This window comes from Streptosporangium sp. NPDC023615 (assembly GCF_040640155.1).
Taxonomy (GTDB): Bacteria; Actinomycetota; Actinomycetes; order Streptosporangiales; family Streptosporangiaceae; genus Streptosporangium.
In genome coordinates this window covers 1-56,701 of record NZ_JBFABE010000015.1, presented here as the reverse complement: position 1 = coordinate 56,701, position 56,701 = coordinate 1, and the positions used below count along the sequence as shown (strand labels likewise).

Here is a 56,701-nt window from a genome sequence, read left to right as displayed (position 1 = left end):
GCACCTGATGCGGGCCATGGTCTACACGTGCCGCACCGTCACCGCCGCCGAGCTGCGCGCCTTCGGCTCGGTGCTGGAGGTCGCGCCGCGCGACCGGCTGCGCGCGACCGCCCTCGACGTCGCCGGCCGGATCGCGGACAAGGACCCGTACGTCATCCGCCGCGCCAAGGAGTCGCTGAACGGCATCGACCCGGTCGACGTCAGGCGCAGCTACCGGTTCGAGCAGGGCTTCACCTTCGAGCTCAACCTGATGGGCTCCGGCGACAGGCACCGCGACGCCTTCATCGCGGGAGCGGGAGCGGGGACGGAAGCGGGAGCGGGCGGCGAGGGGCCGGCGGATCCGGAGGAGGGGGACGGCCGATGAGCAAGCTGATGACCGCCGACGAGGTCGCCGGGCGGCTGCGCGACGGCATGACGGTCGGCATCGGCGGCTGGGGGTCGCGCCGCAAGCCGATGGCCCTGGTCAGGGCGGTCTGCCGCTCCCCGGTACGGGACCTGACGGTCGTGTCCTACGGCGGGCCCGACGTCGGCCTGCTCTGCGCGTACGGCAAGGTCGCCCGGGTGATCGCCCCGTTCGTGACGCTGGACTCGATCCCGCTGGAACCGCACTTCCGGGCCGCCAGGCAGGCCGGGACCGTGGCGTTCACCGAGTACGACGAGGGCATGTTCATGTTCGGCCTGCTCGCCGCGGCGCACCGCCTGCCGTTCCTGCCGACCCGGGCCGGGCTGGGCTCCGACGTGATGCGGGTCAACCCGGAGCTGCGGACCGTCCGCTCGCCGTACGGCGACGGCGAGGAGCTCGTCGCCGTGCCCGCGCTGCCCCTGGACGTCGCGCTGGTGCACCTGAACCGGGCCGACCGGCGCGGCAACGCGCAGTACCTGGGCCCCGACCCCTACCTCGACGACCTCTACGCCAAGGCGGCCGGTCGCTGTTACGTCTCCTGCGAACGCGTGGTGGACACCGCCGACCTGCTCAAGGAGGGCCCCGTGCAGTCGCTGCTGATCAGCCGGTCGATGGTGGCCGGGGTGGTGGAGACGCCGGGCGGCGCCCACTTCACGAGCTGCGAGCCCGACCACGGCCGCGACGAGGCGTTCCAGCGGGCCTACGCGAGCGCCGCCGCCGACCCCGGGGCGTGGCGGGCCTTCCGGGAGCGCTACCTGTCCGGCGACGAGGCCGCCTACCAGGAGGCCGTACGCGGGACCGGGGAGGGATCGTGACCGCCGGCGCCGGCCGCGCAACCGGTCCCACCGAGGACATCGACGCCACCGAGGCCGCCGGCGCCACCCGCGCGGAGGTGTGCGTCGTCGCGTGCGCCGAGGCGTTCCGGGGGGACGGGGAGATCCTGGCCGCGGGCATCGGCGGCGCGATCACCGTGCTGGCCGCCCGGCTGGCCCGGCTGACCTTCGAGCCCGACCTGATCACGCACGACGGGACGTGCCTGCTGACCGGCGACGTCCCCGCGCTGGGGGAGGCGCCGGAGGTGGTCGAGGGCTGGCTGCCGTTCGCGGACCACCTGTGGCTGGTGCTCAACGGCAGGCGGCACGTCATGCTGGGGGCGAGCCAGATCGACCGGTACGGCAACAGCAACATCTCCCGCATCGGCGACCGGGACCGTCCCAGGGCCCAGCTCCTGGGGGTGCGGGGGGTGCCGGGCAACACGGTCTGCTGCCCGACCAGCTACTGGATCCCCCGGCACTCGCCCCGGGTGTTCGTACCGCGCGTGGACATGGTCAGCGGTGTCGGCCACGACCGCGCGGCCGAGGCCGGGCCGGGCGCCCTGCGCCACCACGACCTGCGCCGCGTGGTGACCGGCCTGGCCGTGCTGGACTTCCGCACCCCGGACGGGTCGATGCGCCTGGCGTCGGTCCACCCGGGCGTCACCGTGGAGGAGGTCGTGGCCGCGACCGGCTTCCCCCTCGCCGTCACCGGCGACGTCCCGGCGACCCGGTGGCCCACCGCCAAGGAGCTCGGCGTGCTGCGCGAGGTCCTCGACCCCGCCGGGCTCCGCGACCGGGAGGTCCCGGCGTGACGCCACCCGCCGCCCGGCCCCTGGTGACGCGGCTCACCGAGCTGGTCGGCTGCCGGTACCCGGTCGTGCAGACCGGCATGGGGTACGTCGCCGGGGCCCGCCTCGTCTCGGCCACCTCCGCCGCCGGGGGGCTGGGGATCGTCGCGGCGGCCACCATGTCGCTCCGGCAGATGACGGCGGCGATCCGGGAGGTCGGGGAGCGCACGGACGCCCCCTTCGGGGTGAACCTCCGCGCCGACGCCGACGACGCCCGCGAGCGGGTCGACGTGCTGATCCGCGAGGGCGTGCGGGTGGCGTCGTTCGCCCTGGCCCCCCGGCGGGAGCTCATCGCCCGGCTGAAGGACGCCGGGGTGGTGACCATCCCCTCGGTCGGCGCGCGGCGGCACGCCGAGAAGGTCGCCGCCTGGGGGGCGGACGCGGTCATCGTTCAGGGCGGCGAGGGCGGCGGGCACACCGGGGCGGTCCCCACCACGGTGCTGCTCCCCCAGGTCGTGGACGCGGTGGACGTCCCGGTGATCGCGGCGGGCGGGTTCTGCGACGGCCGCGGCCTGGTCGCCGCCCTGTCGTACGGCGCCTGCGGGATCGCGATGGGCACCCGCTTCCTGCTGACCTCGGACTCCACCGTCGGCGAGGAGGTGAAGAGGGTCTACCTGGACGGTGCCGAGACCGTGGTCACCACCCGCGTGGACGGTGTGCCGCACCGCGTGCTGCGCACCCCGTTCGTCGACTCGCTCGAACGTTCGCGTCTGCGCCTGCCGCGCGCGATCGTCAACGGCGCGCGGTTCCGGCGGCTGTCGGGCCTGTCGTGGGCCGCGATGATCCGCGAGGGGCGCCGGATGCGGCACGGCCGCGACCTGACCTGGGCCCAGGTGCTCCAGGCGGCCAACACCCCGATGCTGCTGCGGGCCGCCATGGTGGACGGGCGCGCGGACCTCGGGGTCATGGCCTCCGGCCAGGTCGTCGGGCTGATCGAGGACCTGCCGTCCTGCGCTGAGCTGATCGACCGGGTCATGTCCGAGGCGCACACCGTCCTCGACCGGCTGGAGCGCCTGGAACGCGCGCCCCGCCCCTGACCGCGTCGGCCGGGCCGTGACGGCTCCCGTCCGGAGGCCGCCTTCCGACCGCACCGGCCCCTGACCGGTCCCCGTCCGGGGGCGGCCTCGCGCCGGGGACGGCCCCGCGGCGCGTCAGTTCACGGTGAGGCCGCGCAGGGCGAGGATCGCGGCGGCCTGGGCGGGGCTGACGACCGCTCCGCGCAGCGACCGGAGCCGGGTGTCGTCGACGTCGCCCAGGTCGGCGCCGCGCAGGTCGGCGCCGGTGAAGACCGTCTCCACGGTGCGGACGCCGATCAGGCGGCAGTCCTCGAACACGGCCTTGGTGAAGTCGCAGCCCGACAGGTTGGCGTCGTCCAGGCGGACGCCCCGCAGGCGCAGGCCCCGGAACGAGCACCCGACGAGCTCGGCCAGCGTCAGGTTGCAGCCCTCGAGGCGGTAGCCGGTGCCCCGGCAACCGGAGAGCACCGCGCCGATCATGCGGCAGCCGGTGAAGGAGGCGTCGGTCAGCAGGGCCGACTCGAAGACCGCGCCCGACAGGTCGACGTCGGCGAGGACCGCGTCGACGAGGTCGGCGCCGCCGAACCTGAGCCCCGCTCCCCCGCCGCCGGAGAAACGGGCCCCGTCCAGGTCCGCCCGGCGGAAGTCGGCCCCCTCCAGCACGCACCCCTCGAAGACCGCCTCCACCAGCGACGCCCCCGCGAGGTCGGCGCCGGTGAGGTCGCACTCGGTGAAGACGTAGGGGGCGTCGGAGCCGTCGCCGGTCAGGTGCCCCCCGAGGGAGAGCCCCGCCAGGTCGACCCCGTTGATCTCTCGCTGGTCCGCCAGCAGCCGCGCCGCATCCATGCGGCGATCCAAGCAGTCCGCCCCGACAGAATCACCGGCCCCGGTTCCGGGTCAGGTGACGGCGGGGTCTCCGGCGAGGAGTTCGGCGGCCGCCTGGCCGCAGACGCGGGCGGCGCCGTGGGTGGCGATGTGGACCGCGCCGAGGTCGGAACGGCCGGGCAGGCCCATCTCCACCACGACGGCGTCGGCGCGTCCGGCCAGCAGGTGGCGCAGCGCGTCGGTCTGCCAGGCGTGACGATGGGCGTCACGGACGACGACGACCAGCGGGCGCCCGGCCGCGGCGGCGAGCACGGTCTCGATCGCGCCGCCGGTGGCGGTGGCGGCCTCCAGCCGGGTCACGCTGGTCCCGGGCAGCAGCTTGCCGAGTGGTTCGCCGACGCCCCAGGGGGTGCCCTTCTCGATGGCGAGGTTCATCTCGGGTGCCAGCTCGACGACGTGCGGCGGCGAGGAGAGCGGCAGCGCCGTGGCCGAGGAGCGGCGGGTCACCCGCAGGGCGCGCCGCGCGGCGGCCAGGCCGATCGGCGGGCCGGCGGAAGTGCGCGCGTCCTCTGCAGGGTGGGCGGACGCGGAGGTCCGGTGCGCCGCCGAGGTGGTCCAGAGGGCGAGCTCGCAGACGCGGCGGGCCGCGTCGGCCAGCCGCTCCTCGTCGAGCCGGCCCTCGACCACGGCGTCCACGACGGCGTCGCGGACCGCGATCGCGGTCGCCTCGTCGGCGTGCTCGCCGCCCACGCAGATCGCGTCGGCGCCGGCGGCCAGGGCGAGGGCCGAGGCTCCGCCGATCCCGTACGCGCGGGAGACCGCGGCCATCTCGATGCCGTCGGTGACGACGACGCCCTCGAAGCCCAGCTCGTCCCTGAGCAGGCCGTGCAGGATCGCCCGGCTGAGGGTCGCGGGCATCGCGGCGTCCAGCGCGCCGACCATGAGGTGGCCGGTCATGACGGTGCGGACTCCCTGGGCGACGGCGGCGCGGAAGGGGCGCAGCGCCACGTCGCGCAGCTCCTCGGCGGTGGCGGCGACGTAGGGCACGCCGTGGTGGGAGTCGACCGAGGTGTCCCCGTGGCCGGGGAAGTGCTTGGCGCACGCGGCCACGCCCGCCGACTGCATGCCGCGGATCCAGGCGGCGGTGTGCCGGGCGACCAGGTCGGGGTCGGCGCCGAAGGAGCGCAGCCCGATGACGGGGTTGTCGGGGTTGGAGTTCACGTCCGCCGAGGGGGCGAAGTTGAGGTTGACGCCCGCCGCGGCCAGGTCGCGGCCCAGGTCGGCGGCGATCTCCTCGGTGAGGTCGGTGTCGTCGGCCACGCCGAGGGCGAAGTTGCCGGGCCTGGTGCTGCCGTCCACGGCCTCCAGGCGGGTGACCTCGCCGGACTCCTCGTCGATGCCGACGAGGACCTGGGGGTTCTCCTCGCGGAGCGCGGCGGTGAGGCCGGCGACCTGCGCGGGGGTGGCGATGTTCCGGGAGAAGAGCACCACGCCGGCCAGCCCCTCGCCGAGGCGGCGGCGGATCCAGTCGGGCGGCGTCCTGCCCTCGAAGCCGGGAAGGACGACGGTCTCCGCCAGACGGAGCAGCTCTGGGCCGCGCTTCATCCACCCCTCCTCGCGTGACGACCGGCCGGTGTTCCCCGCCGGGGACGTGCGGACACCACGTTGCCCGACCGGCCGCGGAAGCGCTCCCACGGCGGCTCGACGCAAATCTAATAGGAAAGTTTCTTAATTACTAGAGGGCTGACCACCGCTCTTCCGGTGAGTGAGCGGCACCCGGGACACGGAACGGACGGCCCGCTGAGACCGTGATCCCGGGCTCACGCGCCGAACACGACCGCTCCGACGGCCACGTCCAAGGACACGGCGGGAAGCGGGATCCGCGCGCTCCCGGCACCCGGACATGTCGCCGGACGGCCCTACAGACGTTCGATGATCGTCACGTTGGCCTGGCCGCCGCCCTCGCACATCGTCTGCAGGCCGTAGCGGCCGCCGGTCCGCTCCAGCTCGTGCAGGAGCGAGGTCATCAGCCGGGCGCCGGTGGCGCCCAGCGGGTGGCCGAGGGCGATGGCGCCGCCGTTGGGGTTGACCCGCGCGGGGTCGGCGCCGGTCTCCCTGAGCCAGGCCAGCACGACCGGGGCGAAGGCCTCGTTGATCTCCACCACGTCGATGTCCCCGATCGTCATGCCCGCCCGGCGCAGGGCGTGCGCGGTGGCCGGGATCGGCGCGGAGAGCATCATGACCGGGTCGTCCCCGCGGGCGGAGAGGTGGTGGACGCGGGCACGCGGGGTCAGCCCGTGCCGCCTGACCGCCCGGCCGGAGGCGAGCAGGAGGGCCGCGGCGCCGTCGGAGATCTGCGAGGAGAGCGCGGCGGTGAGCCGCCCGCCCTCGACCAGGGGCCTCAGCGCGGCCATCCGCTCGGGGGTGGTGTCGCGGCGCGGCCCCTCGTCGGCGGAGACGCCCCGCCAGGGGACGATCTCGGCGGCGAAGCGGCCCTCGTCGATCGCGCGGAGCGCCCGCCGGTGGGACTCGTAGGCGAACTCCTCCATCTCGCGCCGGGAGATGTCCCACTTCTCGGCGATCATCTCGGCGCCGCGGAACTGGGAGATCTCCCGGTCGCCGTACCGGGCCCGCCAGCCCTCCGAGCCCGCGAACGGGCCGTCGAAGCCGAGCGCCCGCCCGGCGGTCATGGCGTACCCGATCGGGACCATGCTCATGTTCTGCACGCCGCCGGCGACCACCAGGTCCGAGGTGCCCGAGAGCACGGCCTGGGCGGCGAAGTGGACGGCCTGCTGCGAGGAGCCGCACTGGCGGTCGACCGTGACGCCCGGCACGCACTCGGGCAGCCCGGCGGCCAGCCAGCAGGTGCGGGCGATGTCACCGGCCTGCGGCCCGAGGGTGTCGACGCACCCGAACACGACGTCGTCCACGGCCTCGGGGTCCACGCCGCCACGGCCGACGAGCTCGCCGAGGACGTGGGCGCCCAGATCCGCCGGGTGCGCGCCCGCCAGGCCGCCGTTCCTGCGGCCCACCGGGGTACGGACCGCGCCGACGATGTACGCCTCGCCCATTGCCTCACCCTTCCCGCCCCTGCGTGTCCCCCCGACAAGGATTGTAGCAAGCGCTTGGTTTCGACGAGGAGCCGGGATGAGCTGGCGCGTTCAAGTGAACAAGCGATTGCGCAAGGGCCCATAATGAGGGGTGTGAACACGCGAAAGAACTCCGGCGGCGCGACCACGACCCCGGTCAAACGCCAGGGCGCGACCAAGCGCGCGGCCACGTCCGGCTCCGCGTCGGAGCGCCGCGACCATCTCGTCAAGCTCGCCGCCGAGCTCTTCGCCCGCAAGGGCTTCCAGGCGACCAGCGTCCGGGAGATCGCCAAGGAGGCGGGCATCCTCTCCGGAAGCCTCTACCACCACTTCGACTCCAAGGAGACGATCGTCGACGAGGTGCTGACCACCTTCCTCGACGATCTCGTGGGCCGCTACCGCGCAGCCCTGGAGGCCGGGGGCGACTCGCGGACGATTCTCTCAGAGATGGTGCGCATCGGGTTCAGCACCCTGGAGCCGCACCGGGCCGCGATCACCGTCATGCAGAACGACTGGAACTACCTGCGCTCCCTCCCCGGCGACCGCTTCGACTACCTGGTCAGGGCCGAGGACGAGGTCGAGCGGATGTGGGTGGAGCAGATCAAGCTCGGCCAGGCCGCCGGGCTGTTCCGCGCCGACGTCGATCCCAAGCTCACCTACCGCATGATCCGCGACACCATCTGGGTGGCGGTGCGCTGGTTCCGCCCCGGAGGCCGCCTCAACACCGCGGGGCTGGCCGAGCACTACATCACCGTCCTGTTCGACGGCCTGGCGACCGGCGAGCGCAGCAGCCAGAAGACGTGACCGCCTGAACGAACCCGGCGCGGCGACCGGCACGGCCTGTGAGAATCAAGCGTCCGCGAAGCGAACGAGAAGTGGTGTGCGAGCGTGGAGATTCTGCAGAAGGCCGTGCGCACGGCGCTCACCGACGTGGCCGACGCCTCCAAGGCTCCGGTCATGCAGGCCTACATGAAGTCGGAGATGCCCTTCCTCGGCGTGCAGGCCGCCCCCCGCCGCGCCGCGCTGAGGCGGGTCTTCGCCGAGTACCCGGTCGATGCGGCGTACGCCTGGCAGGAGGCGACGCTGGCACTGTGGCGGGGGGCGGAGTACCGCGAGGAGCGCTACGCGGCGATCGAGCTGACCGGCTTCCGCCTCTACCGGGCCTTCCAGACCACCGACACGCTGCCGATGTACGAGGAGATGATCGTCACCGGAGCCTGGTGGGACTACGTCGACGACCTCGCCATCCGCCGGATCGGCGGGCTGCTCGCCGCCTTCCCCGACACCATGCGCCCGCTCATGCTCCGCTGGGCCCGCGGCGCCGACCTGTGGAAGCGCCGCACCGCGATCCTCTGCCAGAACCGCTTCAAGGCCGCCACCGACACGGGCCTGCTGTACGCCTGCATCGAGCCGAGCCTGTCGGACAACGACTTCTTCGCCCGCAAGGCGATCGGCTGGGCCCTGCGCGAGTACGCCAGGACCAACCCCGGCGAGGTCGTCCGGTACGTGGACCACACCGGCATCAGCGGCCTGAGCCGCCGCGAGGCCCTCAAGAACCTCCCGGCCCGCTGACCGCCGGGTCTCCCGGTCCCCGCCGGGAGGTCCCTCCGGATCGGCCGGCCCGGCTTGACCTCAACATAGGTTGAAGGCCGAGACTGCGCGCAGGAGATCGATCACGAGGGGAAGGCCGGTCACGATGCGCGCGATTCAGGTACGGGAGTTCGGCGGCCCCGAGGTACTGCTGCCGGTGGAGGTGCCCGAGCCGGTCGCCGGCCCGGGGCAGGTCGTGGTGGCGCTGGAGGCCGCCGACGTCATCTACCTCGACACGCTGCTGCGCGGAGGCTGGGGGCAGGACTTCTTCCCCCGGACGCTTCCGTACGTGCCCGGCCACGGCGGTGCCGGGCGGGTGCTCTCGGTCGGCGAGGGCGTGGATCCCGGCTGGGCCGGGCGGCGCGTGGTCGCCGGCACCTCCACCGGTTACGCCGAGCGGATCGTCGCCGGCGTGGAGGAGGTGACGGTGGTGCCCGACGCCCTCGGTTCCGCCGAGGCGGCGGCCGTGCTGCACGACGGCGTCACCGCGCTGAACCTCGCCCGTACGGCGGGGATCGAGAGGGACGAGTGGGTGCTGGTGACCTCCGCCGCCGGTGGGGCCGGCTCGCTGCTGGTGCAGCTCGCGCGCGACGCCGGCGCCCGGGTCGTCGCGGCGGCCCGGGGCGAGCGCAAGCTGGCGCTGGCCCGGGAGCTGGGGGCGGAGGTGACGGTCGACTACTCGTCGGCGGGCTGGGAGGAGCGGGTACGCGAGGCGACCGGGGGCGCCGGGGTCGGCCTCGCCTTCGACGGCGCGGGCGGCGAGCTCGGCGCGGCGACGTTCGGCACGGTGGCCGACGGCGGCAGGTTCCTCACCTACGGCACCGCCGGCGGCGGGTTCGCCGAGATCGACCCGCTGTCGGCGGAGGAGCGGCGGGTGCGGGTGACCGACGTGCTGGCGGCGGGACCGCCCGACCCGCTCCTGGTGCGGGAGCTGCTCTCGCAGGCGCTCACGCTGGCCGCCGAGGGAAGGATCCGGCCGCACATCGGCGCGACCTACCCGCTGGAGCGGGCGAGGGACGCGCACGTCTCCCTCGCCGAACGCCGCACGGTCGGCAAGTCACTGCTCCTCGTCTGAGAACCCCGGCACGGGGTCGCGGGGGTCACGGCGTCATCGCGAGGGTCACGGCGTTATCGTGCGGGCGTGCGCGGCGAAGAACTCGGGATCGCTGTGCACGGGGACGACGCACAGCAGGTGGCCGCCGGGCGCCCGCAGGATGCGGCACTCCAGCCAGCGGGCGACCTCGGTCGCGCCGAGCGCCAGCAGCCGTCCGGTCTCGGCGTCCACGTCGTCGGTCTCGATGTCGAGGTGGTAGCGGGCCGTGTCGTCGACCGCCTGCACCGCCACGGCCAGGCCGGGGATCGCCTCCGGCAGGTCGGTGAACTGCGGCTCGTCCGGCACCGGCCGGGGCGTGGACCCGAGCGCGGCGGCCCAGAACTCGGCTGCCTGTGACGCCTCCTCCCTGGGGGCGTCGACGATGACGGCGTAAAGGCGGGTGCGGTGCATGCGCCACACGATAGCGGCGCCCCCGCGCCGCCCCGTACGGACCCGTGCCGTCCGCTCATGGACCCGCGCCCCCACCGCCAGGCACCGGGCGGCGTTACTTGAGCGCGCCCGCGGTGAGGCCCTTCTGGATCTGGCTCTGGAAGAGCGTGTAGACGATCAGCATCGGCAGGATGGCCATGCTCAGCGCGGCGAACAGGGCCGACCAGTCGGCGTCGTAGCCGGCCGCCGTGGAGATGTCGGCGATGCCCTGAGTGAGCACCCACTTCTCCCGGTCGGAGGTGAGCAGCACCAGGGGGAGCTGGTACTGGTTCCACTGGCCCAGCACGTTGAAGACGGTCACGCTGACGATGCCCGGCCTGGCCATCGGCAGCATGACCTGGAAGAACACCCGGGTGTGCGAGGCACCGTCCACGAAGGCCGCCTCGGCCACCGCGCCGGGCAGCGTCCTGAAGAACGCGGCGAGGAAGAAGACCGTGAAGGGCAGCGAGTAGGCGATGTAGACCAGCACCAGCCCGCCGTGCGTGTTCAGCCCGATGTAGGGGCCGACGACCGGGATCGCCCCCATGTTCTGCACCACGAAGAACAGCGGGGTCAGTGCCAGGTAGACCGGGAAGGCCAGGCCGGAGACGAACAGCAGGTACACGGCCCGGTTGCCGCGGAAGCGGTAACGGGCGAGCACGTACGCGGCCATCGACCCGAACAGCATCGTGCCGAACGTGCCGAAGGCCACCACCACGATGCTGTTGACCATGTACTGGCCGATGTGCGCCTGCTCCCAGGCGCGGGCCCAGTTGTCCAGGCGGAGCGTGGCCGGAAGCGACCAGGCGTCCCCGAAGATCTCGTCCTCGCTCTTCACCGACGCAAGGAACGTCCACACGATGGGCACGACCACCAGGACGGTCCAGACCAGGAGCGCGACGTGCGTCAGCGCAGACAGCGGGCCCAGGCGCCTGCGGCGCTCCTCGCGGGCGTACGCCCGGCTCCGGGGGATCACGGCGTCCGCCATCAGAACTCGATCCGCTCACGCCGCGACAGGCGCAGGGCCAGGATCGCGAACCCGATGGTGAAGAAGAACAGCACCACGCCCATCGCCGAGGCGTAGCCGAACTTGAAGTACTGGAAGGCGGTGCGGTAGATCTCCGCCGCCATCACGGTGGTGGAGTGGTCGGGCCCGCCGTGCTCGGCCGTCATCACCCACACGACGGCGAAGACGTCGAGGGCGGCGATGCCGAGGTAGACCCAGCCGACCTGGACGGTGTCCCAGAGCAGCGGCAGCGTGACCCGAAGGAACAGCCGGGCTCCCCCGGCGCCGTCGATCGCCGCCGCCTCGAACAGCTCCCTCGGGATGGAGGCGATGCCCGCGGAGAACAGCACGACGTAGAAGCCGACGGCCTGCCAGACGAGCACGGCGAGGATCGACCAGAACGCCACGTCGGTGCTGGACAGGAACCCGATCGGCTCGAACCCGAGCGCGATGAGCGGCGCGTTGAGCATGCCGCTGCGGTCGGGCCGGAACACCTGCTGGAACAGCACGGCGACCACGGCGACGGCCAGCACCTGGGGGAAGAAGAACACCACCCGGTAGAACCTCGACCCCCACACGCCCTCGGTGCCGCCCCGCCCGCCCGCGTTGAGGAGGAAGGCGAAGAACAGGGCGATCCCGATCGTGAGGACCGGCAGCAGGACCAGCAGGACCAGGTTGTGCCCGACCGCCCTCCAGAACACGTCGTCGTCCCAGAGCCGCCGGAAGTTCTCCAGGCCCACGAACCGGGGGCTCGCGTTGACCCCGCGCCAGTCGGTCAGCGCGATGGAGAAGGCCTGCGCGTAGGGCGCGATCACGTAGATCAGGTACAGCGCCACCGGGACCGCGAGGAAACCGGCGACGAACCGTGTCCTGCCGTGGTTCACGACCGGTCCCGCCCCGCGGGGCCGACGCGCCACCGGGTGCCCGGCGTCACCGGGTGAACTTCTTGACCGAGGAGTCCGCCTTGAGCGCGTCGGCCTTCCGCTGCGCGCGGTCCGCCCACTCGGCGACGGACAGCTTGCCCGACATGAGCTGCCCCGAGGCCGCGGCCACCTCGTCGTGCAGCTCGGCGTACCACTTGCGGAACAGGAACCAGACGGCGTTGTCGCCCGCGGCGGTCAGCGCGGCCGAGGCGCTCTTCAGGCCCGGCTTGAGCGCGCGGCCCTCGCCGGCGCCCTTGACGACGGTGAGCGTGGAGACCAGCTCCATGAACTCTCCCGCGCCCTCCTTGGAGAGCATGGCGCGCATGTACTCCAGGCCCGCGCGGGGGTTGGCCGACTTCGCCGGGACGACGTACTCCTCGCCCGGCTGGGCGTGCAGGGTGCCGTACGGCAGGGCGTCGGAGGAGCCGAAGTCGGGCAGCGGGAACATGGCGTAGTCGAAGTCGGCCGGTGTGGAGTCCTTCTGCTCGTTCTCCAGCCAGGAGCCGCAGGGCAGCATCGCGACCTGCCCCTTGTTCTGGGCGGTCTGGGTCTGCACGTGGTCGAGCCCGGCGGTGCCCTGGAGCAGGTACTTCGCCCCGAGCTCGGCGAACGCCCCGGCGGCCCGCGTGACCGGCTCGGCCTTCCAGGCGCCCTCCTGGAGGTTGTCGATGTTCTTGAGCACGTCCTTGCCGCCGATCTTCGCGGCGAGCGTGAGGATGGCCTCGTAGATGTAGAACGGGTGTTTGCCCGCGTAGGTGAAGGGCGCCGTCCTCCCCGACTTCTTGATGGTCTCGCACAGGGCCAGGAAGTCGGCCCAGGTCCTGGGCACCTGCCAGCCCTCGGCCTCGAAGAGTTTGCGCGAGTACCAGATGCCCCAGACGGTGTTGGCGTAGTTGAGGACGTACGGCTTGCCGTCGTAGCTGCCCAGTTCGACGGCGGCGGGGTCGATGGTGTCGCGTACCTTCACGGCGGGGTCGTCCCAGCTCGCCGCGTCCAACAGGGGCGTGAGGTCGGCGAGCTGGCCGTCCTGGACCAGGGCGCCGAAGTCCATGGCGCCTGCGCCGGAGTTGTTGACGAACTCCGGCGGGTTCCCCCCGGCGAAGCGCGGCTGGAGGGTCTTGGCGATCTCCTTGGTCGCGTTGTGCCTGATCTCCAGCTTCGGGTGCCTGGTCCTGAGGATCCGCTCGTGGACGTCCTTGGCGTAGGCGTCGCCGAAACCGCCGTCGAAGATCCAGATCTCCAGGGGCCTGTTCTCGGCGAAGCCGAGCGGGTTGGTCGCGCTGGTGGCCCCGACGGCGGGGGCCGATGAGGCGGCGCCGCCGTTCCCGGCGGGGGTGGCGCACGCCGACAGGGCCGGCAGGGCCGGCAGGGCGAGACCGGCCAGGGCCGCGCAGCGCAGGAGTTCGCGCCTGGACAACCGGGTCATCAGTTACCTCCTGGGAGTGGAAGGCGATGGTCAGGCACCTCGCCGGATCCGTCCGGCGTAGCGGTTCTCGAGGAGGCGGTTGTGCTCGTCGCCTCCGGTCACGTTGGCGGAGCGGTAGATCGGCGGGGTCCGGCCCGCCGCGATCAGGCCGCGCACCACCTCGGCCACGACCATCTGGGCCAGCAGTGCCGAGGTGATCGTGGAGACCGCCCCGAACGTGCCGCCGCCCGGCAACGGCAGGACGGCGTCGCCGTAGGGGGCGCCGTTGTCGAGCACGACGTCGGCGAGGTCGAGCAGCCTGCGGCCGGAGGGGTGGCGGGAGGTCATCGTGGTGCTGTGCCGCACCGAGGTCAGGGCGATCAGGCCGTGCCCGCGCTCCTTGACGATCGAGGCCAGCTCGACCACCGAGCCGTTCACCCCGGAGCTGGAGATCAGCACGAACACGTCCTGGGGCCGGACCGGCGCCAGCTCGTAGATCCGCCGGGCGACCGACGGGTCGCGCTCCAGCTCGCCGGCCGGCCCGAGCAGGGTGGCGACCGGGGCCCCGCCGTACAGGACGACGTCGCGCAGGGCCAGGCGGTTGCTGGGGACCAGGCCGCCCGCCCGCCCGGCGATCTCCATGGCGATCGCCTCGGAGTGCCCCGAGCCGAAGGCCTGGATCACGCCGTCGTCGAGCAGGGAGGCGACCATCAGCGCGGCCGCCCGCCCCACCGCGGCCGCCTGGGTCCGGGAGACCTCGTCGACGACGGCCTTCACCTCGTCCACGTACGCGGCGGCCCCGATGTCCACTCCTGTGCCCGCCCCGGTGTCCGCCCCGATGTCCGCCCCGGTGTCCGCTCCGGTCTCCGCTCCGCCGTTCATGATCAGTTCCTCTCGACGCGATGGCTCTCCAGGGCCCGGATCGTCAGCTCGAAGGCCTCGTTGGTCTGCTCGTACGTGCGCTGCGCGACCGCGACGTAGACCGCGTCGAGGACGAAGAGCTGGGAGTGGACGGCGGCCAGGCCGCCCAGCCGGAAGGTGGTCTCGCGGCTGGCCGTGGTCAGCACCAGATCGGCCAGCTCCGCCAGCGGGGAACGGGCGAAGGAGGTGACCGCCACGGTCAGCGCGCCCCTGTCGCCCGCCTCGGCGAGGGACTCCAGCACCTCGCGGGTACGGCCCTGGTGGGAGATGCCGATCGCGACGTCGCCCTCACCGAGCAGCGCGGCGTCGGCGAGCGCCTCGTGCGCGTCGGCGTGGCTCCAGCAGGGGATCCGGATGCGGCGCAGCCGCCCGCCCGCCATTCCGGCCACCGCGCCGCTGGTGGAGACGCCGAGGATGAGGACGCGCCGGGCCAGGGCGACGGCCTCGGCGACCTTGGCGACGGTGCCCGCGTCGAGCTGCGCCGCGGTCTCCTGGATGAGCCGGGAGTCGGCGGCGGCCATCACCTCGATCGCCGCGTCGAGCGGATCGGTGGGGCCGATCTCGTGGCCCACCCCCATGTCCCAGTTGGCCTGCGCGGCCCGGCCGGTCTCGGTGGCCAGCGCGACCCGCAGCCCCGCGTACCCGGCGAAGCCGAACACCCGGCAGAAGCGGGTGACGGTGGCGGGCGAGCTGCCGCTCAGCTCGGCCAGCGTGATGATCGTGGAGCGGGCCGCCGCCGCGGGATCGGCCAGGATCGCCTCCCCCACCCGGCGCAGCGCCTCGGGCAGCGCCGGGGTCTCGGTCCGGATGCGTCCGAGCGCACCTGCGGCCACAGGCATTCCTTTCACCATCGATCAATTGGATGAAAATTATTCTCACATCGGTGGCGCGTCAAGAGCGATCGGTGCACGAAAGCGGCTCGGCGGCCCTGCGCCGCGGCTTTCGGGAAGAAGGGCCGACAACCTTTGCCGCGCCTTGGGCGTCGTTCCTACAGAGGTTCCAGACGAGGAGCCGCCTGACGGAGGCGAACCCACGATGACTCGACGTCCGGCCGACGCGCCGCACCCGGTTCCCGGTACGCACGTCCATGACGAGCTGGCCGCCCGGCGCGCCAGGCGCGCCCGGGAGAAGGGGCCGCGCAACGAGGCCCACCCGCGGCCGGCGGAGCGCGAGTACGGCGCCCGCCTGACCGTCGAGGAGCTCCAGGCCGCCGCCCGGCGCATACGGGAGGTGCCGGCGCCGCGCCGCGAGAAGCCCGAGCCGGTCCGGGGGCTCCCGGCGAAGGAGGGGTCCGCGCCGGCGGGGAGGACGGAGCTGGACGACGAGGCGCTCTCCCTGCAGCTGCTCGTCTGGCGCCGCCTGGGCCCGCGGGGGTTCGCGGGGTTCATGCGGGACCTGGAGGAGATGGAGGCCGAGCTCATCAAGGCCCGGGAGGACGGCTGGGGCGAACCCGGCTGAGCACCGCCCGACGGACCGGCCCGGCTGAGCACCGCCCGACGGACCGGCCCCGGCGACCCGGGCGGCTCGGCCCGGGCGGCTCAGCCCGGACGGACCAGCAGGGCCGCGCTGCCGTAGCTGCCGCCGAATCCGGTGACCAGCGCGGTCCGGCGGCCGGACCGCAGCTCCCGTACGGCCTGGGCCACATTGTTCAGGCCGTGCACGTACCCCTCCGACAGCAGGCCTCCGTGCGGGTTGACCCCGGCGTGGCGGCGGGCCAGCAGGAACTCGCCCAGCTCGCCCCGGCGGGCCAGGCCGAAGTCCTCCAGTTGCCGGGGCACCAGCCAGGAGTAGGCGTCGTAGAGCAGCGCGACGTCCACGTCGCCGGGCCCCATGCCGGACGCCTCCCAGAGCGGTGCCGCGACATGGGCCGAGAAGATCGCGGTGACGTCGGGCGAGCGGTCCATGGACGAGCAGCCGGGCCCGCCGCCCCTGACCACGGCACGGACGCGCGGCTCGTCCGGCGCGCACCGCGCGTCGCGGACCACCAGCGCGCAGGCGCCGTCGGTCTCCTGGCAGCAGTCGACGGTCCGCAGCGGCGAGCAGACGTACGGCCTGTCCAGGTACTCCTCCAGCGGGAGCGGATCACGCCGCAGGGCACGCGGGTTGGCGGCGGCGTTCCGGCGCGACTGGTCGACGACCGCGTGCAGGTGCTCCTCCCCCAGGCCGGTCTCGTGCAGGTAGCGCTGCGCCGCCAGGGCGAACATCGGGATCGGGCCCGCCATGCCGTACGCGGCGGTGAGGCGCTCCCGCGGGCCGGTGGAGGCGGCGTTCATCCGCTTTCCCGAGCGGCCGTTCATCGCCCGGTAGACGAGCACGTTCCGGGCGACGCCGCAGGCGACGAGCATCGCCGCGTCACCCAGGATGGAGGCCGCCTGGGTGCCGCCCCCCGAGATGTCGTTGTGCCATCCGAGCCTCTCCAGGCCCAGCGCGCCCGCCACCCGCACCACGGGGGCCGAGTCGTTCATGTGGTAGCTGAGGACGGCGTCGATCTCCCCGGTCTCCACGCGGGCGTCGGCCAGGGCGGCGCGGCACGCCTCGACGGCGAGGTCCAGTTCGGTCCTGCCGGACCGCCGCGTCAGGGCCGTCATCCCGACGCCGGTGACGGCCGCCCTGTCCCTCATCCGGTCCCTCATCCGGCCCCCCGTCGTCGCGCTCCCGGTCGTGCCCGCCCGTGCCGCCCGGCTCCGCGGGCGTCCCGCCCCACAGCGCTCCGCGGCCGTGGCCGTGGGCGCCCGCAGCCGTGGACGCCCGTGGACGTGGATGTGACCGTCCGTGACCGTGGACGTGACCTCCGGCTCCACCTGTCCGGCTCCACCCGTCCGAGTCGCCCGCCGGGACGGGGCGCGATCCGTTCCGGCGGGCGACGTCCGTGGACCGCCGGGCGTCGCGGACACGAACGGGTGTCCGCCCGCCCGTCGCGGTGACGCGCCCGCCCGTACGGTAACGCGCCCACTCCTCTTAGGCAAGCGCTTGCTCGGTCAAGAGGGAAGAGGCGTCACCCATTGGCTACCTGTACTATCCAACAATGCGGATATCGGAACTCAGCGCCGCATCGGGCGTGGCCATCCCGACGATCAAGTACTACCTGCGCGAGGGCCTGCTCCCCGCGGGTGAGCAGACCTCGGCCACCAGGGCGCGCTACGGCGAGGACCACCTGCGGCGGCTCCGGCTGATCCGTGCCCTGCTGGAGGTCGGGCGGCTGCCGATCGCGTCCATCCGCAAGGTCATCGACGCCGTCGACGACAGGGCCCTGAGCCTGCACCACGTGCTCGGCACCGCGCAGTACGCCATCGCCCCCCCGGTCGAGCCGCACGCCTCCGAGCAGGAGTGGGCCGAGGCCCGCGCCGGGGTCGACGCCGTGATCCAGGAGCTGGGCTGGGAGATCAACCCCACCGCCCCGACCAGGGAGGAGCTGGCCCAGGTCCTTCTCACCCTCACCCTGCTGGGCATGCCCGCCGACGTCGAGGCGCTGCGCCCCTACGCCGACACCGCCCTGGACCTGGTGACCCGCCACGAGATGGACGCCATCCCGGTCGGGGGTCCCCGGGAGGCCGCCGTCGAGGCCCTGGTCCTCGGCACCGTCCTGTACGGCAGGGTGCTGGACGTCATGCGGCGCCTGGCCCACGAGTCGGTCTCCGCCCGCGTCTTCGGCGACAGCTGAGCCCCCCGACCGGCACGAACAGACACGGACACACACGGGCAGATACAAACAGGAACGGACAGGAACGGACGGATGCGGGTGAGCTCCGACGGGACAAACGCGGGACGAAACGGACGCGGCCGGGCGCGGACCGGCACCGGCCCGGCCGGGTGACGAGCGTCTCCCGCGACGCTTCGCGTACGGAAAAGGGCAGCTCACAGCCGTGAGAACGGCCGGTGCGAACTTTCCGCACCGCCCCTGCCTGCCCAAACGGCACCGGGTAACATTCTGTTCACACACGGGCAACAGTTGCGAAATCGCGCCTTGCGAATCTTTGAGGGCAGCAGATCCCTCCATCCTCAAGGACCTCGCCGATGACCTTCAAGGCTGAATACATCTGGATCGACGGCACCAAGCCGACCGCCAAGCTCCGCTCGAAGACCAGGGTGCTGGCGGACGGCGCCGAGCTCCCGATCTGGGGCTTCGACGGGTCCAGCACGAACCAGGCCGACGGTTCCTCCTCCGACCGCGTGCTCAAGCCCGTGTTCACCTGCCCGGACCCGATCCGCGGCGGTGCGGACGTGCTCGTGCTGTGCGAGGTCCTCAACACCGACATGACCCCGCACGAGAGCAACACCCGTGCGGCCCTGGCCGAGGTCGCGGAGAAGTATGCCGACCAGGAGTCGTGGTTCGGCATCGAGCAGGAGTACACCTTCTTCAAGGAGGGCCGCCCGCTCGGCTTCCCGCTCGGCGGCTTCCCCGCCCCGCAGGGTGGCTACTACTGCGGCGTCGGCGCCGACGAGGTCTTCGGCCGCGAGATCGTCGAGAAGCACCTCGACTACTGCATCCAGGCCGGCCTGGCCATCTCCGGCATCAACGCCGAGGTCATGCCCGGCCAGTGGGAGTTCCAGATCGGCCCGGCCGGCCCCCTGGACGTCTCCGACCACATGTGGATCGCCCGCTGGCTGCTCTACCGCACCGCCGAGGACTTCAACATCGCCGCCACCCTGGACGCCAAGCCGGTGAAGGGCGACTGGAACGGCGCGGGCGCGCACACCAACTTCTCCACCAAGGCGATGCGCGAGGGCTACGACCCGATCATCACCGCCTGCGAGGCCCTCAGCACCAACGCCCTGGAGCACGTCAAGCACTACGGCGTCGGCATCGAGGACCGCCTCACCGGCCTGCACGAGACCGCCCCGTGGAACGAGTTCAGCTACGGCGTCTCCGACCGCGGCGCCTCGGTCCGCATCCCGTGGCAGGTCGAGGTGGAGAAGAAGGGCTACATCGAGGACCGGCGTCCGAACGCCAACGTCGACCCGTACCTGGTCACCCGCCTGATCGTGAACACCTGCTGCTCCGCTCTGGAGAAGGCCGGCCAGGTCTGACCGGACCGGGCCCTGAACCGAGGCCGCGGAACCGTCCTGCCGGGGGCGTTCCGCGGCCTTCGGGCGTTCCCGCCACCCGAAGGCCCTTCCCGGAACCCGCCGCCCCTTCCCGAAGGCCGGCGGCTCCCACCCCGGAGCTCGCCCGCCCCTTGCCCGGCCTCGCCCGGCAAGACGAGACGTTTCGCCTCACCTCTTGGTACATTCGGGTCGTGAAGACACCTAACCCGGCCCGCCGCAGCGAGCAGTCCCGCCAGGCCATCCTGGGTGCCGCCTTCGACCTGGTCGCCGAGTCCGGATACACCAGCCTGACGATAGAGGCGATCGCCGCCCGGGCGGGGGTGGGCAAGCAGACGATCTACCGCTGGTGGCCGTCCAAGGGCGCCGTCTTCGTCGAGGCCGTGCTCTCCGCCGGGCAGGGCGGCACGCAGGACCTGGCGCTGCCCGACACCGGCGATCTCGGGGCCGATCTGCGGCAGGTGCTGCGGGCCATCGTCGACGAGTACAACGATCCCCGCCTGGAGGCGATGAGCCGCGCGCTCAACGTGGAGGCGCTGCAGAACCCGGCGATGACCGCCGAGATCACCTCACGGATCCTGGGGCCGCACCTGGAGGCGACCAAGGACCGGCTGCGCGGCGCCCGACGGGCGGGCCAGGTGGCCGAGGACGCCGACCTGGACGTGGCCGTCGAGCTGCTGTACGGGCCGATCTACCACCGCTGGATGCTGCGGACGGCCCCGCTCACCCACGCCTACGCCGACACCCTCGCCTCGTTCGCCGTCGCGGCCCTGAGGCCGGAACGGGCGCCCGCGGAGCCCGCCCGAGGGCCCGGCGAGGGCTCGTCCGGCGCTTGAGGGGCCCGTCCGGCCCCGGGGGCCCGTCCGGCGCTTAGCGGTCAGACCAAAACAAACGCGAGTAGTTGAACTTTCTAGATCACGTCCGGCTCCGCCGCAGCTCCAGAGCCTAAAGCGGTTACGAGTGACGAAAATTCCACGAAACAGGTGCTTTAGGACAGCGCTAAACAGGTGGCTCGCGCCGTACCATAACTGCGATGCGGGACGTAGTGGAGCAATTACAGCGTTTGGGCATGTCGGGCTATGAGGCGAAGGCATACGTCACCCTGGTGGGTGCGGGGCAGCCTCTGAACGGCTACGAGGTGGCCAAGCGTTCCGGCGTGCCCCGCAGCACCGTCTACGAGACGCTGGGCAAGCTGGTGGCCAAGGGCGCCGCCTACGAGCTGCGCGGCTCGGACGACGCCACCGACTACCTGCCGCTGCCGCCGCGCTCGCTGCTGCAGCGGATGCGCCGGGAGTTCGACGACTCGATCGAGGCGCTGGAGGTCTCGCTCCCGGCGATCGTGGCACCGCCCAGGGCGCACCTGATCCACAGCCTCAAGGACGCCGGAGCGGTGCTGGCGCGGGCCGAGGACGTGGTGGCCGGAGCACGCGCCGACCTGTTCCTGTCGATCTGGCCGGAGGAGATGGCGCTGCTGTCCCCGCTGGTCGAGCGCGCGGTCGAGCGCGGGGTCACGACCTCGGTGATGCACTTCGGACCCGCGCGCGGCGTGGTCGGACACCTGTACGAGCACCGCTTCCCCGCCCGCGACGCCTCCGCCGAGGGGCGCGGCGGCCGGACCAGGGGACGGCCCGACCCGGACCGCCGCCTGCTGGTCGTCACCGGCGACCGGCGGGAGACCGTGGTGGGCGGGTTCACCCAGGGCTCCGCGTGGGGCGTCTACACCGAGGACCCGGCCGTGGTCACGATGGCGGTGGACTACGTCAGGCAGGACATCGCCCTGCAGATCATCGCCGAACGGGTCGGCCACGAGATCATGGACGAGCTCTGGGCCGGCGACGCCGAGCTGCGGAGCCTGCTGGCCGACCACGACCGCCCCGCCGCCCTGCTGCGCGCCGCCGGGATGCCCGTCCGCCCGGGCGGACGTTCCCACGAGCCCGGCTCCCGCCCCCAGGAACCGGGCACACGGCCCCAGGAGCGGGGCGCCCGCTCCCAGGAGCCCGGCGCGCGCTCGGCGGAGCGTTCCGACGCGGACGATCCATCCAATGTCGAATAAAAACGTGCTTTAACACCCGTGTGACATCCTTCTTAGAGGGTGTTCCCACAGTGATTTTTCCGTCTCGGGGGAAGGCAGGACATGGAGAAGCCGGTCATCGTGACGGTCGACGACGATCCCGGGGTGTCCCGGTCGGTCGCCCGTGACCTGCGCCGACGCTACGGCCACGCCTACCGGGTGGTCCGGGCCGACAGCGCGGCCGACGGCATCGCGAGCGTGCGGGAGCTGCGGCTGCGCGGCGACGACGTCGCGGCGATCCTCGCCGATTACCGGATGCCCCAGATGAACGGCGTGGAGTTCCTGGAACAGGCCATGGACCTGTACCCCTACGCCCGCCGCGTGCTGCTGACCGCCTACGCCGACACCGAGGCCGCGATCCAGGCGATCAACGTGGTCGACCTGGACCACTACCTGCTCAAGCCGTGGGACCCGCCCGAGGAGAAGTTCTACCCGGTGCTGGACGCCCAGCTGGAGGCCTGGCAGCGCACGGACCGGCGCGAGTCCGACGAGCTGCGGGTGGTGGGCGCGCGCTGGTCGGCCCCCTCGTACGAGGTCAGGGACTTCCTGGCGCGCAACCAGGTGCCCTACCGCTGGATGCTGGCCGACTCCGCCGAGGGCGCCGAGCTGCTCGCGGCGGCCGGCGCCGCGGGCGGGCCGGCCGCCGGGCCGGCGGACACGGCGACGGGCACGGCGACGGGCACGGCGACGGGCGGGACGGTCCCGGCGAGGCTGCCGCTGGTCGTCACCGCCGACGGCACCACGCTCGTCGCCCCGGCGCCCGCGGAGCTGGCCCAGGCCGTGGGACTGTCCACCGCCCCGGCCACCGACTTCTACGACCTGATCGTGATCGGCGGCGGCCCCGGCGGGCTGGGCGCGGCGGTCTACGGCGCCTCCGAGGGGCTGCGCACGGTGATGGTCGAGCAGCACGCCTCCGGCGGGCAGGCCGGGCAGAGCTCCAGGATCGAGAACTACCTGGGCTTCCCCGACGGCGTCTCCGGCTCCCAGCTCGCCGACCGGGCCAGGCGCCAGGCGCTGAAGTTCGGCGCCGAGCTGCTCAGCGCCCGCACGGTCACCAGCCTGGAGGTCAAGGGCCAGGCCCGGGTGGTGGGCTTCGACGACGGCGGCACGATCGCCGCGCACACCGTCATCCTCGCCACCGGCGTCTCCTACCGGCGGCTCGGCACCCCCGGCCTGGACGACTTCATCGGCTCCGGCTGCTACTACGGCGCCGCCATGACCGAGGCGCCCGAGTGCCGGGACCGCGAGGTCTACATCGTCGGCGCCGCCAACTCGGCCGGCCAGGGCGCGGTCTACCTGTCGGGGTACGCCGCCAAGGTCCACCTGATCGTCAGGGGCGACGGCCTGGAGAGGACCATGTCGCACTACCTGATCGAGCAGATCGCGCAGATCCCGAACATCGAGGTGCACCTCGGCACCGAGGTGGTGGGCGCCGAGGGGGACGGCCACCTGGAGCGGATCACGCTCAAGGACGCCGCCGGGGAGCGCACGGCCGACGCCGAGTGGCTGTTCGTCTTCATCGGCGCCGAGCCGCTCACCGACTGGCTGGGCGAGACCGTCGAGCGCGACGGCAGGGGGTTCATCCTGACCGGCCCCGACCTGACCGCCGGCGAGAGCCGGCCGCGCAACTGGCCGCTCCGGCGCGAGCCGTACCACCTGGAGACGAACGTGCCGGGGGTGTTCGCCGCCGGCGACGTCCGGGCCGACTCGATCAAGCGGGTCGCCTCGGCGGTGGGCGAGGGCGCGATGGCCGTCGCCCTCGTCCACCGCTACCTGGAGAAGACGTGACCGCCCCGGACGAGGTCCCTCGCGGCACCCACGAAGGAGGCGGGATGATCGACACCGACGTGCTCCGCGGGCTGTTCCTGTTCGAGGGACTGTCCGAGGACCAGCTCAGGTGGCTGGCCGAGCACGGGACCGAGCGGGAGTACGGCGCGGGCGAGACGATCGTCGCGCAGGGGGAACCGGCCGACTGCTTCGTCGTGCTCGTCGAGGGCGAGGTGGTGATGTCCACCGACACCCAGGCGGGCCCGGCCAGCATGACCCCGACCTCGCAGCCCGGCGTCTACGCCGGGGCCGTCGCCGCCTACCTGGTCGACCGCGCCCCGGCGGCCTACGGCCACTCGCTGCGCGCCACCAAGCCGACGCGGATGTTCGAGCTCCCGGCCAGGGAGTTCGGCCTGGCCATGGGCGAGTGGTTCCCGATGGCGGTCCACCTGCTGGACGGGGCCCGCCTGGGCGGGCTGGCCCAGCGGGAGTTCGTCGACCGGCGGCAGCGGCTGACCGCCCTGGGCACGATCACCGCCGGGCTCACCCACGAGCTCAACAACCCGGCCGCGGCGGCCGTGCGGGCCGTGGACGACCTGCGCACGAAGGTGCGCTCCTCGCGGCGGCGGCTGGCCGCGCTGGCGGAGGAGGGCATCGAGCCGGAGCGGCTGCGCGCCCTGGTGGACCTGCAGGAGGCGTGCACCGCCGGGATCGCCCAGGCGGCGCCCCGCTCGCCCCTGGAGGTCTCCGACGCCGAGGACGAGCTGTCCGACGCCCTGGAGGAGGCCGGGGTGCAGGACGCCTGGGAGATCTCGCCCGCGCTGATCGCGGCCGGGTTCGAGGGCGGCAAGCTGGCCAAGGTCCGCGAGATGATCGGCGAGCGGCACCTGGACGCGGCGATGCACTGGCTGTCGGAGGCCACCGAGATCGCCCAGATGCTGAACGAGGTGACCGACGCGACCGAGAGGATCTCCTCGCTGCTCGCCTCGGCCAAGCAGTACTCCCAGATGGACCGGGCGCCGTACCAGACGGTCGACCTGCGGGAGCTGCTGGACAGCACCCTGACCATGTTCCGCGGCAAGATCCCGCCGGGGATCAGCGTCGCCACCGACTACGACCCCGCCCTGCCGCCCGTCCCGGCCTACGCCGGGGAGCTCAACCAGGTGTGGGCCAACCTGATCCACAACGCGATCGACGCGATGGCCGGAAGCGGGGTGCTGACCGTCCGCACCCGGCTGGAGCACGAGACGATCGCGCTGGTCGAGATCTGCGACACCGGGCCCGGCGTGCCCGAGGGGCTGCGGGACCGGATCTTCGAGCCGTTCTTCACCACGAAGGCGGTCGGCGAGGGCACCGGACTCGGCCTGGACATCTCCTTCCGCATCGTCGCGGGCCGCCACGGCGGCGACCTGCGGGTGGAGTCGGAACCCGGGGACACCCGCTTCCAGGTACGCCTGCCCGTCACCGAGACCCTCGCCACCTGATCCGGTCCGTCCCGCCCCGGGGGCCGGGCCGGGACGGACCGGTCGAGAGCCGGACCACCCGGGAGCGGGCGGCTCGGGAGCGGACCGGCGAAGGCCGGACCGGCCGGGGACGGGCGGTTCAGGAGCCGTGGACGCCCCGGGCGACGTCCATCAGGCGGGACAGGACGTGGGCGCCGGAGACGCGGACGCCGTCGTGCTCCAGCTCGTTGGTCACCCAGGTGCGCACGTTGCCCACCGCGCGCGCGGTGCGGACCGACAGGCCCTCGTCGACGTACATGTCGTCGTAGTAGACGGCGGCGACCACCGGGACGGTGTTGGCCGCCAGGCGAGCCGGGTCGTAGAGGGCGGGCCAGTCCGAGGTCGCCGCCAGGATCTCGGCGGCCCCCTTGAAGGGACGGAGCGCGGCGATCTCGTCGAACATCCAGGGGTAGATCATCTCCCCCGTGGGGAGCGTCGGCTCGGCGTCGGGGTGGAACTCCTCGGGCAGCAGCCGGTGCGCGGCCCAGCCGGTGGCGGCCCCCTGGGCGTAGATCGACTCGTGCAGGACGGCGTAGAGCGGGTTGCCGACGAAGCCGGTGGCCATCATGACCTCGTACAGGAACAGGTCGGAGAGCCGGTCGCCGGACCAGGCCTCCTCCAGCACCCAGTGCAGGTACTCCGGCCCGTCGCTCATGCCCAGGCACATGCCGAGGGTCTGCAGGCGGCGCACGCTCAGCACGTCCCCGTCGGGCAGGCGCACCTCGTGGCCGCGCAGGTGAGCGGCGACCGCGTCCAGCCTGCCCGAGTCGAGCGGGTAGCGGGCGAAGTGGCGGCGCACCCGGTCGCGGACCCGGGGGTAGGTGCGCGCGTAGACGTCCTCGGCGGTGGCCTCCAGGCCGGCCAGGCCCCCGGTCACGTAACAGGTCCCCAGACCCTCGGGGGCCTTCGAGAGGTAGGTCAGGGTGATGAAGCCGCCGTAGCTCTGGCCCAGGGTGTCCCACGGCCGGTCCCCGCACAGCTCCCGGCGGATCAGCTCGGCGTCGGCCACGATCGCGTCGGCCCGGAAGTGCCTCAGGCGGGCGGCGAGCTCGGCGTCGGTGCCGCCGATCGTCCTGGCGGTGATCGGGGTGCTGCGCCCGGTCCCCCGCTGGTCGAGCAGCAGGACGCGGTGGGTCTTCAGCGCGTGTCCCAGCCAGCCGTCGGCGGCGGCCGGGCGCGGTGACTTCCCGCCGGGGCCGCCCTGCAGGAACAGCAGCCACGGCAGGTCCTCCCCCCTCCTGGCCGGGTCCACCGCCTCCCGGGCGAAGACCTCGATCGTCCCGGCGCCGGCGCCGGCGTCGGCGTGGTCGAGGGGGACGGTGAACACGTGGTCGGTGAGTGCCACACCGGGCAGAAGGACGGTCACCCACGGAAAGCTACCCGAGCCCGCCCGGTGGGACTTCCCCCCGGGCGGAGAACTGATACGCTTCCCAAGCGAGCGCTTGGTTCAAGCGGTCCGCCGTATCGGTGACCGCGGAACGGGACAGCCGGAGACGACCGCAGGGGACAGCCGATGAAGTTCTCGACCTTCCACCTCTTCCACCGGTTCGACGGCCAGAGCTTCAAAGACGTCTACGACTACCACCTGCGACTCGCCGAGCTGGCCGAGGAGCTCGGCTTCCACGGCGTGCGGCTGGCCGAGCACCACTTCCGCGACTACGGCGTGGTCCCCAACCTGTTCACCGTGCTCGCCAACCTGGCCGCGCGCACCGAGCGGCTCCGGCTGGGCACCGGCATCGTCGTGCTGCCGCTGCACAACCCGGTCCACGTCGCCGAGGAGGCGGCCATGGTGGACGTGCTCTCGGGCGGACGGCTGGACCTGGGCATCGGGCGCGGCTACCAGAGCTTCGAGTTCGAGGGCTTCGGCATCGACCTGGCCGAGGCCAGGGACCGGTTCAACGAGGCCCTGGAGGTCGTGCTGGGCCTCTGGACGCACCCGGCCTTCCGGTACGAGGGCAAGTTCTACCGCACCGGCACCGAGGTCGAGCTCGTCCCCCGGCCGCTCCAGGACCCGTTCCCGCCGATCCACGTGGCGGCCGTGTCGCCGGAGACCGTGACCATGTACGCCGAGCGCGGCCTGCCGATCCTGGCGGACCCGGCCGCGCCGTTCCGCAAGGTGGTCAGGGCGGCCGAGACCTGGCGCGAGACCGCGGAGCGGGCCGGGCACGACGCGGCCGGGCACGAGCTGGTGGTGGCGCGCAGCGTCTACGTCGCCGAGACCGTGGAGCGGGCCCGCGAGGACCAGGCCGCGTTCGAGGCGGGCTTCGACCGCAACCGGATCTTCAACGCCGGGAGCGCCCCGATCGACCCCAGGACCGGCAGGGCCGCCCAGGGCTTCGAGTACTACCAGGACCGCTACCTCAGGGGCGGCTCGGTCTCCAACGACTTCCGCTGGGAGCAGCTGGAGGTCATCGGCGACCCGGAGCGGGTGATCGGCCAGATCCGGCTGCTGCGGGACGCCGGTTTCGCCCACCTGCTCTGCGACTTCGGCAGCACCAGGCCGATGCCCCTGGAGGAGATGACGAAGGTCATGCGGTTCTTCGCCGCCGAGGTCATGCCGGCCTTCCGATGATCCGTCCCGTGCGGCCCGTACCGTCGCCGTGCCCGCCGGAGGGGAGGCCGTGCCCGCCCGCCGGGAGGGCTCACCCGCCGGGCGAGAGGGCTCACCCGGCGGCCGGGAGGGCGCGGGCCGCACGCCACCCCCAGCAGGAGGCGCGATGATCCACCAGTTGACCCTCTCCGACGTCCTCGCCGAGCACGCCCGCGGCCGCCCCCTGGCGACCGCCGTGGTGGACGGCGAGACGCGGCTGACCTATCCCGAGCTGGACGCGCGGGTGACCCGCCTGGCCGCCGCGCTGGCGGGCCGGGGCGTGACGGCCGGTGAGCGCGTGCTGTGGCTGGGCCGCAACGACCACGCCGTGCTGGAGCTGCTGCTCGCCGCGTCCCGGCTCGGCGCGATCTTCTGCCCGGCCAACTGGCGGCAGTCCACCGCCGAGCTGTCGTTCGTCCTGGAGGACCTCGCGCCGAAGGTGGTCGTCTGGGAGGAGTCCGAGGCCGCCGCCCCGCTGAGCGGCGAGGACTGGATCCGGGCGGGCGCGGCCTACGAGGCGTTCCTGCGGGACGCCCCCGGCGCCCCCGGCGCCCCTGAAGGTCCCGGCGCCCCCGAAGGTCCCGCGGGCGCCGGGGACGGTTTCACCGACGGCTTCACCGACGACGCGGCCCCGGTGCTGGCGCTCTACACCGCGGCCTTCGACGGGCGCCCGAACGCCGCCCTGCTCAGCAGCGCGGCCCTGGTCGCGCACAGCACCTCGCTGCTGGTGGTGCGGCGGATGGAGCCGGACTTCACCTTCCTCAACAGCGGCCCGCTCTTCCACGTGGGCACGATGATGTTCTGCCTGGCCACCCTGCAGATCGGCGGGACGAACGTGTTCGTCCCGGCGTTCGACGCCAAGGAGGTCTGCCGCCTGATCGACGCGGAGAAGGTCACCCAGGCCTTCCTGTTCGGGCAGATGATCGACGAGGTGGTCAGGGCCAACGAGGGCGGCGCGTACGACCTGAGCTCGCTCCGCTTCGTCTCCCACTCACCCGAGTGGGACGCCATGACGACCGTGGACGACTCCCCCTGGTGCCGGTCGGGGATGGGCGGCTACGGGCAGACCGAGGTCGCGGGCATGCTGACCTACCTCGGCCTGGCCCCGGGTGCCGCCGGGCTCGCCGGGCGGCCGTCGCCGCTGGTCCAGGTGCGGATCCTGTCGCCCGACGGCGGCGAGGTACCCGCCGGCGAGGTGGGGGAGATCTGCGCCCGCGGCAAGTCCCTCTTCTCCGGGTACTTCAACAGGCCCGAGCTGAACGTGGCCAGGACGCGCGGCGGCTGGCACCACACCGGCGACCTCGGCCGCCGCGAGGCCGACGGCTCGATCACCTTCATCGGCCCCCGGCTCCGCATGATCAAGTCCGGCAACGAGAACATCTACCCCGCCGAGGTCGAGCGGGCGCTCAGGAGCCATCCGGCCGTCGCCGACGCCGCGGTCATCGGCGTCCCCGACGAACGGTGGCGGCAGGCGGTGAAGGCCGTCGTGGTCCTCGCCGAAGGGGCCGCCGCCTCCGCCGAGGAGCTCGTCGAGCACGTGCGGGGCGTCGTGGCCTCGTACAAGAAGCCCCGTCACGTGGACTTCGTGACGGAGATCCCCAGGAAGGGCTTCGCCCCGGACTACGACGCCCTGGACGCGGCCCACGGCGGGGGCGGCTACCCCGGCGGCTGAGAGCGGGGCGGGGCGCGGGATGCGCCCCGCCCCCTCACCCCGCCCCCTCACCCCGCCCCCTCACCCCGCCCCCTCACCCCGCCGGCTTCCGCCGCGGTGCCGGCCGGGGCCGGGAGTCCGGGAGTCCGGAGTCCGGGAGAACGGGAGAACGACTCGATAACGCCGCCTTGACGCGGACCTAGTTTTGCCTCTTAAATTTCAATATGAATTAAGCGCCGACTTTAGGGGGCCACCCTTTCCTCCGAGCTCGCCACCGGCGGCGTACGGGTGGCGCGACGTGCGGAGAACACCGTCCCGGCGCCACCCCGGCGACCCCGCCACAGGGCGACCCCGCCACGGATCGCCGTCCCCGGTGACCCCGGTGGGCGATCCATCCGTGTGACCACGCAAGGAGCTGCAAGGGATGACCCAGACCGACGACCGGACCGGCACCGGCCTGGCCCTGTTCCCGCCGGGTTTCCGCTGGGGGGTCGCCACCGCGTCCTACCAGATCGAGGGCGCCGCCGACGAGGACGGCCGCGCGCCCTCCATCTGGGACACCTTCGCCCGGACCTCCGGCCGGGTGCACCTGGGACAGACCGGCGACGTGGCCTGCGACCACTACCACCGCTACGCCGAGGACGTGGCCCTCATGCGGGAGCTCGGCGTCGACACCTACCGCTTCTCGGTCGCGTGGCCGCGGATCAGGCCCGACGGCACGGGCCCGGTGAACCCGCGGGGGCTGGACTTCTACGACCGCCTGGTGGACGCCCTGCTGGCCTCGGGCATCGAGCCGATGGCCACGCTGTACCACTGGGACCTGCCGCAGGCGCTGGAGGACCGGGGCGGCTGGACCGCACGGGAGACCGCCCACCACTTCGCCGGGTACGCGACGGCGGTCCACGACCGGCTCGGCGACCGGGTCCGCACCTGGACCACCCTGAACGAGCCCTGGTGCTCGGCCTTCCTCGGCTACGCCAGCGGCGACCAGGCACCGGGCCGCACCGAGCCGGGCGCGGCCTTCCGCGCCGCCCACCACCTGCTGCTCGGCCACGGCCTGGCGGCCCGCGCGCTGAGGGCGGCCGGGGCCCGGGAGGTCTCGGTCACGGTCAACCTCACCCCGGTCTCCCCCCGTGACCCGCAGGACCGGCACGACGTGGCCGCGGCCGCGCTGGTCGACGGCCTGCACAACCGGATCTTCCTCGACCCGATCCTCAAGGGGCGCTACCCCGCCGACATGCTGGAGCACATGGCCCGCTTCACCGGCCTGGAGCACGTCGCCGACGGCGACGAGGCGCTCATCGCCGCCCCGATCGACCTGCTGGGGGTCAACTACTACGCGCCGACCCTCGTCGCCGCCAGGGTGGGCACGCCCTCCTCCGACCGCTTCCCGGGCACCGAGGGCATCGAGTACCCCGAGCCCGACCTGCCGGTGACCGCCATGGGGTGGCCCGTCGAGGCGGACGGCCTGCGCCGGCTCCTGGTGCGGCTGGCGCGCGACTACCCGTCCACCCCCCTGATGATCACCGAGAACGGGGCCGCCTACCACGACTCCGCCGCGAACGGGAGGGTCGCCGACCCCGAGCGCGTCGACTACCTGCGCTCCCACCTGCTCGCCGCCCACCGGGCGATCGGCGAGGGAGCCGACCTGCGCGGCTACCTGGCCTGGTCGCTCCTGGACAACTTCGAGTGGGCGTACGGCTACGACAAACGGTTCGGGCTGATCCACGTCGACTACGGGACCCAGCGGCGCACCCTCAAGGACAGCGCCCTGTGGTACAGCGGGGTCGTCGGCAGGAACGGGATCTGAGCCACCGGCCCCCCGGCCCGCCCGAGGGTCCTCCGGAGATCAGCGGGCGGCCCAGATCAGGCCGCGCCGGGTGAGCTCGTACACGGTGGGGTGGCGCAGGTCGTCGAGGCGGTGGCCGATGGCGGAGAAGAAGACCTTCCCCGCCCCCCAGCGGCGGGTCCAGACGACCGGCATGGGGGTCGGCGGGGAGACGAACACGGTGGTGGCGAGCACCTCGTTGCGGGCGTCGGCGAGCATCCAGTACTGCTCGGTCTCGACGGTGAAGCCGTCCAGCCCCGCGACGATCGGGTGGTCGGCGCGGGCGGGGTCGATGCTCACGTCGTAGGTGAGGAAGTCCTCCGGGTGGTGCAGGAAGAGGCCGCCGACCATCCGCAGGTAGTCGCGGCCGTCGAAGGCCGCGACCACGCCGCCGTGCCAGCCGGCGAAGCCGGTGCCGTCCTCGACCGCGGAGACCAGGCCGGCCTCCTGCTCGGGCGTCAGGACGCCGCCCGTCCAGCACTGCACGATCAGGTCGGTCCCGGCCAGCAGCCGCCGGTCGGCGTAGACCCCCAGGTCCTCGGCGACGGTCACCGAGAAGCCCTCGGCCTCCAGCCCCGGGATGAACAGCTCGGTCGCCTCGACCGGGACGTGCCCCTCCCAGCCGCCGCGGACCACCAGCGCGCTTCTCATCGGCGGCCCGCCGGGGCGCTCGTCAGGGCGGACGCGGGGCCACCGGGCGTGGGACCACCGGTCGCGGCGCCACCGGGTACCCCGCCGGGTGCGGGAGCACCCGGCACGGGGTCGCCCGTCGCGCCGGCGACGGCCCGGCCGGACGGGCGCACCGTGTGGCTGCGCAGCAGGAAGTCCTCGACGACCAGGGTGGCGGCGCCCAGCGCGACCGCCTCGGCGCCCAGCCTGCCCAGCTCGATCGAGGCCTGCGAGAAGGGCAGGGGCAGGGCGTACCGGCCGGCGGCGGCCCGGATCTCGGGAAGGAACTCCCGCCCCAGCAGGGACCCCGCCCAGCCGCCGAGGATGACGCGCTCGGGGTTGAAGAGGTTGATGAGGTCGGCCAGCCCGGCCCCGAGGCAGCGGACGGCCTCCTCCAGGGCGGGCCGGGCCGGAGGGTCGGCCAGCAGCGCGGCGAACACGCTCTCCTCGTCGTCGCCGCCCAGTTCCCTGCCGGCGCCGGCGAGGATCGCCTCGGCCCCGACGTACGCCTCCAGGCACCCCCGGCTGCCGCAGCGGCAGGGACGCCCGTCGAGGACGATCTTCGTGTGCCCCCACTCGCCCGCGCCGCTCGCCGTGCCCCGGTAGGTGACGCCGCCGTTGATGATGCTCGCCCCGGCGCCGGTGCCGATGAAGGCCATGACCAGGTGCTGGGCCCCCTGACCCGCGCCGAACCAGAGCTCGGCCTGGCCGGTCGTCTTGACGCCGTTGTCGGCGAAGACCGGGATCGAGGTGCCCTCGCGCAGCAGCGCGCCCAGCGGGACGCCGTCCCAGCCGAACGCGCGGGCGTGGATGAGCAGGTCGGGCCCCTGCTCGGCGACGCCGGGGACGCCGAGACCCATCCCGATGACCTCGGACTCGGTCGCGCCGGCCTCGGCCAGGACCGCCTCCAGCCCGTCGAGGATGCAACGGGCCACCACCGAGGGCTCGTGGTGGCCGGGGGCGAGGGCGAACTCCTTCCTCGCCCGCTCGGCCATGGCCAGGTCGTACAGCTCGACGCGGACGCGCGTCTCGCCCACGCCGACGCCGACCACGTACCCGTAGGAGGGGTCGACCCGGAGCATGATCCGCGGGCGCCCCCCGTCCGAGTCGACGGAGCCGGTCTCCACGACGATGCGGTCCGCGATGAGGTCGGCGATCACGTTGCTCACCGTCGCGGCGCTGAGGCCGGTCGTCCGGGCGAGATCGTGCCTGCTCAGCTCGCCGGCGAAGTAGAGCGTCCACAGGACGACGGACCGATTGCCCTTCCGCACGTCGCGGAGGGTCCCCCGCTGTGGACGGCTCATTGTTCTCCCCGGGCAGGTAATTTCAGATGTTAGTACAACTATTCTAGTCACCTTCCGGGGTGTTCCCCCGGGCAGGTCGCCCCTTGGCGCGGCGCGGTCCGGCGCCGGGGGACGAGGTGAGTTTCCCAGGTCGCCGGGCGACCCGCCATGCCCGCCCGGCACGTCCGGCCACGGCGTGGCCATGACACCGGCCTGTCGCGTCCGTCCCTCACCCGGCCGTCCCGGCCCGTGTTGCGCGCGGAGACGATGTCTCCGTCCTTCGCGCAGCGCTCTCCGTCCACCCTCGCTCGGTTCCGCCCACCACCTCGGCGGCCACCAGACAGCTGAATCCGCCGCCACCCCAACCTCGCCAAGTCCCACCTTCGCCATGCCGGTCACTTCGTTGAACGGCGATCGGACCGCTGAGGATCTGTTTGAGCACCTCCACGCGTTCGACGCGGGCGACAGGCGCCTCATCTCCGGCGTCCGGATCGCCGAGCTCGTCACTCTGGACGAAGACGACGTTGCGCTCTCTGCTCGCAGCGGGGTTCACGCCAGGTCCGGGGCGTGCCGCGCCCGGGTCCGGCGGAGGGACGTCAGCCGGCAGGCCATGACCGCGACACCTGCTCCTGACGTCACTGCCAGCAGCAGCGTGAGTGCGGGGTAGAGGTAGGCCGCCTGCGGCCAGGAGATGTCCCGGCCCCGGTAGAGCAGGCTCACCAGGCGGTGGAGTTCGACGAGCAGGGCCGGCGGCAGCAGGTACGGCAGAAGCCGGGCGGCGCTTTGCCAGGCGGGACGGTGGTCGGCCGCCCAGCGGCGGGCCCGACCGACTCCGCGCGCACCCAGCGACGCGGCGCCGAGCACGAGAACCAGCGTCGCCAGGTCGATCCAGACCAGCGGCGTGGCGGGGCGCGACGGGGCGCGTCCCTCGATGAGGTCGACGAGGCGCGCGCCGATGGCCTGGGCATCACGGTGCAGTGCTCCGGTGTTGGCCATGACGGCGACGCCGTACCCGCTGCCGGGCATGACGGCCTGGTAGGCGGTGAACGTCATCATGTCGCCGTCGTGCTCGATCAGCGGCGTTCCGGACGGGCTGGTGCCGGCCTGCCACCCCAGGCCGTAGCCGTCCGCGGACGGCCGGTGCATCTCGGCGACCGCGGCGGCGGAGACGACCGATGCGCCGTCCGCTCCGCGTCCTTCGTTGTTGTGGGCGATGAGCCAGGCCGCCATGTCGCGGGCGGTGCTGAGGACCGCGCCGGACCCGGCGCCGAAGGCCGGTGGTTCGGGCAGGGCGAGCGCGGTGCCGGCGACCACGAGGTGGCCGCGGCTGCTGGGGGGCAGTTCGTCGGCGGTGTCGACGGTCCGGCTGTCCGCCATGCCGAGTGGCCCGAACACGTGCCGGCGCAGGTAGTCGTCGAACGGCCGGCCGCCTACGACCTCCACCAGGCGTGCGGCCACCTGGTAGTTGGGATTGTGGTACTCGAACCGGCTGCCCGGCTCCGCGGCCAGGTGGGCGGTGCGCATGGCGGCGACCGCCTCACGCAGGGTGCGCACCGGTGGAGCGCTGAACGACGGGTTCGTCCGATCCGACAGGCCGGAGGTGTGGTTGAGCAGCTGCCGCACGGTGATCCGTCCGGCGCGCCCGTCCGCCGGCGTGAACTCCGGCAGGTAGGTGCCCACGGGGGCGTCCAGTCGGATGCGGCCTGCGTCGACCAGCTGTAGCAGGGCCAGCGCCGTCATGGACTTGCTGACCGACGCCACGGCCATCACCGTGCGATCCGTGACGGCTCCGCCCTGCCCGGTTCGCCCGTAGCCCGCGGCATGGATCACGGTACGACCCCGCGTCACCGCGACCGCGACACCCGGCACGCCGGTCGCCTCCCGGTAGGACCGGACCGCCGCGTCGATCGTGGCCGGGGCGACGTGCGGGGCCGGGGCGACGGGAGCGGCCGGGGTGGCGAGGACCAGGGCGGTCAGCATTCGGATCAGCATCGCGCCAGCCTGCGCGGCGGCCGGCCGCGGGCGCATCGGACCACCGTCCGATGCGCCCGCGAGGTGGACGCCGCTACGGTGACATCCGTGCTGATCCCTCGCCGTGCCCTGCTCGCGGCCGACGTGCTGCTCGCCGTCGCCGTGACGGGCGCCGCGGTGCTGCGGACGCCGGCGTCCGGCCTGGCGGTATGGGCGCTGTCGGGGATCGTCGGCCTGCCGCTCGCGGCACGGCGCAGGTGGCCGGCGCCCGTCCTGATGATCGTGGCGGCGGCCGCGGCCGCGGCGGTGCTCACCGGGGTGGGAGCGGAGGTGACGGCGTGGGCCGTCGCCGTCGCGCTGTACCCGGTCGCACTCACCTCGGCGCGGGCCGCGGCCCGGGGTCTGTCCGTCGCACTGGCGGCGATCCTGGTTCCCGGGCTCACCGACGCCGCCACGAACCGGCTGCCTCTCATCCCCGCCGCACGGGGGGAGGAGTCGTTCAGCACCGCTCCAGCTCTGGTGAGCACGGTCGGCGTCGTCGTCCTGGCGGGCTCGTGGTCACTGGCCTGGGTGGTGCGGACGCGCCGCCGGCACGCCGCCGAACTCGCCGAGCTGCGCACCGCCCAGGCCGTCACCGAGGAACGGCTGCGTCTCGCCCGGGACGTCCACGACGTCGTCGGACACAACCTCAGCCTCATCGCCATGAACGCCGCCGTGGCGCGACACCTGGGCACCGAGCAGGACGCCGCCCTGCGCACCATCGAACAGGTCAGCCGCGGCGCCTTGGAGGACGTCCGGACCGTGCTGGGCGGACTGCGCCACGAATCCCCGCCCGGCGACGGTGAGGACGACGCACCCGATCTGGCCCTTGTGGGGGCGCTGATCGATGCCACCCGGGCTGCCGGCGTGGACGTCACGGTGGACCGGCCGGACCAGCCGGATCTGTCGGCCGTGCCGGCCGCCGTGCAGACGTCCGCCTACCGCATCCTGCAGGAAGCTCTCACCAACGTGCGCCGGCACGCCGATGCCCGGCACTGCCACGTCACCGTCACGGCGATGCCGCACGCCCTCGTGCTGAGCGTGGTCGACGACGGCACCGCCGTCCGAAGCGGCCCGGCGAGCGGATACGGACTGGTGGGCATGCGGGAACGGGTCGGCCTGCACCGCGGCACGCTCACCGCCGGCCCCGAACCGACCGGCGGATTCGCCGTGCGGGCCACTCTCCCCTTCCCGGCATGACCGGCGATGCGCTCCGCGTCCTGCTCGCAGACGACGAACCGCTCTACCGGGCCACCGTGCGCCGCCTGCTCGACGCCGACCCTGGCATCACCGTCGTCGCCGAAGCCGGCACCGGACGCGAGGCCGTGGCCCTCGCCGCCGACCTCTGTCCCGACCTCGTCCTCATGGACGTCCGCATGCCCGACGTCGACGGCATCACGGCGACCGCACAGCTCACCGCCGGCCCGCACCCGCCCCGGGTCCTCATCCTGACCACCTTCGACCTGGACGACCACGTCTACCGGGCGCTGCACGCCGGCGCCGGCGGTTTCCTCCTCAAGGACACCACACCTCCGCGGCTGCTCGACGCGATCCACACGGTCGCCGCCGGTGAGGCGCTGCTCGCCCCCACCGTCACCCGCCGGCTCATCGCCGCCTTCACCGATCGAGCGACCGCCACCCGATCGCTCGACGGCGTGACACCCCGCGAACGAGAAGTCCTCACGCTGATCACCCACGGCCTGTCCAACAGCGAGATCCAGGCCACCCTGCACATCAGCCGGGCGACCCTCAAGACTCACATCGGCCGGCTGCTGACCAAACTCGACGCCCGTGACCGCGCCCAACTCGTCATCACCGGTTACCGAGCGGGTCTCGCCGAGGAACCACCGCTGAGCGGGTAACCACGGGTTGCCGAGGATCACGGACGTCCTGTCACCGGCGCCCGGTGTCCGGCGAACGGCGGCGGCCAGAAGCCGAGGTTGTGGCCGGCGGCGTAGTCGACGGGCCCGACCGCGTCCGGCTCCAGGGACTGGGTGTGCGGCACGCGCGCGGCGGCGTCGAAGCGCTCCCAGCGGGGCAGCCCCGCGCCGTTGGGGTCGCCGGTGCGGGCGAACCCGGTCCAGTAGGCGGTCATCTGGTCCGACAGCCTCCGCTGGGCCGGGCTCAGCGTGACGTTCCGCTCCGGGAACAGGTACGGCAGGTCGCCCGCGTGGTAGGCGCCGAACGGGAAGTCCGTCCCCAGCGGCAGGAACATCGGGGCCCGCCGGTCGGCGAACCGGTAGGCGTAGACCGGGGCCCTGGCGGCCAGCAGCCTGTTCTGCTCGAAGGTCGCGCGGGCCCACATCCGGTCGGTGACCACCGCGGCCCAGGCCAGCGAGGGCGAACCGTACCTCCGGGGCGGGTACTCGGCGGCCACCTTCGCCGCGTCCGCGCCGAACGCGCCGCGCAGCAGCTCGCGGTACGAGGCGGCGGTGACGGGCTTGCCGGCCAGGTCGTGCGTCATGGCGACGAAGATCCGGTGCTCGTCGCGGGTGGCGCCGGAGATCACCGGCACCGGGTGCCCGCGGCCGGCCCGCAGCTCGGCCGAGGGCGACCGCGGCAGCGTCTCGTTGCCGTACGCGTAGGACTGGAACATGTTCATGATCTGCGGGACCTCGAGGACGGTCCTCACCGGAAGCGCGCGCAGGCAGCGCAGGTCCGAGCAGCCGAGCTTGCCGGCCGCGTACCGGCCCATCTCCTCGACCTGGGCGGTGGGGAGCCAGGCGTAGTCCGGCCGGCCGGGCACGCCCTCGCCCATGCTCCCGGGAAGCATGTCCATCATCGTCTCGCCGCTCTGCATGACGGCCCGGTCGAACAGGCCCTTCGCCCCCGGCGAGGTCAGGTGCCCGCCGATGCTCATCGCACCCCACGAGACGCCGAACACGGTCACGTTCCGCGGGTCGCCGCCGAACGCGGCGGCGTTGCGGCGCACCCACCCCAGGGCGGCCTGCTGGTCCTGGAGCCCGTACGTCCCCGACCCGGCCAGCCCCGGGTAGCCGAACCCGCCGAACACCCCGAGCCGGTAGTTGATCGTGACGACCACCACGTCCCCCCGGGTGGCCAGGCGGCGCACGTCGGTGAGGTCCCCGGAGCCGAGGGCGCCGTCCCCGTGGATCCACACCATGACCGGCCTGCCGGTCCTCGGGGCGCGCGGCACGGTCACGTTGAGGAACAGGCAGTCCTCCTCGTCGCTGGTCACCTTCGCGTAGTCCGCGCCGACCTGGGGGCACCTGGCGCCGGGCCGGGTGGCGTCCCGCGTCCCGGTCCAGCGGGCGGCCGGGCGGGGGGAGCTCCAGCGCAGCTCGCCGACGGGCGGGGCCGCGTACGGGATGCCGTTGAAGATCCTGTGCTCGCCGGTCACCGTGCCGCGCACGGCTCCCGTCTCGGTCCGTACGACGCGCGGATCGCCCGCGCCGGTCGTCCGTGGCGGCTCTTCCTGTGCGGCCGCCGCGCACGCCGTCCCGAGGACGGCCGTCGCCACCAGGGCGCTCATCGATTTCGCTCGCATGTCCCCCACGCTGTCAAGCTCCGGAGCGGGCATGCAGATCCATCGATACGCAGTGCCACGGGACAAATGTCCCGGCCCGTGGCACGGCACGGTGTACGCCGCCCCGGCGGGCGGTCAGAGGATCGCCAGCGGGTTGATCGGGCTGCCGGTGCCTCCCTCGATCCGCAGGGGGGCGGCGACGAAGACGAAGCTCCCGCCGCTCCCGCCGCTCCCGCCGCTCCCGCCGCTCCCGCCGCTCCCGCCGCTCCCGCGGCCCCCGCCGCCCTCGTCGTCCCCGCCACGCCCGCCGCCCTCGCCGTTCCCGCGCTCGCGGGCGGCGCACGCGGCGGCCAGTTCCTCCAGCGAGAGCATCTCGGCCAGGTGGATGCCGTGCCGCCAGAGCAGGATCAGGTGCAGGTCGTCCTCCAGGCTCTCGTCGGCGAGCTGGCGGGCGTTGAGCCCGCCGATGGCGGCGTTGTCGGAGGCGACCACGGCCACGTCGCGGGCGGCGAGCCACCGCCCGGCGTCCGCGGACAACCCCGGCTGGCCCGCCCAGTACTCCTCCGGCGAGGACTCCCAGACCAGCGGCCAGCCCGTACGGACGACGGCCACGTCCCCCGGCCGCACGTCGTCGTGGATCTCCGCCAGCAGTTCGCCCGGGACGCGGAAGTCCACCGGGAGGCTGTCCAGGCCCAGGTGCCGGGGGACGTCGAAGAGCACCCCGCGCGCGACCACCCCCCCGGCGGTCTCGATGCCGCAGCGGGCGGCGCCGTAGGACCTGACCCTGGCGGCCGGGTGCCCGTTGTAGAGCTCCTCCCCCGCCCACATGTGGCAGAGCGCGTCCATGTGGGTGGTGGTGCCGTGGTGGGTGACCACGAGCGCGTCGTCGGCCATCCGCAGACCGGCACCGACCGGGCGGGCACCGGCCGCGTAGTCGCCGCCGTCGACCGACATGAAGTGCTGCGGCAGCGGGCGGCCCCGCAGGTGCGGGACCGTCGTGGGGGCGGGTGAGGAGGTGGCCCCCCTGATCGGCATGGCCAGGCTGATCACCTGGCCGGTGGACGCGGAGGACAGGGCGGCCAGGACCGTGGCCGGGGTCAGCAGGTTGAGGGTCCCGCGCTGGTCTCCTGGGCCGAAGCGGCCCCAGTTGTTAGGCTCGGCTACCAAGCAAGTGCTCACTTTCGAAGGTGCGGGGCGGCTGATGACGGCAGAGGAAGCGACGCGGAGCGGCGTGCAGACCCACGGGCACTGCGACCCCCGGTTCTCGCGGGTACGTGAGGTGTTCGACGGGCACTTCGCCGACGGCGAGGAGCTGGGCGCGGCGTTCGCGGTCTTCGTGGACGGCGAACCGGTCGTCGACCTGTGGGGCGGGACCGCCGACCGCAGGAGCGGGCGCCCGTGGGAGCGCGACACCCCCGTGCTGGCGTACTCGTGCACGAAGGCGGTGACCGCGACGGTGGCGCTGGCGCTGGCCGAACGCGGCCTGCTCGACGTCAGCGCGCCGGTCGCGGACGTGTGGCCGGAGTTCGCCCGTCATGGCAAGGACCGCGTCACCGTCGAGCACCTGCTCACCCATCAGGCGGGGCTGCCCGCGATCGAGGAGCCGGTCCCGGTGGAGGAGTTCGAGGACCAGGCCGCCATCGCGGACCGGCTGGCCGGGCAGGCCCCGATCTGGGAGCCCGGGACCGCGCACGGCTACCACGCGCTGACGTACGGGTTCCTGGTCGGCGAGGTGATCCGCAGGGTGGCCGGCAGGTCCGTGGCCGAGATCGTCGCCGCCGAGATCGCGGGCCCGTCCGGCCTGGACCTCTGGGTGGGGGCCGACGGCGACGTGGCCGAGCGGGCGGCACGCCTCTCCGCCGGGGATCGAAGGCCCCCCGCGGACGGCGACGCGGCGGCCCCGGTGGCTCCGGACGCGCCCGCCGGAGGGGCGCCGGCCGGCGACGTGGCGGGCGGCGACGTGGCGGGCGGCGACGTGGCGGGCGGCGACGTGGCGGGCGGTGAGCCCGCGGACGGGAGACCGGCCGGCGGGGAGCAGGCAGGCGAGGACCCGCTCCTCAGGATGGCCAGGGCGTCGGCGGACAGGAACAGCCTGATGAACCGGGCGCTGGGGAACCCTCCGATCCATCTGCTGCCGGGCGGCGCCAACCACCCGGTCGTCCTGCGTGCCGGCTGGCCCGCGATGGGCGCCGTCACCACCGCCCGCGGCCTGGCGGGCTTCTACCGCGACCTGGTCGCCGGGCGGATCGTCCGTCCCGGGACGCTGCGGGAGGGGACGCGCAGGAGGGTGAACGGCCCCGACCGGGTGCTGTTCGTCGACAGCTCCTTCGGCCTGGGGTACATGCGCCCGGCGCTGACCTTCCTCACTCCCCCCGCGGGCGCGGAGACCGCGTTCGGCCACACCGGCATGGGCGGGTCGCTGGGGCTCGGCGACGCCGAGCACGGCCTGGGCATGGCGTACACGATGAACAGGATGGCCGGCGCCGTCTCGGGCGGACTGCGCGGCTACCGCCTGGCCGAGGCCGTCTACGCGTCGCTCTCCCCGGACCGTCCGGCACGCTGAGCCCGCCGGGAGCGACCACGCCGGAGAGGAGAACGCCGGAGGGGACCACCTCCGGAAGAAGCACGCCGGGGAGAAGCGCATCCGGAACGGCCGCGCCCGCGGGGGCCGCAGCGGAGAGGGCCGCTCCCGGGGGGCGGTCAATGCATCGTGACGCCGCCGCTGACCGACAGGACCTGGCCCGTGACGTAGGCGGCCCTGTCGGTGCAGAGGTAGGCGACCAGTCCGGCGACGTCCTCGGGGGTGCCGAGGCGGCGCAGCGGGATGCCCCTGGCGATCCTGTCGACCAGGCCGGGCCTCTCCGCGTCCACGCGGCGGAGCATCGGGGTGTCGGTGGGACCCGGGCAGACCACGTTGGAGGTGACGTTCCCCCGGGCCGCCTCCCTGGCGAGGGTCTTGGCCAGGCCGAACAGGCCGGCCTTGGTCGCGGCGTACGCGCCCTCGCCGCCGGAACCGGCCCGCGCGCCGTCGGAGGAGACGAAGACCAGCCGCCCCCAGCCGCGTTCCGTCATCCCGGGCAGCAGGAGGCGGGTGAGCAGCATCGGGGCGCGCAGGTTGACCCGCCACATCAGCTCCCACCCCTCGGGGTCGCCGGTGACGAACGGCTCGACGATCGACACCCCGGCGTTGTTGACCAGGATGTCCACCGGCCCGGCCCGGCCGCAGAACTCCTCGACGGCGGCCGGGTCGGCCAGGTCGACCTCCAGGGACGTGGCGGGCGCCCTCCGCTCGCGGGGCGTCCCCGATCCGGCTCCGGTCCCGGCCCCCGTCCCCAGGCCGAGCGACGCGCCGTTCAGCTCGTCGGCGACCGTCGCGGCCCCCGGCCCGTCGACGTCGGCGACGACGACGCGCGCGCCGAGCGCGGACAGGTCGCGGCAGACCGCCGCGCCGATCGCCCCGGCCCCTCCGGTCACCACCGCCGTGCGGCCGTCCAGCCGCAGGCCCTCCATCATGTCCAGACCTTCGCGATCCCGGCGGCGGTCACCCGCGCGGCCAGCAGGCTCACGGTGTGCCGCAGCACGGCCCGCGCGTAGTCCTCCGGCACCCCGGCGACGGCGTCGGTCACCACCGCCACCCGGTAGCCGAGGTTGACGGCCTCCAGGGCGAGTCCCGGGATGCCGAGGTTGAGGGAGAAGCCCACGGCCACGACGGTCGAGACGCCGAGCGAGCGCAGCGTCATGTCCAGCGAGGTCCCGGTGAACGGTGAGAAGCCGTGGTGGCGGCGCGACTCCAGGTCGCCGGGATCCAGCAGGGCGGGCAGCACCTCGACGGCTCCGGTGCCCTCCAGCATGTGCGCGGGGTTCTTGAGCAGGGCGGTGACGAAGGGGCTGTTCGCGGTGTGCGACCCGGCCCGGTCGGCGCGGAACGCGGCGGTGCAGTGGATCACCGGCACCCCGGCCGCCCGGGCGGCGGCCAGGACCACGGCGGCGTTGTCCACCACGCCGTTGCGAGCCGCCACCTCCACCAGGTCGGGGAACGTCGCGAGGTCCCCCGCGACGCCGCGCTGCATCTCCATCACCAGCACCGCGCTGTGCCCCGGCGCGGCGAGGACTCCCAGATCGACCGGCATACGACCTCCACCGCCGCGAACACCCCGGGACCGGCGCCCGGACCGGGTTCCGGGCCGGGCTCCGGCCGGATTTTGAGCCGAGCGCTTGCTTGGTATGCTCCCGGAGCCTAACACGCGTCCCTCGCGGCCATCGAGCACGATCCCGCGGTCGTCGTCCGACGAACCTGACCGATCGTGACAACCAACCGCATGGGTGAGACCGTCGAACAAGTCGACGGCACTCGGAGGGGGGCTGGATGGTTCCGGAGTACCGCGAGGTTCGGGAACTCGGCGTGGGCGGGGGCGGGCGCGTGGTGCTGGCCACGTACGCCCCCACCGGGGCCTACGTGGCCATCAAGTATTTCGGCGCGGTCCTCAAGGAGGACCCCGGGTTCCTGGCGCGCTTCCGGGCGGAGGCGCGCGTCCTGGTGGAGCTGCGGGACCCGAACCTGGTGCGGCTTCACGAGTACTACGAGGACGTGCTCGAAGCCGCGATCGTGATGGAACTGGTCGACGGCGTGGCGCTCCGCCGGATCCTGGAGGAGCACGGCACCACCAGCCCGGAGGCGGCGCTGGCCGTGCTCAAGGGCTCGCTGCTCGGCCTGGCCGCCGCGCACGACGCCGGGATCCTGCACCGCGACCTCAGACCGGAGAACGTGCTGGTCCAGGCCGACGGGGGCAGCAAGCTGGCCGACCTCGGCGTCGCCGGCGGCGACCCCGCCCACCTGGCGCCCGAGGTGCGGCGGGGCGCTCCGGCGAGTGCGGCGGCCGACCTCCACGCGGCCACGCGCGTGTTCTTCGAGTGCCTCACCGGCCGCGGACCGGGAGGGAACGGCCCTTCCGCCCTTCCGCCCGGGAGCCTCGCGCCGCCCGTCCCGGTCGAGGAGGTGCCCAGCTCGGTACGCGCCCTGGTCACCCGCGGCATGGCCGGCGACCCGGCGGACCGGCCGCGGGACGCGCGGGAGTTCCTCCGGGAACTCGAGACCTCCGCGACGGCGGCGTACGGGCCGGAGTGGGAGCAGCGCGGGCGGCGGCATCTCGCCGAGCTGGCCACGCTGCTGGCGCTGGCGTTCCCGCTGGCCAGGACCGCGGCGGAGGCGGGCACGCCGGGCACGAGAACCCCCTTCGGCCGGGCGGGCCGGACGGCCGGAGCGGGCAGGACCGGCAGGGTGGGCAGGGGCGACGCGGCGTGGCGCCCCCGCCTGGGCCCCAGGACGCTCGCCGGGCTGGGAGTGATCACCGTCGCGATGACCGCCGGCGTGATCGCGGGCAACCGGCCGCAGGACCGGCTCTCGGCGGACACGATCTTCACCCCGCCGCCCGGGTCGGCGGTGATCGAGGAGACGCCGGCACGGCGGCGGAACCGGACGGCGGCGCCCGCGGGACCGGCGGAGCCGTCCACGCGGCTCTCGCCGAGCCTGGCCGCCGAACGGGGCTCGCCGTCCTCGCGGGGCACCTCCCCCCGCCACCTCCCCCCGCTCCCCTCCGAGATCCCGGCGCGGCCCCGGACGACGGCCCCCACACCGACCGGCCCGCAGCCCCGGCCCCCGGAGCCGACGGGCTCGCGGACGCCTCCCGCCCGCCCGGCCCCCACGGCGCACGGTACGCCGACCCCCACGGGGTCGCCCACCGGGCCCGAGGGGTCGCCGAAGCCCGGGCACACGGTCGGCGACCTGTCGATCCCGCAGATCGGCGCCCGCGGGGCCACGGTCCGCCTGCGCGCCTCCACCCCGGGGAACGTCACGGTCACCGTCGTCCTCGCCGAGGGACCCTCCCCCGGCGGCCTCGTCCAGGCGCCCCCGCACACCGTCGTGCTCGCCGGGTCCACGTCCTACGCGCACACCGTCCCGTACGACTTCGCCGCCCCGGCCTGCGAGGAGACCGTCTACCGCCGGGTCACGGTCTCCACCGTGCCCGCCGCCCCCGGCGGCGCGTTCAGCCGCACCCAGGAGGTCCGCGGCGGGCCGTGCGAGCTCTCGCCGGGCCCCGGCACCGGCGACGCCCTCGGCCCCGACGCCGGCCCCGACCCCGGCCCCGGCGCCGACCTGGACGCGGATCTGGACGCGGGCCTCGACGCGGGCCTGGACGCGGGCCTCGACATCGGCGCCGACCCCGGCGCCGATCCCGGCGGGCCCGGGGAGCCGGAGCCGCCCGCCGACGAGCCCTACTCCCGGGGAGCGGCCGAGAGCGACATCTCGTGAGGCGACCGGGAGGCGGCACCTTGTGAGGTAACCAAGCGTGCGCTAGCTTGGCGATCGATGACCAGATCGACGATCGGAGCACCGGCGGGACCGGCGGCCACCCCGGCGACCGGGCCCGTCGCCACGCCCGTCACCGCCCCCGAGCCCGTCGCCCCGCTCGGACCCGCCGCCGTCCCCGAGCCGGTCACCGTCCCCGACCCCGCCGCCGCGCCCGTCGCCACGCCCGATCTCGTCGCCCCGCTCGGACCCGTCGTCGCGTCCGACGAGTCCCACGCCTGCCGGGACGCCCGCCGGTGTGGCGAACCGGCCGTCCGGCGCTGCGCGGCCTGCGGCCGGCTGACGCGTCCGCCCGTCGCGGGGTGCCCGGACTGCGGCGCCGAGCCGCCCCACGAGCCCGTCTCCGGGGACGGCACCGTGCACACCTTCACCGTCGTGCACCGCTCGTTCGTCCCCGCCTTCCAGGGACGGGAGCCGTACGTGCTGGCCTGGATCGACCTTCCCGAGGGGGGCCGGGCGTTCGGGCGGATCGTGGGGTGCCCGCCGGACCTGGTGCGGATCGGCATGCCGGTCCGCGTGACCTTCGTCGACGACCTGCCCCAGTGGAGGCCAGCGTGAGCGAGCTCGGCAACGTACTGATCCCCGTGGACGACCTGGACGGGGCCATCGCCTTCTACGCGGGGACGCTCGGCCTGGCCGTCAGGTTCCGCGACGGCGACCGGTTCGCGGCCCTGGACGGCGGCGGGGCCACCGTCGCGCTGGTGGCGGCCGAGGAGCGGGTGGCGGGCGAGGTCACCGCCCCCTCCTACCGGGTGGACGACGTGGCACGGTCCGCGCGGGAGCTGACCGAGGCCGGGGCCGAACTCCTGCGGGGGCCCGAGACCGGACCGCACGAGGTCAGGGCCGTGCTGCGCGACCCTTCGGGAAACGCCTTCGTCCTGTACGCGCCACGCTGACCCCCTCTCCCCCTCAGGCCGCCGACCTTCTCCCCCGCCCCGTCCCCCGCCCCCTCCCCTCACCCGTCCCGCACCCGCTCACCCCTCGCTCGCCCACCCCCTCGCTCCGAACGGAGGCCAGAGATGGCGCGTCCGACCCCGGCAGGCACCCCGTACGGCAACTACGCCCACGCAGTCCTCACCGCCAACGCCAGGCGCACCCCCGACCGGGTCGCGCTGACCTACTGCGGAGAGCGGAACCTCACCTACGCCGAGCTCGACCGGCTCGTCAACCGGCGGGCCCACGCGCTCGCGGAGGCCGGGGTGGAGCCCGGCCGGCGGGTGGCCGCGCTGCTCAACGAGACGCTGCACGTGGCCGAGGTCTACCTGGCCGCGGCGAAGCTCGGCGCCGTGACGGCGGCGCTGAACCCGTACTGGCCGGCCGACACGCTGGCGGCGGTCGTCGCGCGGTCCGGCGCCACCTCGTTCGTGTACGACTCCACGGTGGAGGGGGCCGTCGCCGAGATCCGGCCCCGGCTGCCGGAGGTCGCCCGCTGGATCAAGATCGGCGGCCCCGGCCGGAGCGCCGAGGCCGCCGGGGACACCGGGAGCGAAGGGGGCGCAGGAAACACAGGGAACGCCGGGGACGGCGGGGACGGCGGGAAAACCGTGGATCTCGACGCGCTCACCGCCGGCGCCCCGGAGGACGAGCCCGCCCTGGGCGGTTCGTGGGACGACCCGCTCGCGTTGTACTACACCTCGGGCACCACGGGCCTGCCCAAGGCGGTCGTGCACACCCACGCCTCGTCGCTGGCCACCGCGCAGATCTGGCTGGACGTGCCGCGTACCGAGGGCTCGGTGCTCGGCACCGGGGCGATCATCTGGGGCATCGGCTTCCCCGCCCTGGTCGGCCCCGCGCTGTACGCGGGCATGCGGCTGGTGCTGGAACAGGACTGGGGCCCGGCGAACTTCCTGCGGGTGGTCCCCCGCGAAAGGGTCACCCACGTCTCGCAGATCCCGTCCTTCTACGCGGCGCTGCTGGGTTCCGACGACCACGCCGGCGCCGACCTGTCGTCGCTGCGGGTCATCATGCTGGGCGGTGAACCGCTCCCGGCGGCCCTGCTGGGCAGGATGAGGGAGCGGCTGCCGGAGGCGGGCGTCTACTGCTACTACGGCCAGACCGAGGCTCCCTACACCTGCTTCGGCCGGGTGGACGACGGCACCACCCCGCTCGGATCCTCCGGCCGCGCGCGTACCGGCAACGCCGTGCGCGTCACCGGCCCCTCCGGTGACCGGCTGGTCGGCGAGGTGGGCGAGATCAACCTCGCCGGGCCGCACCGGATGGCCGGATACGACGGCCTGCCGGAAAGGACCGCCGAGGTGCTCCGCGGCGAGTGGTACGTCGGCGGCGACCTGGGCGTCCTGTCGGAGGACGGCGACCTCACCGTGCTCGGCCGCCGGGAGGACTCCATCCTCAAGGGCGGTCTCTGGTCGCAGCCCTCGGCGATCGAGGAGGCCGCGGTGGCGCTGGACGGCGTCGCCGAGGCCGGGGCGGTCGGCGTTCCCGCCCAGGCCGAGGGGCGGGAGGCGACCGAGCAGGAGGTGCTGCTCGCGGTGGTGGCCAGGGCGGGCCACACGCTCGACCCCGCCAAGATCACCCTCGCCCTGACCGAGACGCTCCCGGCCCACCGGCGCCCCGACCGCGTCGTCGTGGTCGACGACCTCCCGCACTTCCAGGACGCCTCCGGCGGACCGGGCAAGCTGCTCAGGCGGGAGATCCGGGAGAGGTACGGGAACCGGACGGAGGAGGCGTGACCGTCCACCGGGACGGACCCGCCGACCCCGCCGACCCCGCCGACACCGCTGACACCGTCGGTCCCGCCGGCCCGCCGGGGGGCGGGCGGGCCGCGCGGTTCGCCGAGCACGAGGTCAAGGCGCTGCTGCGGGAACGTGGCATCGCGGTGCCGCGGGGCGTGACGGCCGCCTCCCCCGCCGAGGTCGCCGCGGTGGCGTCCGGGCTGACCCCTCCCTTGGTTCTCAAGGCCCACGGCCCGGGCCTGACGCACAAGTCGGACGCCGGGGCGGTACGGCTGGGGCTGGCCGGGCCGGCCGAGGCGGCGCGGGCGGCCACCGCGATGTCGGCCGTCCTGGCCGGGCGGGGACTGTGTCCCGAGGGCTTCCTGGTCGAGGAGCAGGCCGCCCCGGGGGTCGAGCTGATCGTGGGCGTGGTGCGCGACCCGTCCTTCGGCCCCGTCCTGCTCGCCGGGCTGGGCGGGATCTGGACCGAGGTCATGGGCGACACCGCGCTCCGCCTGTGCCCGGTCTCCGGGACCGACGCCCGGCGGATGCTGGCCTCCCTGCGCGCCGCCCCGCTGCTCCACGGCCACCGGGGCCGGCCGGCCGTGGACGTCGAGGCCCTGATCGGGCTGCTGCTCGCGATCGGCGGGGCCGGAGGGTTGTGGGAGGGGCTGGAGCTGGGCGAGTTCGAGCTCAACCCGGTGATCGCCTCCGAGGAGGGGGTGATCGCGGTGGACGCGCGCTACCTGCCCGCCGCGCCCCTCCCGGCCGGCACCACCGGCTCCGCGGATTCCCCGGGCCCGGCGGACGTCGCCCGCGCGACGGGTGCGAACGGCTCGGCCGGCACCACCGGCCGACGGGGCCCGGCGCAGGACTTCACCGCGCTGTTCGAACCCCGGGCGGTGGCCGTGGTGGGAGCGTCCGCGAGCAGGCCGAACTTCGGGAACATGTTCCTGGGGTTCTACCGGGCCACCGGCGTGCCGCTGGTCGCGGTGCATCCGGAGGCGAGCGAGATCGACGGGGTGCCCGCGGTGCCGTCCCTGGCGGGTGCGGGCGTCGACTACGCGCTGGTCGCCGTACCGGCCGACCGCTGCGCGGAGGTCGTACGCCAGGCCGGCGGCGTCCCGTTCGTCCAGGTGATGAGCGGCGGATTCGGCGAGGCCGGGGCGTCCGGGCTGGAGGCCGAACTGGTCGGCGCGGCGCGGGAGGCCGGGACCCGGCTGCTCGGCCCGAACTGCATGGGCGTCTACAGCCCGCGCGGCGGCCAGACCTTCATCGGCGGCGAACCGGGGCCGCCGGGGCACGTGGCGCTGATCTCGCAGAGCGGCGGCCTGGCCGGGGAGGTGATCAGGGTGGGCGAGCGGCGCGGGCTGGCGTTCAGCCGCGTGGCCACCGTCGGCAACTCCGCCGACGTGACCCCGGCGGAACTGCTGGGCTGGCTGGGCGCCGACGACCAGACCTCGGTCGTCGGCATGTACCTGGAGGACCCCCGCGACGGCCGCGCCCTCTTCGAGTCCCTGCTCCCGCTGCGGGGGCGTCTCCCGGTGGTCCTGCTGGCCGGCGGCAGGAGCGGTCAGGGCCGCCGCGCCGCCGCCTCCCACACCGGCGGCATGGTCGGTGACGGCCGCGTCTGGCAGGCCCTGGCCGACCAGACCGGTGCCGTCCTGGTCGGCAGCCAGGACGACCTGATCGGCACCCTGTGCTTCTTCCAGTCCCACGCCTCCCGGATCGTCCCGCCCCGGACCGGCCCGGCCCGGCCGGGGCGGGACGATCCGGGAGGCGTGCTGGTGATCGGCCCGAGCGGCGGGGCGAGCGTGCTGGCCGCCGACGCCCTCGACGCGGCCGGGCTGTCGCTGGCCGAGCTGCCGGACGGGGCGCGGAAGGCGCTCGCCGCCCTGGGGGCGGGAGCTCCCGGCACCTCCCCGGCCAACCCGCTGGAGATCCCGGTGGGCCCGCGCGGCCGTCCCGGCCTGGTCGGCGAGGCCGTCGCGGCGGTCCTGGCGTACCTGCCCTGTCCCGACGTCGTGGCGCACGTGAACGTGCAGAGCTTCTTCACCTTCGGGACCTCCGCCGACCCCCTCCGCGCGTACGCGCGGGCCCTGGCCCGGGCACAGCGGGACCTTCCCGGGACCAGGATCACCCTGGTCACCAGGAACGGCGACTGCGCGCCGCCGGGGGTGGAGGACGAGGTCCGCGCGATCGTCTCCGAGGCGGGGATCCCCGTCTACCGCTCGATGGAGGCGGCCGCCGTGGCCGTCGCCGCCGCCGCACGCTTCACCCGAGGAGCTTGAGATGGGTCTTCTGGACGGCAAGGTCGCCCTGGTCACCGGCGGCGCCAGGGGGATGGGCGAGTCCCACGTGCGGCTTTTCCTCCAGGAGGGGGCGCGGGTCGTCTTCGGCGACGTGCTCGACGAGGAGGGGGAGGCGCTCGCCGGGGAGACCGGGGCGATCTTCGTCCGTCAGGACGTGACCCGGCCCGGGGACTGGGAACGCGCGGTCACGGCCACGGTCGAGGCGTACGGGAAGCTCGACGTCCTGGTCAACAACGCCGGGATCATGAAATATCGCCGGATCGCGGATATGACGATGGAGGAGTACGAGCGCATCCTGGACGTCAACCTCAAGGGCACCTGGCTGGGCGTCAAGTCCGTCATCGAGCCCATGAGGGCCGCGGGCCGGGGCTCGATCGTGAACATCTCCTCGGTCGAGGGCTTCATCGCCGCCGAGGGCATGTCCGCCTACGCGGCCTCCAAGTTCGGGGTGCGCGGGGTGACCAAGGCCGCGGCCCGCGAGCTGGCCCGGTTCAAGATCCGGGTGAACTCCGTCCATCCGGGCGCCATCGCCACCTCCATGGTGCTGGATCCGGAGATCACCTCCGAGGTGGACGGCGAGGCGTTCCTGAGGTCAATGGTCATCAAACGTTTCGCCAAACCGGTCGAGGTCTCCCACGTGGTCGCCTTCCTGGCCTCGGACCGGGCGAGCTACTGCACGGGCAGCGAGTTCACCGTGGACGGCGGCATGCTGACCGGCGCGGGCTACTGACCGATCCTCCCCCACGGGCCCCCGCCCCGTCCCCGCCTCGCCCCCTCCCCCGCCCTGCCCCTGTCCCCGCCCCTGCCCTCGCCCCCGTCTCCCTTCGGGCGACCGCGCGGCCACGGCCGGTACGAGAGGGTGACGCCCTGCACATAGTGTGGACATACCGGCCATATGTAGCCATACGGCGATCCATCCGACGAAGCCGGCGTGAGGTCCCGATGGACGAGGTGGCACCGATCACCCGGAGGTATCGGCAGGCGACGGATCTGCCGTCCGAGGTGACCAGTTTCGTGGGACGTCGGCATGAGATCGCCGAGGTCCGGCGACTGCTGTCCACGGCCCACGTGGTGACCCTCGTCGGCCCCGGCGGCGTCGGCAAGACCCGTCTGGCCCTGCACGTCGCCGCCGACGTCGAACGCGCCTTCCCCGACGGGGTGTGGCTGGTCGAGCTGGCCGGGCTGCGGGACCCGGAACTGCTCACCGGATCGGTGAACGAGGTCCTGGGCATCAGGGACGTCTCCCACCGGCCCCCCGCCGAGGTGCTCGCCGGCCACCTGCGGAACAAGCGGGCGCTGCTGATCCTGGACAACTGCGAGCACCTGATCCGCGACTGCGCCGTGCTGGCGGCGGACCTGGTGCGCTCCGCCCCGGACCTGCGCATCCTCGCCACCAGCCGGCAGGCCCTGGGCATCGCCGGCGAGCAGACGCTGCCCGTGCCGACGCTGTCGCTGCCCCCGGCCCCGCCGGGCTCGGACCGCCCCGCGCCGCCCGCGGCACCGCCGGTCCCGTCGGAGGCGGTACGGCTGTTCACCGAGCGGGCCGCCTCGGTCGTCCCGGGATTCACGGTCACCGATGAGAACCGGTCCGACGTGGAACGCATCTGCCGCCGGCTGGACGGCATCCCGCTCGCGATCGAGCTGGCGGCCGTGCGACTGCGGGCCCTGTCCCCCGGCGAGCTGCTGGCCCGCCTGGACGACCGCTTCCGGCTGCTGACCGGTGGTTCCCCGGCGGCGCTGCCCCGCCAGCAGACGCTCCGCGCCCTGATCGACTGGAGCCATGACCTGTGCACCGAGCAGGAGCGGCTGCTGTGGGCGCGCATGTCGGTGTTCACCGACGGCCTGGACCTCCAGGCGGCCGAGGCGGTCTGCTCGGGGGACGGCATCGACCGGGAGGAGGTGATCGACCTGGTGATCGGGCTGGTGGGGAAGTCCATCCTGATCCGCGAGGACCATCCCGGCACGCCCCAGGTCGCCCGCTACCGGCTGCTGGAGACCATCAGGCAGTACGGCCGGGAGCGCCTCGTGGCCTCGGGACAGGAGAACGAGCTGCGGCGGCGGCACCGCGACCACTACCGGCGGCTCGCGGCGCGGGCGTACGAGGACCTGTTCGGTCCCGGCCAGGTGGCCCGGTTCGGCCGGCTGAAGCTCGACCACGCCAACCTGCGCACCGCGCTGGAGTACTGCTTCTCCGAGCCCGGCGGGGTTCCCGAGGCCCTGGACATGGCCGCCGGCCTGCTCTACCACTGGGTCACGAGCCACTACCTCGACGAGGGACGCCGCTGGCTGGAACGGGGCCTGCTCACCGGGGCCGGGTCCGACGGGACCAGGGGCCGGGCCCTGTGGTCCGGTGCCTGGCTGGCCGTCATCCAGGCCGACATGGACGCCGCCACGGCGCTGCTGGAGGAGGCCCGGACGATCGGCCGGCGGCCGGGGCAGGAGGCGATCCTCGGCTACGTCGCCCTCTGGTCGGGGATGATCGCGATGTCCCGGGGGGACGCCGGCACCGCGATCGGGCTCTACGAGGAGGCGGCCGAGCGTCATCGCGCGGAGAACGACCCGACCGGTCTCGCCGCGACGCTCATCCGGCTCTGCCTGGCCCACTCCTTCCGGGAGGACTGGCCGAGCTCGATCTCCGCCGGGGAGAGGTGCCTGGCGCTCTGCGACGCCCACGGGGAGGGCTGGCACCGGGCGTACGCCATGATGGCGCTCGGCGTCGGGGTCTGGCGGCAGGGTGACGCGCGGCGCGCGGCCGAGCTGGAGAGGGAGAGCCTGAGGTTCAACCGCTCGCTCGACGACCTGCTCGGCACCGGCGTCAACCTGGAGGTGCTGGCCTGGATCGCCGCCGCCGAGGGCGAGCACGTCCGCGCGGCCAGGCTGCTGGGGGTCCTGCAGAGGATCTGGCAGACGCTCGGCGCGCCGATGTCCGGATACGGGCATCTGATGCGCTACCACGACGAGTGCGAGGCCACCTCACGCGCAGCCCTGGGCGACCCCGCCTTCGAGGCGGCGGTCCGGCACGGCGGGAGGATGACCTGTGAGGAGACGGTCGCCATCGCCCTGGGCGAGTGCGGGCGCCCCGGCGACCTCGCGGCCGCGCCCGCGCCGTCCCCGCTGACCCGCAGGGAGATGGAGATCGCCCAGCTCGTCGCCCAGGGGCTGAGCAACAAGGACATCGCGACCGCGCTGACCATCGCCCGGCGCACCGCGGAGGGGCATGTGGAGCACATCATGACCAAGCTCGGCTTCCACTCACGCGCCCAGATCGCGGTCTGGACCGGCGATCGCAACCGGGCCGGCGACCATGCCGGGGAGAGCGACAGGGACGGCGACCGGGACGACGGCGGCGACCGGGGCACGCGGCCGGCCGCGTGACAGGCACGGGCGGGCGGGTTCAGCCTCGCGCGGGCTGCGCGGTCAGCTCGAACCAGACGGTCTTGCCCGTGCCGGTGCGGGCGCTGCCCCAGCAGCAGGAGAGCAGTTCGAGCAGGTACATCCCGCGTCCCCGCTCGTCCTCGTCGCGGGCCTGGCACACCCGGGGAAGGGAGGGGTCGGCGTCCTCGACCTCGCCGCGCAGCATGCCGTTCGTGAAGAACAGGGCGAGCCGGATGGCTCCTCCCGAGTGGCGCAGCGCGTTGGTGACCAGCTCGCTGACGAGCAGTTCGGCCACCTGGACGTGCTCGTGCAGTCCCCAGCCCTCCAGGCAGTCACGGGTCATGTGGCGGGCCCGGGGCACGGAGGAGGAGTCGGGGGCGAACAGGTGCCAGCGCTCGCGGACGGGCGACCGGTCGGGGCAGGGGGTCGTGGAGGGCCGCCCGATGGACATCGGTGAGACGGCCTGCGGGCGCGGCTCCGACGGTGTCACGGGCTCCGCGCCGTCGCAGGCGCACGAGGTGCCGGAGACGCCGGTGAAACCGGGCGACCCCTCGGCCTCGGCCCCCCCGGCGGCCGCGGGGGACCCCACGGTGCCGAACGCGTCGGCGGCCGCGGGGGATCCGGCGACGAGCACGTCGGTGATCCGGGACGACCCGGTCGCGCCGGACGAGCCGACGAGCGCGGGGAACTCGGCGGCGAGCGCCTCGGTGACGCGGGACGACCCGGTCGTGCCGTGTGCGTCACCGGTCCTGGGGGATTCGGTGGTGACGGGTACGTCGACGCGTACCGGGCCGCTCATGCCGCCCGTCCCAGTGCGTCGCGGTGGACGGGGATGCCGTGAACGGGGACGCTGCTCCCGTCCGGCAGGAGTGCTCCGGTGTCGTCGAAGACCACGACACCGTTGCAGAGCAGGCCCCAGCCCTGTTCCGGGTGGAAGGCCACCAGGTGGGCGGCGTCGTGATCGGGGGCGCTGGCGAGGGGACATCGAGGCTGGTGCTGACACATGGCTCGTACCTTCGATCCTTCTCTGGTTGCAGGAGCCCTTGGCTGTATGACCACCATCTCGTACAGATGATTCCTACACAGGGGGACAAATACCTATGGCACTACCCATATACCCCAAACAAGGATGAAAGCCTCAGAGAACATCAGGTTAACCGATACCTCCCGAGGGCGGAGGCCCGGCGCGGCCGGGCGCGGAGCTTTTTGGTAGATCTTTTGCCTGGGAGGTTTGATGTTGGAAAGCCGGAAAAAGGCGTTGACGTCGCCGTTTGCCCGACCCTGTAACAGTAGGTGACTTGACGCGTACTTTAACGTGTCGTGAATCATCCTTTTGTCCGGGTAACCTCCCTCGTCACGGAAGACATCCGGTCAATGGCGCCGCCACACGCGTCCCATCGTCCCCTCGATGGGTCAGCGTGAACGTGCCGTCGTCCAACCTCGTCTCCCGGTGGCCGGGTCGCAGGGCGGAGCGACCAGGACGTACGGCCGCCGGGGGTCCCCCTGATGCCTCACATGATCCCTGAGATGCAGAAGTTCATCGAGCTGCTCGAGAGTCAGCTCGGTTACTCCGAGAAGAGCGGCGGCTACACCAAGTTCGGTAGCTGGTACGGCAAGACCGTCGAGTTCGACGCCGACTACACCTCCGCGCCGTGGTGCGACATGTACCTGTCGTGGGCGGCCAAGCAGCTCGGCTACGAGGACTGGGTGGGCCAGTTCGCCTACACCGTCCACCACGCGAAGTGGTTCCGGCAGCAGGAGGCCTGGGGCACCACCCCCAAGCCAGGCGCCATCGTCTTCTTCGACTGGGGCGGGTCCGGCAGCATCGACCGCATCGACCACGTCGGGATCGTCACCGCGGTCGCGGGCGGCAGGATCCACACGATCGAGGGCAACATCGACGGCGGGGTCGCCAAGCGCAAGCAGCGCGAGACCGACAAGGTCGTCGGCTACGGGTACCCGGAGAAGATCAAGGCCCGGCTGGACCGGGAGGCCGAACAGCAGCAGACGATCCTCAACCCCGCCACCATCAACGGCCCGGTCGGTCCCACCACCGACCTGCCCGGGATCATCAGCACCCCCGCCCCCGCCCGGACCTCCACGGGTTCCGGCACGACCAAGGCGCCCCCCAAGCACGCCAGGCAGCCCGCCGAGCAGGCCCGGAAGCAGACCCCCCGGGCCGAGGAAAGCCCCGCCGCCAAGAAGGCCGACACCGCCAAGGCGCCGCGGAGCGAGCGGGAGACCGAGGCCGCCGCCCAGGCCCCGGCCGCCGCCGGCCGCGGCGCGCCGGGCAAGCACGCCAAGGCGTCCACCGCCGACACCAGCGCGCTCGCGACCGCACCCGCCGCCGCGGCCCGCGACTACACCGGGTACACCCCGGAGCTCGGCACCCCGGCGGTGCTCGCCCCGGTGCTGCTGGCCGCGGTCGCGATCCTCGCGCACACCAAGGCGAAGCAGTCGCGGCTGCGGTTCGCGGCGGCGGCCGGCGAACGCGCCGTGCCGGTCGCGCCCCCGCGCAGGTCCCCGGGCCGCAGGCGCGCCCCCGGCCGGCGCCGCATGCCGAGGAACGCCCCCGTCACGGCCCGCGCGGCCGAAAGGCCCCGGGAGATCGTCCCGGCGACCACGTCGTTCACCCCGGCCGTGGCGGCCGAGTTCCCCGCGGTCACGACCCCCGTCGACCTTCTGGAGGAGACCCGGGCACGGGCCCCGCACGACGGCCGTTCCCGGGTCCCCTACCAGGGCAGGCGCCGCCTGCACGAGCGGCCCGTGGTGGAGTCGTCCACCTTCGTCCAGGACGCTCCCCTGCGCGGCCGCCGTCATCGCCGGGCCGACTCCATGGTCACCACGACCATGGCGGCGGGCACCGGCAGGCCCGCCAGGCCCGCGGTGTCCACCACCTCCGCCGTGTCCGTCCCCGCGTTCCACAACCCCGCCACCCGTACGGGTCCGGGCGCGCCGCCGGTCGAGGGGGGCGACGTCCTGGTGCACAGCGGCTACCGGGGACGCCGCCGCGCGAGGGTCCCGGCCTAGCGGGTCCCGCCGGCGAGGTCCGGCCCGCCGGGGCTCGCCGGTGGCCCGACCGGCGGCCCGACCGGCGGCCCGACCGGGCGGCGCCCGGGAGCTGGTGCCGCCCCGGGGCCCGACGTGGCCGCCTCGGGTCCCGAGGCGCCTCAGGACCCGAGATGGCCGGCCGCGAAGGTCTCCAGGGCGGCCACGGCGTCGCGGCCACGCCTCCAGGGCCGGACGATCATCCGGTCCACCCCGAGCGCCTCCCAGCGCGGGACCTCCTCGGGGCCGGCGAGCCCGTAGGCGTGCGCGGTGATCGAGAAGGGCCGGTCGCCGGTGGCGCCGTACCCGGCGCGGAGCTCGGCGAGCCTGTCCAGGAGCGGGCGGATCGTCTCCGGCGAGTGCGGCATGCTGATCCAGCCGTCGCAGAGCCGGGCCGCCCGCCGCAGGGCCGCCTCCGACTCGCCCCCGGCCAGGATCGGCAGCCGTTCCTGGACGGGTTTGGGTTCGAAGGCGACCTCCGGGAAGTCGTAGAAGCGTCCCGTGTGCGCGACCACCGGATCGGACCAGAGCCTCCGGGTCACCTCGATGGCCTCGTCCAGGCGGGCCCCCCGGCCGGCGAAGTCCACCCCGGCCGCCACCCACTCCCCCTCGTACCATCCGGCGCCGACCCCGCAGACGGCGCGCCCGCCGGAGACCCGGTCC

The 56,701-nt window shown here is 73.8% G+C and carries 49 protein-coding genes (1 of these 49 cut by a window edge); 28 read left to right on the top strand and 21 right to left on the bottom strand.

What is annotated here, in order from left to right; genetic code table 11:
* The 4 genes in view from AB0G16_RS14375 to AB0G16_RS14360 are tightly spaced (at most 38 nt apart) and all read left to right on the top strand, a layout consistent with a single transcriptional unit that may run on beyond the window.
* Positions 1-364 carry the 3' end of an enoyl-CoA hydratase family protein gene (locus AB0G16_RS14375; protein WP_362804055.1) on the top strand. 440 nt of this gene lie to the left of the window's left edge, so only the last 364 of its 804 coding nucleotides appear in the window; its start codon lies off the left edge, out of view; the stop codon is at positions 362-364.
* Positions 361-1,218, top strand: coding sequence for a CoA-transferase (locus AB0G16_RS14370; RefSeq protein WP_362804052.1), 858 nt, complete (start codon positions 361-363; stop codon positions 1,216-1,218). Before AB0G16_RS14375 ends, AB0G16_RS14370 begins: the two co-directional genes overlap by 4 nt.
* Before the next feature lie 38 nt (positions 1,219-1,256).
* A complete protein-coding gene (locus AB0G16_RS14365; protein WP_362804265.1) occupies positions 1,257-2,030 on the top strand; it encodes a CoA-transferase in 774 nt (257 codons plus the stop codon).
* Positions 2,027-3,103, top strand: coding sequence for a nitronate monooxygenase (locus tag AB0G16_RS14360; protein ID WP_362804049.1), 1,077 nt, complete (start codon positions 2,027-2,029; stop codon positions 3,101-3,103). The genes AB0G16_RS14365 and AB0G16_RS14360 overlap by 4 nt, the downstream gene beginning before the upstream one ends.
* Positions 3,104-3,217: 114 nt before the next feature.
* Here the strand turns inward: AB0G16_RS14360 and AB0G16_RS14355 are convergent, their stop codons facing one another.
* From AB0G16_RS14355 to AB0G16_RS14345, 3 genes are all read right to left on the bottom strand, one after another.
* The gene (locus tag AB0G16_RS14355; protein WP_362804046.1) at positions 3,218-3,928 is read right to left on the bottom strand and encodes a pentapeptide repeat-containing protein; all 711 of its coding nucleotides are present in this window, start codon (positions 3,926-3,928) and stop codon (positions 3,218-3,220) included.
* Between the two features lie 51 nt (positions 3,929-3,979).
* On the bottom strand, positions 3,980-5,512 hold the full coding sequence (locus AB0G16_RS14350) for a glycoside hydrolase family 3 N-terminal domain-containing protein (protein WP_362804043.1): 1,533 nt from the start codon (positions 5,510-5,512) through the stop codon (positions 3,980-3,982).
* Positions 5,513-5,826: 314 nt separating this feature from the next.
* Positions 5,827-6,978, bottom strand: coding sequence for an acetyl-CoA C-acetyltransferase (locus AB0G16_RS14345; protein ID WP_362804040.1), 1,152 nt, complete (start codon positions 6,976-6,978; stop codon positions 5,827-5,829).
* A gap of 132 nt (positions 6,979-7,110) precedes the next feature.
* Here AB0G16_RS14345 and AB0G16_RS14340 point away from each other — a divergent pair, with 132 nt between their 5' ends.
* From AB0G16_RS14340 to AB0G16_RS14330, 3 genes are all read left to right on the top strand, one after another.
* Positions 7,111-7,800 (top strand): TetR/AcrR family transcriptional regulator, encoded by a 690-nt coding sequence (locus tag AB0G16_RS14340; RefSeq protein ID WP_362804037.1) that lies wholly within the window; start codon positions 7,111-7,113, stop codon positions 7,798-7,800.
* Positions 7,801-7,884: 84 nt separating this feature from the next.
* Positions 7,885-8,568 carry a DNA alkylation repair protein gene (locus AB0G16_RS14335; protein WP_362804034.1) on the top strand — a complete coding sequence of 228 codons (684 nt, stop codon included), beginning with the start codon at positions 7,885-7,887 and terminating at the stop codon, positions 8,566-8,568.
* Between the two features lie 124 nt (positions 8,569-8,692).
* On the top strand, positions 8,693-9,661 hold the full coding sequence (locus tag AB0G16_RS14330; RefSeq protein ID WP_362804032.1) for a zinc-binding dehydrogenase: 969 nt from the start codon (positions 8,693-8,695) through the stop codon (positions 9,659-9,661).
* A 45-nt stretch (positions 9,662-9,706) separates the two neighbouring features.
* Here AB0G16_RS14330 and AB0G16_RS14325 read toward each other — a convergent pair whose 3' ends face one another.
* From AB0G16_RS14325 to AB0G16_RS14300, 6 genes are all read right to left on the bottom strand, one after another.
* Entirely contained in the window at positions 9,707-10,090 is a 384-nt protein-coding gene (locus AB0G16_RS14325) for a VOC family protein (RefSeq protein ID WP_362804029.1), read from the bottom strand.
* A 94-nt stretch (positions 10,091-10,184) separates the two neighbouring features.
* Entirely contained in the window at positions 10,185-11,096 is a 912-nt protein-coding gene (locus AB0G16_RS14320; RefSeq protein WP_362804027.1) for a carbohydrate ABC transporter permease, read from the bottom strand.
* On the bottom strand, positions 11,096-11,998 hold the full coding sequence (locus AB0G16_RS14315) for a sugar ABC transporter permease (RefSeq protein WP_362804025.1): 903 nt from the start codon (positions 11,996-11,998) through the stop codon (positions 11,096-11,098). Before AB0G16_RS14315 ends, AB0G16_RS14320 begins: the two co-directional genes overlap by 1 nt.
* Positions 11,999-12,044: 46 nt before the next feature.
* Complete coding sequence (gene ngcE, locus AB0G16_RS14310; protein ID WP_362804023.1) at positions 12,045-13,463, bottom strand: N-acetylglucosamine/diacetylchitobiose ABC transporter substrate-binding protein; 1,419 nt, start codon at positions 13,461-13,463, stop codon at positions 12,045-12,047.
* A gap of 30 nt (positions 13,464-13,493) precedes the next feature.
* Positions 13,494-14,324 (bottom strand): SIS domain-containing protein, encoded by an 831-nt coding sequence (locus AB0G16_RS14305; RefSeq protein WP_362804021.1) that lies wholly within the window; start codon positions 14,322-14,324, stop codon positions 13,494-13,496.
* A gap of 2 nt (positions 14,325-14,326) precedes the next feature.
* The gene (locus tag AB0G16_RS14300) at positions 14,327-15,202 is read right to left on the bottom strand and encodes a MurR/RpiR family transcriptional regulator (protein WP_362804017.1); all 876 of its coding nucleotides are present in this window, start codon (positions 15,200-15,202) and stop codon (positions 14,327-14,329) included.
* A gap of 196 nt (positions 15,203-15,398) precedes the next feature.
* Here AB0G16_RS14300 and AB0G16_RS14295 point away from each other — a divergent pair, with 196 nt between their 5' ends.
* Positions 15,399-15,821 (top strand): hypothetical protein, encoded by a 423-nt coding sequence (locus AB0G16_RS14295; protein WP_362804014.1) that lies wholly within the window; start codon positions 15,399-15,401, stop codon positions 15,819-15,821.
* An 80-nt stretch (positions 15,822-15,901) separates the two neighbouring features.
* Here the strand turns inward: AB0G16_RS14295 and AB0G16_RS14290 are convergent, their stop codons facing one another.
* Positions 15,902-16,984, bottom strand: a complete 1,083-nt coding sequence (locus AB0G16_RS14290; protein ID WP_362804011.1) for an acetyl-CoA acetyltransferase — start codon at positions 16,982-16,984, stop codon at positions 15,902-15,904.
* Between the two features lie 404 nt (positions 16,985-17,388).
* Here AB0G16_RS14290 and AB0G16_RS14285 point away from each other — a divergent pair, with 404 nt between their 5' ends.
* The 6 genes from AB0G16_RS14285 (at position 17,389) to AB0G16_RS14260 (ending at position 24,728) form a co-directional block, all read left to right on the top strand.
* A complete protein-coding gene (locus tag AB0G16_RS14285; protein WP_362804008.1) occupies positions 17,389-18,024 on the top strand; it encodes a MerR family transcriptional regulator in 636 nt (211 codons plus the stop codon).
* Positions 18,025-18,377: 353 nt separating this feature from the next.
* Positions 18,378-19,391, top strand: coding sequence for a glutamine synthetase (gene glnII, locus AB0G16_RS14280; RefSeq protein WP_362804005.1), 1,014 nt, complete (start codon positions 18,378-18,380; stop codon positions 19,389-19,391).
* Between the two features lie 209 nt (positions 19,392-19,600).
* Positions 19,601-20,242, top strand: coding sequence for a TetR/AcrR family transcriptional regulator (locus AB0G16_RS14275; RefSeq protein WP_362804003.1), 642 nt, complete (start codon positions 19,601-19,603; stop codon positions 20,240-20,242).
* 197 nt (positions 20,243-20,439) lie between these two features.
* Positions 20,440-21,459, top strand: a complete 1,020-nt coding sequence (locus AB0G16_RS14270; protein ID WP_362804000.1) for a helix-turn-helix domain-containing protein — start codon at positions 20,440-20,442, stop codon at positions 21,457-21,459.
* Between the two features lie 81 nt (positions 21,460-21,540).
* A complete protein-coding gene (locus AB0G16_RS14265; protein WP_362803997.1) occupies positions 21,541-23,265 on the top strand; it encodes an FAD-dependent oxidoreductase in 1,725 nt (574 codons plus the stop codon).
* A gap of 44 nt (positions 23,266-23,309) precedes the next feature.
* The gene (locus tag AB0G16_RS14260) at positions 23,310-24,728 is read left to right on the top strand and encodes an ATP-binding protein (RefSeq protein WP_362803995.1); all 1,419 of its coding nucleotides are present in this window, start codon (positions 23,310-23,312) and stop codon (positions 24,726-24,728) included.
* Between the two features lie 118 nt (positions 24,729-24,846).
* Here AB0G16_RS14260 and AB0G16_RS14255 read toward each other — a convergent pair whose 3' ends face one another.
* The gene (locus AB0G16_RS14255) at positions 24,847-26,112 is read right to left on the bottom strand and encodes an alpha/beta fold hydrolase (RefSeq protein WP_362803992.1); all 1,266 of its coding nucleotides are present in this window, start codon (positions 26,110-26,112) and stop codon (positions 24,847-24,849) included.
* Between the two features lie 147 nt (positions 26,113-26,259).
* Between AB0G16_RS14255 and AB0G16_RS14250 the strand changes: the two genes are divergently transcribed.
* The 3 genes from AB0G16_RS14250 (at position 26,260) to AB0G16_RS14240 (ending at position 30,797) form a co-directional block, all read left to right on the top strand.
* On the top strand, positions 26,260-27,318 hold the full coding sequence (locus tag AB0G16_RS14250; protein WP_362803989.1) for an LLM class flavin-dependent oxidoreductase: 1,059 nt from the start codon (positions 26,260-26,262) through the stop codon (positions 27,316-27,318).
* A 145-nt stretch (positions 27,319-27,463) separates the two neighbouring features.
* Complete coding sequence (locus AB0G16_RS14245; protein ID WP_362803986.1) at positions 27,464-29,008, top strand: AMP-binding protein; 1,545 nt, start codon at positions 27,464-27,466, stop codon at positions 29,006-29,008.
* 403 nt (positions 29,009-29,411) lie between these two features.
* A complete protein-coding gene (locus AB0G16_RS14240) occupies positions 29,412-30,797 on the top strand; it encodes a GH1 family beta-glucosidase (protein ID WP_362803983.1) in 1,386 nt (461 codons plus the stop codon).
* Positions 30,798-30,836: 39 nt separating this feature from the next.
* Here the strand turns inward: AB0G16_RS14240 and AB0G16_RS14235 are convergent, their stop codons facing one another.
* The 3 genes from AB0G16_RS14235 to AB0G16_RS14225 form a co-directional block, all read right to left on the bottom strand.
* Positions 30,837-31,466 carry a ThuA domain-containing protein gene (locus AB0G16_RS14235; RefSeq protein WP_362803980.1) on the bottom strand — a complete coding sequence of 210 codons (630 nt, stop codon included), beginning with the start codon at positions 31,464-31,466 and terminating at the stop codon, positions 30,837-30,839.
* Complete coding sequence (locus AB0G16_RS14230; protein ID WP_362803978.1) at positions 31,463-32,755, bottom strand: ROK family transcriptional regulator; 1,293 nt, start codon at positions 32,753-32,755, stop codon at positions 31,463-31,465. The genes AB0G16_RS14235 and AB0G16_RS14230 overlap by 4 nt, the downstream gene beginning before the upstream one ends.
* 561 nt (positions 32,756-33,316) lie before the next feature.
* On the bottom strand, positions 33,317-34,759 hold the full coding sequence (locus AB0G16_RS14225; RefSeq protein ID WP_362803975.1) for a serine hydrolase domain-containing protein: 1,443 nt from the start codon (positions 34,757-34,759) through the stop codon (positions 33,317-33,319).
* 87 nt (positions 34,760-34,846) lie between these two features.
* Between AB0G16_RS14225 and AB0G16_RS14220 the strand changes: the two genes are divergently transcribed.
* Both AB0G16_RS14220 and AB0G16_RS14215 read left to right on the top strand, forming a co-directional pair.
* Positions 34,847-35,977 (top strand): sensor histidine kinase, encoded by a 1,131-nt coding sequence (locus AB0G16_RS14220; RefSeq protein ID WP_362803972.1) that lies wholly within the window; start codon positions 34,847-34,849, stop codon positions 35,975-35,977.
* Positions 35,974-36,639, top strand: coding sequence for a response regulator transcription factor (locus AB0G16_RS14215; RefSeq protein ID WP_362803969.1), 666 nt, complete (start codon positions 35,974-35,976; stop codon positions 36,637-36,639). Before AB0G16_RS14220 ends, AB0G16_RS14215 begins: the two co-directional genes overlap by 4 nt.
* A 17-nt stretch (positions 36,640-36,656) precedes the next feature.
* Here AB0G16_RS14215 and AB0G16_RS14210 read toward each other — a convergent pair whose 3' ends face one another.
* Positions 36,657-38,285: a carboxylesterase family protein gene (locus AB0G16_RS14210; RefSeq protein ID WP_362803966.1), complete on the bottom strand. Its 1,629-nt coding sequence runs from the start codon at positions 38,283-38,285 to the stop codon at positions 36,657-36,659.
* Positions 38,286-38,399: 114 nt separating this feature from the next.
* Complete coding sequence (locus AB0G16_RS14205) at positions 38,400-39,431, bottom strand: cyclase family protein (RefSeq protein WP_362803963.1); 1,032 nt, start codon at positions 39,429-39,431, stop codon at positions 38,400-38,402.
* Positions 39,432-39,465: 34 nt separating this feature from the next.
* Between AB0G16_RS14205 and AB0G16_RS14200 the strand changes: the two genes are divergently transcribed.
* Positions 39,466-40,827, top strand: coding sequence for a serine hydrolase domain-containing protein (locus tag AB0G16_RS14200; RefSeq protein WP_362803960.1), 1,362 nt, complete (start codon positions 39,466-39,468; stop codon positions 40,825-40,827).
* 137 nt (positions 40,828-40,964) lie between these two features.
* Here AB0G16_RS14200 and AB0G16_RS14195 read toward each other — a convergent pair whose 3' ends face one another.
* Positions 40,965-41,774, bottom strand: coding sequence for an SDR family NAD(P)-dependent oxidoreductase (locus AB0G16_RS14195; protein ID WP_362804262.1), 810 nt, complete (start codon positions 41,772-41,774; stop codon positions 40,965-40,967).
* The gene (locus tag AB0G16_RS14190; RefSeq protein ID WP_362803957.1) at positions 41,774-42,394 is read right to left on the bottom strand and encodes an isochorismatase family protein; all 621 of its coding nucleotides are present in this window, start codon (positions 42,392-42,394) and stop codon (positions 41,774-41,776) included. The genes AB0G16_RS14195 and AB0G16_RS14190 overlap by 1 nt, the downstream gene beginning before the upstream one ends.
* A gap of 236 nt (positions 42,395-42,630) precedes the next feature.
* On the opposite strand from AB0G16_RS14190, the gene AB0G16_RS14185 reads away from it, so the two are divergent.
* The 7 genes from AB0G16_RS14185 to AB0G16_RS14155 all read left to right on the top strand — a co-directional run bounded on the left by AB0G16_RS14185 (position 42,631) and on the right by AB0G16_RS14155 (position 52,990).
* Positions 42,631-44,574: a protein kinase gene (locus AB0G16_RS14185; RefSeq protein WP_362803954.1), complete on the top strand. Its 1,944-nt coding sequence runs from the start codon at positions 42,631-42,633 to the stop codon at positions 44,572-44,574.
* A 57-nt stretch (positions 44,575-44,631) separates the two neighbouring features.
* Positions 44,632-45,189: an OB-fold domain-containing protein gene (locus AB0G16_RS14180; RefSeq protein ID WP_362803951.1), complete on the top strand. Its 558-nt coding sequence runs from the start codon at positions 44,632-44,634 to the stop codon at positions 45,187-45,189.
* On the top strand, positions 45,186-45,527 hold the full coding sequence (locus AB0G16_RS14175; protein ID WP_362803948.1) for a VOC family protein: 342 nt from the start codon (positions 45,186-45,188) through the stop codon (positions 45,525-45,527). Before AB0G16_RS14180 ends, AB0G16_RS14175 begins: the two co-directional genes overlap by 4 nt.
* Positions 45,528-45,650: 123 nt before the next feature.
* The gene (locus AB0G16_RS14170; RefSeq protein ID WP_362803946.1) at positions 45,651-47,321 is read left to right on the top strand and encodes a class I adenylate-forming enzyme family protein; all 1,671 of its coding nucleotides are present in this window, start codon (positions 45,651-45,653) and stop codon (positions 47,319-47,321) included.
* Entirely contained in the window at positions 47,318-49,594 is a 2,277-nt protein-coding gene (locus tag AB0G16_RS14165) for an acetate--CoA ligase family protein (protein WP_362803943.1), read from the top strand. The genes AB0G16_RS14170 and AB0G16_RS14165 overlap by 4 nt, the downstream gene beginning before the upstream one ends.
* A gap of 1 nt (position 49,595) precedes the next feature.
* The gene (locus tag AB0G16_RS14160) at positions 49,596-50,345 is read left to right on the top strand and encodes a glucose 1-dehydrogenase (RefSeq protein ID WP_362803940.1); all 750 of its coding nucleotides are present in this window, start codon (positions 49,596-49,598) and stop codon (positions 50,343-50,345) included.
* A 284-nt stretch (positions 50,346-50,629) separates the two neighbouring features.
* Positions 50,630-52,990 (top strand): LuxR C-terminal-related transcriptional regulator, encoded by a 2,361-nt coding sequence (locus tag AB0G16_RS14155; RefSeq protein ID WP_362803938.1) that lies wholly within the window; start codon positions 50,630-50,632, stop codon positions 52,988-52,990.
* A gap of 19 nt (positions 52,991-53,009) precedes the next feature.
* Here AB0G16_RS14155 and AB0G16_RS14150 read toward each other — a convergent pair whose 3' ends face one another.
* The gene (locus AB0G16_RS14150) at positions 53,010-53,789 is read right to left on the bottom strand and encodes an ATP-binding protein (protein ID WP_362803935.1); all 780 of its coding nucleotides are present in this window, start codon (positions 53,787-53,789) and stop codon (positions 53,010-53,012) included.
* On the bottom strand, positions 53,786-53,995 hold the full coding sequence (locus AB0G16_RS14145) for a DUF5999 family protein (RefSeq protein WP_362803932.1): 210 nt from the start codon (positions 53,993-53,995) through the stop codon (positions 53,786-53,788). The genes AB0G16_RS14150 and AB0G16_RS14145 overlap by 4 nt, the downstream gene beginning before the upstream one ends.
* Before the next feature lie 522 nt (positions 53,996-54,517).
* On the opposite strand from AB0G16_RS14145, the gene AB0G16_RS14140 reads away from it, so the two are divergent.
* Positions 54,518-56,020, top strand: a complete 1,503-nt coding sequence (locus tag AB0G16_RS14140; RefSeq protein WP_362803929.1) for a CHAP domain-containing protein — start codon at positions 54,518-54,520, stop codon at positions 56,018-56,020.
* 140 nt (positions 56,021-56,160) lie between these two features.
* On the opposite strand, the gene AB0G16_RS14135 is transcribed toward AB0G16_RS14140, so the two are convergent.
* A partial coding sequence (locus AB0G16_RS14135; RefSeq protein ID WP_362803926.1) for an LLM class flavin-dependent oxidoreductase occupies positions 56,161-56,701 on the bottom strand: 541 nt, incomplete at its 5' end.

Bases quoted from the DNA above. Each gene is read 5' to 3' on its own strand.
- AB0G16_RS14225 (WP_362803975.1), bottom strand. From the start codon at position 34,759: ATGCTGATCCGAATGCTGACCGCCCTGGTCCTCGCCACCCCGGCCGCT.
- AB0G16_RS14240 (WP_362803983.1), top strand. From the start codon at position 29,412: ATGACCCAGACCGACGACCGGACCGGCACCGGCCTGGCCCTGTTCCCG.
- AB0G16_RS14325 (WP_362804029.1), bottom strand. From the start codon at position 10,090: ATGCACCGCACCCGCCTTTACGCCGTCATCGTCGACGCCCCCAGGGAG.
- AB0G16_RS14150 (WP_362803935.1), bottom strand. From the start codon at position 53,789: ATGAGCGGCCCGGTACGCGTCGACGTACCCGTCACCACCGAATCCCCC.
- AB0G16_RS14180 (WP_362803951.1), top strand. From the start codon at position 44,632: ATGACCAGATCGACGATCGGAGCACCGGCGGGACCGGCGGCCACCCCG.
- AB0G16_RS14245 (WP_362803986.1), top strand. From the start codon at position 27,464: ATGATCCACCAGTTGACCCTCTCCGACGTCCTCGCCGAGCACGCCCGC.
- glnII (WP_362804005.1), top strand. From the start codon at position 18,378: ATGACCTTCAAGGCTGAATACATCTGGATCGACGGCACCAAGCCGACC.
- AB0G16_RS14320 (WP_362804027.1), bottom strand. From the start codon at position 11,096: ATGGCGGACGCCGTGATCCCCCGGAGCCGGGCGTACGCCCGCGAGGAG.
- AB0G16_RS14265 (WP_362803997.1), top strand. From the start codon at position 21,541: ATGGAGAAGCCGGTCATCGTGACGGTCGACGACGATCCCGGGGTGTCC.
- AB0G16_RS14290 (WP_362804011.1), bottom strand. From the start codon at position 16,984: ATGAGGGACAGGGCGGCCGTCACCGGCGTCGGGATGACGGCCCTGACG.
- AB0G16_RS14140 (WP_362803929.1), top strand. From the start codon at position 54,518: ATGCAGAAGTTCATCGAGCTGCTCGAGAGTCAGCTCGGTTACTCCGAG.
- AB0G16_RS14345 (WP_362804040.1), bottom strand. From the start codon at position 6,978: ATGGGCGAGGCGTACATCGTCGGCGCGGTCCGTACCCCGGTGGGCCGC.
- AB0G16_RS14285 (WP_362804008.1), top strand. From the start codon at position 17,389: ATGCGGATATCGGAACTCAGCGCCGCATCGGGCGTGGCCATCCCGACG.
- AB0G16_RS14355 (WP_362804046.1), bottom strand. From the start codon at position 3,928: ATGGATGCGGCGCGGCTGCTGGCGGACCAGCGAGAGATCAACGGGGTC.
- AB0G16_RS14190 (WP_362803957.1), bottom strand. From the start codon at position 42,394: ATGCCGGTCGATCTGGGAGTCCTCGCCGCGCCGGGGCACAGCGCGGTG.
- AB0G16_RS14300 (WP_362804017.1), bottom strand. From the start codon at position 15,202: ATGCCTGTGGCCGCAGGTGCGCTCGGACGCATCCGGACCGAGACCCCG.
- AB0G16_RS14160 (WP_362803940.1), top strand. From the start codon at position 49,596: ATGGGTCTTCTGGACGGCAAGGTCGCCCTGGTCACCGGCGGCGCCAGG.
- AB0G16_RS14305 (WP_362804021.1), bottom strand. From the start codon at position 14,324: ATGAACGGCGGAGCGGAGACCGGAGCGGACACCGGGGCGGACATCGGG.
- AB0G16_RS14370 (WP_362804052.1), top strand. From the start codon at position 361: ATGAGCAAGCTGATGACCGCCGACGAGGTCGCCGGGCGGCTGCGCGAC.
- AB0G16_RS14185 (WP_362803954.1), top strand. From the start codon at position 42,631: ATGGTTCCGGAGTACCGCGAGGTTCGGGAACTCGGCGTGGGCGGGGGC.
- AB0G16_RS14235 (WP_362803980.1), bottom strand. From the start codon at position 31,466: ATGAGAAGCGCGCTGGTGGTCCGCGGCGGCTGGGAGGGGCACGTCCCG.
- AB0G16_RS14210 (WP_362803966.1), bottom strand. From the start codon at position 38,285: ATGCGAGCGAAATCGATGAGCGCCCTGGTGGCGACGGCCGTCCTCGGG.
- AB0G16_RS14145 (WP_362803932.1), bottom strand. From the start codon at position 53,995: ATGTGTCAGCACCAGCCTCGATGTCCCCTCGCCAGCGCCCCCGATCAC.
- AB0G16_RS14215 (WP_362803969.1), top strand. From the start codon at position 35,974: ATGACCGGCGATGCGCTCCGCGTCCTGCTCGCAGACGACGAACCGCTC.
- AB0G16_RS14170 (WP_362803946.1), top strand. From the start codon at position 45,651: ATGGCGCGTCCGACCCCGGCAGGCACCCCGTACGGCAACTACGCCCAC.
- AB0G16_RS14330 (WP_362804032.1), top strand. From the start codon at position 8,693: ATGCGCGCGATTCAGGTACGGGAGTTCGGCGGCCCCGAGGTACTGCTG.
- AB0G16_RS14195 (WP_362804262.1), bottom strand. From the start codon at position 41,774: ATGGAGGGCCTGCGGCTGGACGGCCGCACGGCGGTGGTGACCGGAGGG.
- ngcE (WP_362804023.1), bottom strand. From the start codon at position 13,463: ATGACCCGGTTGTCCAGGCGCGAACTCCTGCGCTGCGCGGCCCTGGCC.
- AB0G16_RS14200 (WP_362803960.1), top strand. From the start codon at position 39,466: ATGACGGCAGAGGAAGCGACGCGGAGCGGCGTGCAGACCCACGGGCAC.
- AB0G16_RS14260 (WP_362803995.1), top strand. From the start codon at position 23,310: ATGATCGACACCGACGTGCTCCGCGGGCTGTTCCTGTTCGAGGGACTG.
- AB0G16_RS14350 (WP_362804043.1), bottom strand. From the start codon at position 5,512: ATGAAGCGCGGCCCAGAGCTGCTCCGTCTGGCGGAGACCGTCGTCCTT.
- AB0G16_RS14295 (WP_362804014.1), top strand. From the start codon at position 15,399: ATGACTCGACGTCCGGCCGACGCGCCGCACCCGGTTCCCGGTACGCAC.
- AB0G16_RS14250 (WP_362803989.1), top strand. From the start codon at position 26,260: ATGAAGTTCTCGACCTTCCACCTCTTCCACCGGTTCGACGGCCAGAGC.
- AB0G16_RS14270 (WP_362804000.1), top strand. From the start codon at position 20,440: ATGCGGGACGTAGTGGAGCAATTACAGCGTTTGGGCATGTCGGGCTAT.